Annotated in this window: 50 protein-coding genes and 1 riboswitch (2 of these 51 cut by a window edge); of the genes, 33 read left to right on the forward strand and 17 right to left on the reverse strand. The window is 74.4% G+C overall.

From position 1 onward, the window contains the following. From ACF9IK_RS25945 to ACF9IK_RS25955, 3 genes are all read left to right on the forward strand, one after another. On the forward strand, positions 1 to 762 hold the 3' portion of the coding sequence (locus ACF9IK_RS25945) for a C40 family peptidase (protein WP_395296501.1). It extends 390 nt beyond the left edge of the window; 762 of the gene's 1152 nt are visible here — the last part of the coding sequence; its start codon lies off the left edge, out of view; it ends in the stop codon at positions 760 to 762. Positions 763 to 987: 225 nt separating this feature from the next. Further along, positions 988 to 2049, forward strand: a complete 1062-nt coding sequence (locus ACF9IK_RS25950) for a C40 family peptidase (protein WP_395296502.1) — start codon at positions 988 to 990, stop codon at positions 2047 to 2049. Positions 2050 to 2201: 152 nt separating this feature from the next. Continuing rightward, positions 2202 to 3260, forward strand: coding sequence for a hypothetical protein (locus tag ACF9IK_RS25955; RefSeq protein WP_395296503.1), 1059 nt, complete (start codon positions 2202 to 2204; stop codon positions 3258 to 3260). 41 nt (positions 3261 to 3301) lie between these two features. Here the strand turns inward: ACF9IK_RS25955 and ACF9IK_RS25960 are convergent, their stop codons facing one another. Then, on the reverse strand, positions 3302 to 4735 hold the full coding sequence (locus tag ACF9IK_RS25960; protein WP_395296504.1) for a glycosyltransferase 87 family protein: 1434 nt from the start codon (positions 4733 to 4735) through the stop codon (positions 3302 to 3304). Between the two features lie 245 nt (positions 4736 to 4980). Between ACF9IK_RS25960 and ACF9IK_RS25965 the strand changes: the two genes are divergently transcribed. After that, a complete protein-coding gene (locus ACF9IK_RS25965) occupies positions 4981 to 6129 on the forward strand; it encodes a glycosyltransferase family 4 protein (protein ID WP_395296505.1) in 1149 nt (382 codons plus the stop codon). A 67-nt stretch (positions 6130 to 6196) separates the two neighbouring features. Here ACF9IK_RS25965 and ACF9IK_RS25970 read toward each other — a convergent pair whose 3' ends face one another. Then, complete coding sequence (locus ACF9IK_RS25970; RefSeq protein ID WP_395296506.1) at positions 6197 to 7990, reverse strand: AMP-dependent synthetase/ligase; 1794 nt, start codon at positions 7988 to 7990, stop codon at positions 6197 to 6199. A gap of 333 nt (positions 7991 to 8323) precedes the next feature. On the opposite strand from ACF9IK_RS25970, the gene ACF9IK_RS25975 reads away from it, so the two are divergent. The 5 genes from ACF9IK_RS25975 (at position 8324) to ACF9IK_RS25995 (ending at position 12509) form a co-directional block, all read left to right on the forward strand. Beyond that, entirely contained in the window at positions 8324 to 8785 is a 462-nt protein-coding gene (locus ACF9IK_RS25975) for an SRPBCC family protein (RefSeq protein WP_395296507.1), read from the forward strand. Positions 8786 to 8807: 22 nt separating this feature from the next. Next, positions 8808 to 9980, forward strand: a complete 1173-nt coding sequence (locus ACF9IK_RS25980; protein ID WP_395296508.1) for an ArsA family ATPase — start codon at positions 8808 to 8810, stop codon at positions 9978 to 9980. A 156-nt stretch (positions 9981 to 10136) separates the two neighbouring features. Next, the gene (locus ACF9IK_RS25985; RefSeq protein ID WP_395296509.1) at positions 10137 to 10496 is read left to right on the forward strand and encodes a DUF5304 family protein; all 360 of its coding nucleotides are present in this window, start codon (positions 10137 to 10139) and stop codon (positions 10494 to 10496) included. Between the two features lie 191 nt (positions 10497 to 10687). Next, positions 10688 to 11632: an ROK family glucokinase gene (locus ACF9IK_RS25990; RefSeq protein ID WP_395296510.1), complete on the forward strand. Its 945-nt coding sequence runs from the start codon at positions 10688 to 10690 to the stop codon at positions 11630 to 11632. A gap of 133 nt (positions 11633 to 11765) precedes the next feature. Further along, positions 11766 to 12509: an endonuclease/exonuclease/phosphatase family protein gene (locus ACF9IK_RS25995; protein ID WP_395296511.1), complete on the forward strand. Its 744-nt coding sequence runs from the start codon at positions 11766 to 11768 to the stop codon at positions 12507 to 12509. A gap of 27 nt (positions 12510 to 12536) precedes the next feature. Here ACF9IK_RS25995 and ACF9IK_RS26000 read toward each other — a convergent pair whose 3' ends face one another. Further along, positions 12537 to 13316, reverse strand: coding sequence for a hypothetical protein (locus ACF9IK_RS26000; protein ID WP_395296512.1), 780 nt, complete (start codon positions 13314 to 13316; stop codon positions 12537 to 12539). 10 nt (positions 13317 to 13326) lie between these two features. Beyond that, entirely contained in the window at positions 13327 to 14121 is a 795-nt protein-coding gene (locus ACF9IK_RS26005; protein ID WP_395296513.1) for an alpha/beta hydrolase, read from the reverse strand. A 283-nt stretch (positions 14122 to 14404) separates the two neighbouring features. Between ACF9IK_RS26005 and ACF9IK_RS26010 the strand changes: the two genes are divergently transcribed. The 3 genes from ACF9IK_RS26010 to ACF9IK_RS26020 all read left to right on the forward strand — a co-directional run bounded on the left by ACF9IK_RS26010 (position 14405) and on the right by ACF9IK_RS26020 (position 17193). After that, positions 14405 to 15226 (forward strand): lysophospholipid acyltransferase family protein, encoded by an 822-nt coding sequence (locus ACF9IK_RS26010; protein ID WP_395298682.1) that lies wholly within the window; start codon positions 14405 to 14407, stop codon positions 15224 to 15226. Positions 15227 to 15251: 25 nt separating this feature from the next. Next, on the forward strand, positions 15252 to 16445 hold the full coding sequence (gene macS / locus ACF9IK_RS26015) for a MacS family sensor histidine kinase (protein WP_395296514.1): 1194 nt from the start codon (positions 15252 to 15254) through the stop codon (positions 16443 to 16445). Between the two features lie 106 nt (positions 16446 to 16551). Then, a complete protein-coding gene (locus ACF9IK_RS26020; RefSeq protein ID WP_395298683.1) occupies positions 16552 to 17193 on the forward strand; it encodes a response regulator in 642 nt (213 codons plus the stop codon). A gap of 33 nt (positions 17194 to 17226) precedes the next feature. Here the strand turns inward: ACF9IK_RS26020 and ACF9IK_RS26025 are convergent, their stop codons facing one another. Beyond that, entirely contained in the window at positions 17227 to 19185 is a 1959-nt protein-coding gene (locus ACF9IK_RS26025; protein WP_395296515.1) for an anthranilate synthase family protein, read from the reverse strand. Between the two features lie 299 nt (positions 19186 to 19484). Here ACF9IK_RS26025 and ACF9IK_RS26030 point away from each other — a divergent pair, with 299 nt between their 5' ends. Next, on the forward strand, positions 19485 to 20822 hold the full coding sequence (locus ACF9IK_RS26030; RefSeq protein WP_238740397.1) for a class II 3-deoxy-7-phosphoheptulonate synthase: 1338 nt from the start codon (positions 19485 to 19487) through the stop codon (positions 20820 to 20822). Between the two features lie 182 nt (positions 20823 to 21004). Then, positions 21005 to 21277 carry a (2Fe-2S)-binding protein gene (locus ACF9IK_RS26035; protein ID WP_395296516.1) on the forward strand — a complete coding sequence of 91 codons (273 nt, stop codon included), beginning with the start codon at positions 21005 to 21007 and terminating at the stop codon, positions 21275 to 21277. A gap of 10 nt (positions 21278 to 21287) precedes the next feature. Here the strand turns inward: ACF9IK_RS26035 and bfr are convergent, their stop codons facing one another. After that, entirely contained in the window at positions 21288 to 21767 is a 480-nt protein-coding gene (bfr, locus tag ACF9IK_RS26040; RefSeq protein WP_380318654.1) for a bacterioferritin, read from the reverse strand. A 218-nt stretch (positions 21768 to 21985) separates the two neighbouring features. Between bfr and ACF9IK_RS26045 the strand changes: the two genes are divergently transcribed. Further along, complete coding sequence (locus ACF9IK_RS26045) at positions 21986 to 22615, forward strand: sulfite oxidase-like oxidoreductase (RefSeq protein WP_395296517.1); 630 nt, start codon at positions 21986 to 21988, stop codon at positions 22613 to 22615. Positions 22616 to 22625: 10 nt separating this feature from the next. Here ACF9IK_RS26045 and pknB read toward each other — a convergent pair whose 3' ends face one another. The 4 genes from pknB to thiO form a co-directional block, all read right to left on the reverse strand. Next, positions 22626 to 24410 carry a Stk1 family PASTA domain-containing Ser/Thr kinase gene (gene pknB, locus ACF9IK_RS26050; protein ID WP_395296518.1) on the reverse strand — a complete coding sequence of 595 codons (1785 nt, stop codon included), beginning with the start codon at positions 24408 to 24410 and terminating at the stop codon, positions 22626 to 22628. 182 nt (positions 24411 to 24592) lie between these two features. Further along, positions 24593 to 25408 carry a thiazole synthase gene (locus ACF9IK_RS26055; RefSeq protein WP_395296519.1) on the reverse strand — a complete coding sequence of 272 codons (816 nt, stop codon included), beginning with the start codon at positions 25406 to 25408 and terminating at the stop codon, positions 24593 to 24595. Positions 25409 to 25411: 3 nt separating this feature from the next. Then, the gene (gene thiS, locus ACF9IK_RS26060) at positions 25412 to 25621 is read right to left on the reverse strand and encodes a sulfur carrier protein ThiS (RefSeq protein WP_395296520.1); all 210 of its coding nucleotides are present in this window, start codon (positions 25619 to 25621) and stop codon (positions 25412 to 25414) included. Continuing rightward, the gene (gene thiO, locus ACF9IK_RS26065; protein ID WP_395296521.1) at positions 25618 to 26787 is read right to left on the reverse strand and encodes a glycine oxidase ThiO; all 1170 of its coding nucleotides are present in this window, start codon (positions 26785 to 26787) and stop codon (positions 25618 to 25620) included. Before thiO ends, thiS begins: the two co-directional genes overlap by 4 nt. Further along, positions 26779 to 26891: riboswitch (TPP riboswitch) on the reverse strand. Its footprint overlaps the gene before it by 9 nt. An 84-nt stretch (positions 26892 to 26975) precedes the next feature. Between thiO and ACF9IK_RS26070 the strand changes: the two genes are divergently transcribed. From ACF9IK_RS26070 to thiE, 3 genes are all read left to right on the forward strand, one after another. Next, positions 26976 to 28181 carry an NAD(P)/FAD-dependent oxidoreductase gene (locus ACF9IK_RS26070; protein ID WP_395296522.1) on the forward strand — a complete coding sequence of 402 codons (1206 nt, stop codon included), beginning with the start codon at positions 26976 to 26978 and terminating at the stop codon, positions 28179 to 28181. Between the two features lie 63 nt (positions 28182 to 28244). Continuing rightward, the gene (locus ACF9IK_RS26075; protein WP_395296523.1) at positions 28245 to 28610 is read left to right on the forward strand and encodes an Rv2175c family DNA-binding protein; all 366 of its coding nucleotides are present in this window, start codon (positions 28245 to 28247) and stop codon (positions 28608 to 28610) included. Further along, positions 28607 to 29266 (forward strand): thiamine phosphate synthase, encoded by a 660-nt coding sequence (gene thiE, locus ACF9IK_RS26080; RefSeq protein WP_395296524.1) that lies wholly within the window; start codon positions 28607 to 28609, stop codon positions 29264 to 29266. The genes ACF9IK_RS26075 and thiE overlap by 4 nt, the downstream gene beginning before the upstream one ends. A gap of 36 nt (positions 29267 to 29302) precedes the next feature. Here the strand turns inward: thiE and ACF9IK_RS26085 are convergent, their stop codons facing one another. Then, positions 29303 to 30409, reverse strand: a complete 1107-nt coding sequence (locus ACF9IK_RS26085) for a polyprenyl synthetase family protein (RefSeq protein ID WP_395296525.1) — start codon at positions 30407 to 30409, stop codon at positions 29303 to 29305. 241 nt (positions 30410 to 30650) lie between these two features. Between ACF9IK_RS26085 and metF the strand changes: the two genes are divergently transcribed. Both metF and ACF9IK_RS26095 read left to right on the forward strand, forming a co-directional pair. After that, positions 30651 to 31565 (forward strand): methylenetetrahydrofolate reductase [NAD(P)H], encoded by a 915-nt coding sequence (metF, locus tag ACF9IK_RS26090; RefSeq protein ID WP_395296526.1) that lies wholly within the window; start codon positions 30651 to 30653, stop codon positions 31563 to 31565. Positions 31566 to 31651: 86 nt separating this feature from the next. Then, positions 31652 to 32557: a hypothetical protein gene (locus ACF9IK_RS26095; protein ID WP_395296527.1), complete on the forward strand. Its 906-nt coding sequence runs from the start codon at positions 31652 to 31654 to the stop codon at positions 32555 to 32557. Positions 32558 to 32593: 36 nt separating this feature from the next. On the opposite strand, the gene ACF9IK_RS26100 is transcribed toward ACF9IK_RS26095, so the two are convergent. Then, complete coding sequence (locus ACF9IK_RS26100; protein ID WP_395296528.1) at positions 32594 to 34093, reverse strand: phytoene desaturase family protein; 1500 nt, start codon at positions 34091 to 34093, stop codon at positions 32594 to 32596. A gap of 10 nt (positions 34094 to 34103) precedes the next feature. After that, positions 34104 to 34736: a DUF4126 domain-containing protein gene (locus ACF9IK_RS26105; RefSeq protein ID WP_395296529.1), complete on the reverse strand. Its 633-nt coding sequence runs from the start codon at positions 34734 to 34736 to the stop codon at positions 34104 to 34106. A 570-nt stretch (positions 34737 to 35306) separates the two neighbouring features. Between ACF9IK_RS26105 and ACF9IK_RS26110 the strand changes: the two genes are divergently transcribed. From ACF9IK_RS26110 to ACF9IK_RS26120, 3 genes are all read left to right on the forward strand, one after another. Further along, positions 35307 to 35879: an SAV_6107 family HEPN domain-containing protein gene (locus ACF9IK_RS26110; protein WP_395296530.1), complete on the forward strand. Its 573-nt coding sequence runs from the start codon at positions 35307 to 35309 to the stop codon at positions 35877 to 35879. Positions 35880 to 35952: 73 nt separating this feature from the next. Continuing rightward, positions 35953 to 36705 carry a methyltransferase domain-containing protein gene (locus tag ACF9IK_RS26115; RefSeq protein WP_395296531.1) on the forward strand — a complete coding sequence of 251 codons (753 nt, stop codon included), beginning with the start codon at positions 35953 to 35955 and terminating at the stop codon, positions 36703 to 36705. A gap of 407 nt (positions 36706 to 37112) precedes the next feature. After that, positions 37113 to 37502 carry a DUF3040 domain-containing protein gene (locus tag ACF9IK_RS26120; protein WP_395296532.1) on the forward strand — a complete coding sequence of 130 codons (390 nt, stop codon included), beginning with the start codon at positions 37113 to 37115 and terminating at the stop codon, positions 37500 to 37502. A 175-nt stretch (positions 37503 to 37677) separates the two neighbouring features. Here ACF9IK_RS26120 and ACF9IK_RS26125 read toward each other — a convergent pair whose 3' ends face one another. From ACF9IK_RS26125 to ACF9IK_RS26140, 4 genes are all read right to left on the reverse strand, one after another. Continuing rightward, the gene (locus ACF9IK_RS26125) at positions 37678 to 40134 is read right to left on the reverse strand and encodes a transglutaminaseTgpA domain-containing protein (protein WP_395296533.1); all 2457 of its coding nucleotides are present in this window, start codon (positions 40132 to 40134) and stop codon (positions 37678 to 37680) included. Next, on the reverse strand, positions 40131 to 41453 hold the full coding sequence (locus ACF9IK_RS26130; protein ID WP_395296534.1) for a DUF58 domain-containing protein: 1323 nt from the start codon (positions 41451 to 41453) through the stop codon (positions 40131 to 40133). The genes ACF9IK_RS26125 and ACF9IK_RS26130 overlap by 4 nt, the downstream gene beginning before the upstream one ends. A gap of 1 nt (position 41454) precedes the next feature. Continuing rightward, positions 41455 to 42501 (reverse strand): AAA family ATPase, encoded by a 1047-nt coding sequence (locus ACF9IK_RS26135; RefSeq protein WP_395296535.1) that lies wholly within the window; start codon positions 42499 to 42501, stop codon positions 41455 to 41457. 351 nt (positions 42502 to 42852) lie between these two features. Next, a complete protein-coding gene (locus ACF9IK_RS26140; RefSeq protein ID WP_395296536.1) occupies positions 42853 to 43392 on the reverse strand; it encodes a beta-class carbonic anhydrase in 540 nt (179 codons plus the stop codon). Between the two features lie 570 nt (positions 43393 to 43962). On the opposite strand from ACF9IK_RS26140, the gene rsmH reads away from it, so the two are divergent. The 10 genes from rsmH to ACF9IK_RS26190 form a co-directional block, all read left to right on the forward strand. Next, on the forward strand, positions 43963 to 44937 hold the full coding sequence (gene rsmH / locus ACF9IK_RS26145) for a 16S rRNA (cytosine(1402)-N(4))-methyltransferase RsmH (protein ID WP_395296537.1): 975 nt from the start codon (positions 43963 to 43965) through the stop codon (positions 44935 to 44937). Positions 44938 to 44972: 35 nt separating this feature from the next. Then, positions 44973 to 45551, forward strand: a complete 579-nt coding sequence (locus tag ACF9IK_RS26150) for a cell division protein FtsL (RefSeq protein WP_395296538.1) — start codon at positions 44973 to 44975, stop codon at positions 45549 to 45551. Then, the gene (locus tag ACF9IK_RS26155) at positions 45548 to 47869 is read left to right on the forward strand and encodes a penicillin-binding transpeptidase domain-containing protein (protein ID WP_395296539.1); all 2322 of its coding nucleotides are present in this window, start codon (positions 45548 to 45550) and stop codon (positions 47867 to 47869) included. Before ACF9IK_RS26150 ends, ACF9IK_RS26155 begins: the two co-directional genes overlap by 4 nt. Before the next feature lie 93 nt (positions 47870 to 47962). Next, positions 47963 to 49528, forward strand: a complete 1566-nt coding sequence (locus ACF9IK_RS26160) for a UDP-N-acetylmuramoyl-L-alanyl-D-glutamate--2,6-diaminopimelate ligase (protein WP_395296540.1) — start codon at positions 47963 to 47965, stop codon at positions 49526 to 49528. Next, a complete protein-coding gene (locus ACF9IK_RS26165; RefSeq protein ID WP_395296541.1) occupies positions 49525 to 50925 on the forward strand; it encodes a UDP-N-acetylmuramoyl-tripeptide--D-alanyl-D-alanine ligase in 1401 nt (466 codons plus the stop codon). Before ACF9IK_RS26160 ends, ACF9IK_RS26165 begins: the two co-directional genes overlap by 4 nt. Then, positions 50926 to 51987, forward strand: a complete 1062-nt coding sequence (gene mraY, locus ACF9IK_RS26170; protein ID WP_395296542.1) for a phospho-N-acetylmuramoyl-pentapeptide-transferase — start codon at positions 50926 to 50928, stop codon at positions 51985 to 51987. Next, on the forward strand, positions 51984 to 53435 hold the full coding sequence (gene murD / locus ACF9IK_RS26175) for a UDP-N-acetylmuramoyl-L-alanine--D-glutamate ligase (protein WP_395296543.1): 1452 nt from the start codon (positions 51984 to 51986) through the stop codon (positions 53433 to 53435). The genes mraY and murD overlap by 4 nt, the downstream gene beginning before the upstream one ends. A gap of 110 nt (positions 53436 to 53545) precedes the next feature. Further along, positions 53546 to 54853 (forward strand): putative lipid II flippase FtsW, encoded by a 1308-nt coding sequence (gene ftsW / locus ACF9IK_RS26180; protein WP_395298684.1) that lies wholly within the window; start codon positions 53546 to 53548, stop codon positions 54851 to 54853. Positions 54854 to 54859: 6 nt separating this feature from the next. Beyond that, positions 54860 to 55966 carry an undecaprenyldiphospho-muramoylpentapeptide beta-N-acetylglucosaminyltransferase gene (murG, locus tag ACF9IK_RS26185; RefSeq protein ID WP_313763339.1) on the forward strand — a complete coding sequence of 369 codons (1107 nt, stop codon included), beginning with the start codon at positions 54860 to 54862 and terminating at the stop codon, positions 55964 to 55966. After that, positions 55959 to 56564, forward strand: partial view of a cell division protein FtsQ/DivIB gene (locus ACF9IK_RS26190; protein WP_395296544.1) — the 5' portion only. Its footprint extends 201 nt past the window's final position; the window shows 606 of its 807 coding nt (coding positions 1-606); its start codon is at positions 55959 to 55961; its stop codon lies off the right edge, out of view. Before murG ends, ACF9IK_RS26190 begins: the two co-directional genes overlap by 8 nt.

The raw sequence follows: 56564 nt of genomic DNA on the forward strand, positions 1-56564 counted from the left end.
GGGGCGCTGACCCAGGCGAGCAGCACCCAGTCCGGCGTGCTGAAGGACCTCCAGGAGCAGCAGCGCAGGCTCGACCAGGACCGCAACGAGGCCCAGGCGAAGCTCGGCGAGCTGGAGACCACCACCCAGCAGCTGAAGGCCTCCAAGGAGGAGGTGCAGGCCAAGCTGGCCAAGGCCCAGGACCTGCTCAACACGCTGACCGAGCAGGAGCGCCGCGCGATCCGCGAGGCCGAGGAGAAGGCCGCCGCCGAGGCGAAGGCCCAGGCGGACGCCGCCGCGAAGGCCGCGAAGGCGAAGGCGGACTCCGAGCGCGCCTCCCGTGACACCAGCCGCACCGACCTGTCCGGTTCCGGCTCGGGTGCCGCGACCGCGACCCCCGCCCCGGCCCCCAAGCCGGTCGCCGCGGGCAGCTCGCGCGGTGCCGCGGCGCTCTCCATCGCCGCCGGAAAGGTCGGCAGCCCGTACGTCTACGGCGCCGCGGGCCCGAACTCCTTCGACTGCTCGGGCCTGATGGTCTGGGCGTTCAACCAGGCCGGCGTGTCGCTGCCGCGCACCTCGCAGGAGCAGGCCCACGCCGGCACCCGGGTCGGCTCGGACCTCTCCCAGGCCCAGCCCGGTGACCTGCTGATCTTCTACAGCGACGCCCACCACGTGGGGATCTACGCCGGCAACGGCCAGGTGCTCCACGCGCCCAAGCCGGGCGCCTCGGTGCGCTACGAGGCGGTCTCAAACATGCCGCTGGCCTCCGTCGTGCGCGTCTGATCCGCAGTCGGTTCCGACAGGCCCGGTCTCCCCAGGTGGGGAGGCCGGGCCTGCGGCTTTCCCGGCGGCTCGTCCTGATGTCCGATGAGGGGGCGAATATTCGGGTTGGGAGGGGTTTGGACTCGCTTGCCCGGACTCGCTAACGTCTGCCACCGGACTCCCGTAGAGAGCCGCCCACCCCGGCGCGGCCGCGGGGCCGGGCCGCAGGATCGGAGCCGCCGCCGCATGTCCGTGCACCGTCGTTCCCAGCTGTCGGGGGCACACGCCCTCGCCCGTGCGCTGGTGCTGACCGCCGCGGCCACCACCGTGCTCGGCATGGCGACGGGCGGCCCCGCCCAGGCCGCCCCGGGACCGGACGGGTCGGCCGACCGCAAGGAAGTCAAGGCCCGGGTGGAGCAGCTGTACGACGAGGCCGAGCAGGCCTCCGAGCGGTTCAACGCGGCGCAGGAGGCGCAGCAGCAGCTGCAGCACGAGGCCGGCACTCTCCAGCAACAGGTCGCCGTCGCCCAGGACGAGCTCAACCAGCTGCGCGGCGACCTCGCCACCGTGGCCGGCGCCGAGTACCGCGGCGGCGGACTGGCGCAGACCGTCCAGCTGATGCTCGCCACCGACCCCGAGGGGTACCTGGCCAAGGCCCGCACCCTCGACCAGGCCTCCGAGCGGCAGAGCGAGACGTTGCGCGAGGTGGTGGCCCGTCAGCGGCGGCTCGACCAGCGCCGCACCGAGGCCTCCGGCAAGCTCGCCGAGCTGGAGCAGACCCGCCGCGCCCTGGCCGAGAGCAAGCAGCAGATCCAGCAGCGGCTGGCCAAGGCGCAGCGGCTGCTCAACAGCCTGGGCGGGGCGGAGCGGGCCCGGATGGCCGCCCAGGACGCCCGCGAGGCCGAGCAGCGCGCCACCCGCGGCACCGACCGGCTCGACCTGGGGAGCGCCCCGCCCGCGTCCGAGCGCGGTGCGGCCGCACTGGCCGCCGCCGTGAAGATGATCGGCTCGCCCTACGTGTACGGATCCACCGGGCCCCGCGCGTTCGACTGCTCCGGTCTGATGTACTGGAGCTGGCGGCAGGCCGGAGTGACCCTGCCGCGCACTTCGCAGGCCCAGGCGTCGGCCGGCCAGCGGGTCAGCCTCTCCGACGCGCGACCGGGAGACCTGGTGATCTTCTACCGGGACATGCACCACGTCGGCATGTACGCCGGCGGCGGGGTGATCGTGCACGCCCCCTATCCGGGTGCGAAGGTGCGGTACGAGAGCGTCAACGCCATGCCCGTCGCGGGGGTGGTCCGGCTCTGAGCCGGACCGGCCGCCCGCCGGCCCCCGCCGCACCCGCCGACCCTGCGGCCCGCCGCTGCACGCTGTCCCGGCGCGGCGCCCTGCTGCTCGCGGCCGGTGGGCTGGCCCAACTGTCGCTGCCCCGGGCCGCTCCCGCCGCACCGGCGGGCGCGGTGTCGGCGGACCGGCGCTCCGAGGTCGCGGCGGTGCTGGCCGGGCGCGCCCGCGCACTCGCCGCCGGGGTGGCCGGGGTGCCGCTGGTCGAGGCGGCCTACCGCAACCTCGTGCTGGGCCCGGCCGGTGCGCCGGACCGGGCGGTGGCCACCGCCGAGCTGGTGGTCCGGGTGGCCGGCTACGACGCGTACCCGGTGGTGCACCAGCGCCGGCTGGCGCTGCTGCGCACCGGGGCCGGGTGGCAGGTGGAGCGCGAGGAGGGCGCGGGCGGCCCGCCCCCGCTCTGGGACCTCGGCCCGGTCGCGGCCGCGGACGGCGGGCACTGCCTGGTGCTCGGCCTGGCCGGCGGGCCGGACCCGGCCGAGCTCGTCGAGGTGGCCGACCGGGCCGTCCCGGCGGTGAGCGAGGTCTGGGGGAAGGACTGGCCCGGCCGGCTGCTGCTGCACCTGCCCGCCACCGAGGAGCAGTTCGCCCGGCTGCTGGAGGCCGATCCGGACGGCTGGACCGGCATGGCGGCCGTCACCACCGCGGCTTCCGGCGCGCCCTGGCACACCCCGGCCGACCGGGTGCTCGTCAACCCGGAGGCGTACGGCGGGCTGAGCGGCTTCGGCCGCCAGGTGGTCGTCACCCACGAGGCGGTGCACGTGGCGACCAGGGCGGACACCCGGGCCTGGACGCCGCTCTGGCTCTCCGAGGGCGTCGCCGACTGGACCGGCTACCGGGGCTCGGGCCGTACGCCGAAGCAGATCGCCCCCGAGCTCGCCCGGGACGTCGCGGTCGGGCGGCTGCCCGCGGAGCTGCCCGCCGACGAGGACTTCACGGCCGGGGCCGTGGGCATCGCCCAGGCGTACGAGCAGTCCTGGCTGGCCTGTGAGGTGATCGCGCGCCGGTTCGGCCCGGAGGGGCTGGTCGCGCTCTACCGGGCGGCCGGGGCGTCCGACCCGGGGGGCGAGGACCGGGAGCCGTGGCTGGACCGCCTGCTCCGGTCGGAACTGGGGCTCGGGCTGGCCGAGTTCACCGCCCTCTGGCTGGCCGAGGTCCGGCGGCTCACCTCCTGAGCGCCCGGCTGCGTGCGGGCCCGGCGGCCGAGGGCCGGCGGCTAGCGCCGTTCGCCGGTGGCGGCCGGGTGGTCGATGCCGTCCAGCAGGTCCTGCTCGTAGGCGATGCCGGGTCGCACCGGGTAGGCACCCGCCGGATCCGGCCGCTCCAGCACCACGGTGGCCGGGAGCTGGACGGGCCCGCGGGTGGAGCTCCAGAGCCGGACGCAGGAGAGCACGGCGGCGGCCACCAGCAGCAGGTTGCGCAGGGCCAGCACGGTGATCGCGCCCGGCTCGCTGCCGACCACCTTGCTGAACATCAGGGGGAACTCCACCAGGGTCAGCGGTGTCGCGGCCAGGATCAGCACCGCCACCGGCCGCTGGCTGGTGCCGCGCACGGTCAGGCAGACCGCCGCCGCGCCGACCAGCCAGACCAGGTACTGCGGGCTGATCACCCGGCTGGTCACGGTGAAGACCAGCAGCGCGGCCAGCGCCGCGTCGTACATGGTCGCCGCGTTGCGGCGGCGGGCGGTGAAGCGCCAGAGCAGCAACCAGCCGAAGCCCAGCAGGGTGCCGGCCATCATCACCTTGCCGACCACGTCCACCCACGGCCCGAGCATCTCCACCGAGCCGTAGTTCATCATCACCTTGCCGTCCCAGGCCCCGGCGATCCGGGCGAAGTGCAGCGGCAGCGCGCCCACCGACTCCACCTCGACGCCGCGGTCCTTCTGGAACGTCAGGAACTCGAACGCGCCGTTCATCCCCGCCGCGAGCAGGAAGCCCACCGAGACGGCGGCGGCCACCGCGGACGTCCAGGCGCGGCGGGTGCGCCGGCCGGACGGGGTGCCGATCAGGCCGAGCAGCGGCCAGATCTTGACGATCCCGCCCAGGCCCAGCAGCAGGCCGCCGAGCGCCGGGCGGCGGATCAGCGCCAGCAGGCCGGCCACCGCCACCGCGGTGACGATCACGTCGTACCGGTTGTAGATCATCGGGCCGAGCAGCGGCACGCCGGCCACCCAGACCCAGGCGCCGGTCAGCGCCCGGCCCTTGCGGACGCCGACCCGGACCAGCAGGGCCATCGCCACCGCGTCCGCGACACCGCAGATCACCCAGAACGAGACCAGGTAGGACCAGGGGAGCAGTCCGGGCAGCATGATCACCAGGGCGGCGCCGGGCGGGTACTGCCAGGTGACGTCGTCCAGCGGGAAGGTGCCGGTCTGCAGCACGCCGTACCAGCCGTGGTAGATCAGCCAGACGTCGGCGGTGATGTCCCCGCCGGGCATCCGCAGCACACCGGTCACCAGCAGCACGAGCAGTGCCCGGGTCGCCAGCCAGGTGACTCCCAGGGCGAGCAGCGCCCCGGTGCGCCCGGCGGGGCCGCCGGGCGCACCGGGCACCCCGGAGGCGGGTGCGGGCTCCCGGCGGACGGCCAGGGCCGTGCCGGGGCCGTCGGCGCCGCTGGATGTACCGGACTCGGTGGCCGGGGCCAACTCCACTGCGCTCCCTCGTTCGTCTCGGACGTCCCACCGGAGGCGCCGCGCGACGGACGCCCGGGCGGTCGGTGGAGGGCGCTGCGCCGTCGTCCGGGCGGGCCCCACCGGCTGCCTAGGTACTAGGACAGACCCGGAGGTGGAACGGTTGCCGTGCACGGTTGCGTTCCCGGCGGGTCGTGGTGTTGACCTATCGTACGGATCACCCAGCGGTACACCGAGCACCCCCCGACCGAGCGAGCCGTGGCCCGATGCACAAGACCTTGATCGTCACCAACGACTTCCCGCCCAGGCCCGGCGGTATCCAGGCCTTCGTCCACAACATGGCTGTCCGTCAGCCTGCCGGGAGCATCGTGGTGTACGCCTCGACCTGGCGCGACGGCAGCGAGGTGGCGCGCTTCGACGCCGAACAGCCCTTCCCGGTGATCCGGGACCGTACGAAGGTGATGGTTCCCACACCGCGGGTCACCCGCCGGGCCGCCGAGATCCTCCGCGCCGAGGGCTGCGACGGCGTCTGGTTCGGGGCGGCCGCCCCGCTCGGGCTGATGGCGCCCGCGCTGCGCCGTGCCGGGGCCGGCCGGCTGCTCGGCATGACGCACGGGCACGAGGCGGCCTGGGCCCAGCTCCCGGCCGCCCGGCAGCTGCTGCGCCGGATCGGCGCGGGCACCGACATCCTGACCTACCTCGGCGAGTACACCCGTTCCCGGATCGCCGGCGCGGTCGGCCCGGAGGCGGCCGGGCGGATGGTGCAGTTGCCGCCCGGCGTGGACGAGACGACCTTCCACCCGGAGTCCGGCGGGGCCGAGGTGCGCCGTCGGCTCGGCCTGGCGGACCGTCCGGTGGTGGTCTGCGTGTCCCGGCTGGTGCCGCGCAAGGGCCAGGACACCCTGATCGAGGCGATGCCGCAGATCCTCGCCGACGTGCCGGACGCCGTGCTGCTGATCGTCGGAGGCGGCCCGTACCGGGCGGACCTGGAGAAGCTCGTCGACGCCCGGGGCGTGCGTGCCTCGGTGATGTTCACCGGTTCGGTGCCGTGGGAGGAGCTGCCGGCCCACTACGGCGCCGGGGACGTCTTCGCGATGCCGTGCCGCACCCGGCGGGGCGGGCTGGACGTCGAGGGCCTGGGCATCGTCTACCTGGAGGCCTCGGCGACCGGCCTGCCGGTCGTGGCCGGGGACTCCGGCGGTGCGCCGGACGCGGTGCTGGAGGGCGAGACCGGCTACGTCGTCCCGGGCGGCTCGCCGGCCGCCTCGGCCGAGCGGATCGTCCGGCTGCTGAAGGACGAGGAGCTGCGGCGCCGGATGGGCGAGGCCGGGCGCCGCTGGGTGGAACGCTCCTGGCGCTGGGACCTGCTGGCCGGGCGGCTCACCTCGCTGCTGGCCGGCTCCGACCGGCCGTAGGGCCCGTGCACGGCCGGTGCGGCCCGCCCCACCGTTCAGGGGGCGGGCCGCACCGGGGTTCGGGGGGTCAGCGCTGGTAGATGGCCTCGACGTCGGCGGCGAAGTCCCTCAGCACGACGTTGCGCTTGAGCTTGAGCGAGGGCGTGAGGTGCCCGCTCTCCTCCGAGAAGACGGTGTCCAGCAGACGGAACTTCTTGACCGCCTCGGCGTGCGAGACGGCCGCGTTGCCGTCGTCGACCGCGGACTGGATGGCGGCCAGCAGGTCCGGGTCCTCGCGCAGCTCGGCGAGCGTGGCCGTGGCCGGCTTGCCGTTCAGCTCCTTCCACTTCGGGAAGAAGTCCTCGTCCACTGTGACCAGGCAGCCGATGAACGGCCTGCGGTCGCCGACCACCATGACCTCACCGATCAGGGCGTGCGCCCGGATCCGGTCCTCGATCACCGCCGGGGCGACGTTCTTGCCGCCCGCGGTGACGATGATCTCCTTCTTCCGGCCGGTGATGGTGAGGTAGCCCTCGGAGTCCAGCGAGCCGATGTCGCCGGTGGCGATCCAGCCGTCCTTGAGCGTGGCGGCGGTGGCCTCCGGGTTGTTCCAGTAGCCGGTGAACACCTGCGGGCCCTTGAACAGGACTTCGCCGTCCTCGGCGACCCGGACGGCCGAGCCGGGCAGCGGCTGGCCGACCGTACCGATCTTCGGCTTGTCCCACGGGTTGAAGGCGGTGGCCGCACAGGTCTCGGTGAGGCCGTAGCCCTCCAGGACGGTGAAGCCGATGCCCCGGTAGAAGTGGCCGAGCCGCTCGCCGAGCGGGGCGCCGCCGGAGATCGCGTGGGTGGCCCGGCCGCCGAGCGCGGCGCGCAGCTTGCTGTAGACCAGCTTGTCGAAGAGCGCGTGCTTGATCCGCAGGACCAGGCCGGCGCCGCCGGCGTCCAGCGCGCGGCTGTACGCGATCGCGGTGTCGGCGGCCTTGTCGAAGATCTTGCCCTTGCCGTCGGCCTGGGCCTTGGCACGGGCGGTGTTGAAGACCTTCTCGAAGACTCTGGGCACGCCGAGGATCAGGGTCGGGCGGAAGGCCGCGAGCTCGGCGGTGACGTCCTTGATGTCCGAGACGTGGCCGAGCTTGATCGGCGCCATCGCCGGGGCGATCTCGGCGATCCGGGCGAGCACGTGGGCCAGCGGCAGGAAGAGCAGCACCGAGCTCTCGCCGGTGCGGAACAGCGGCGCCAGGCGCTCGACCACGTTGCCGCACTCGGCCATGAAGTTGGCGTGGGTGAGCTGACAGCCCTTCGGCCGGCCCGTGGTGCCCGAGGTGTAGACGATGGTGGCGATCGCGTCGGCGTTCGCCACCGAGCGGCGCTCGTCGACGGTGGCCTCGGCGACGTCCTGCCCGGCCGCGGCCAGCGCGCCCAGCGCGCCGTTCTCGATCTGCCAGGTGTGCTTCAGCTCCGGAAGGCGCTCGCGGACCTCCGCGACCACCGCGGCGTGCTGGTCGGTCTCGGTGAGGACGGCGACCGCCCCGGAGTCGCCGAGGATCCACTCGACCTGCTCGGCCGAGGAGGTCTCGTACACCGGCACGGTGATCGCGCCGGCGGTCCAGATCGCGAAGTCCAGCAGCGTCCACTCGTAGCGGGTACGGGACATCAGCCCCACCCGGTCGCCGGGCTCGATGCCCGCGGCGATCAGTCCCTTCGCGGCGGCGCGCACCTCGACCAGGAACTGGGCGGCCGTCAACTCCTGCCACTGGTCGTCCACCTTGCGGCTGAGCACCGCGACGTCGGGGTGCCGCTCGGCGTTCTGGTGCACGAGGTCGGAGAGGTTACCGCCGCTCGGTACCTGGTAGAGGGCCGGAAGGCTGAAGTCGAGCAAGACTGCTCCTCGTTCGCGACGCTGCGGGACGGCAGGACGTTACTGCCCGGTAGGCAGCTTCGACCAGGGGGGTCGGCTCCGGTGTTCGAAGTGTCACACCTTTACCCGTCCGACCAGGCCGTGACCGGGTCGTTCGACTGGCACCCTACGGCAGCGCCCCGGTGACCGGCCGGTAGCCCGCCGTCCCCGCCGCGACCGGCCCGCCGGAGCGCCCCGGGCGGGGCCGAGCCCCGGGCCGGACGGCGGTGCCGGGCGCGATAGCCTGCTCCGGGCGCACCCGACCGAGCAGGCTCGGCCGGGCCGGCAGCAAGGGACGACGCGGAGGGCCATTCCATGGCGGAGCACACCAGGTCGAGCATCACCATCGACGCGACCCCGGCGGCAGTGATGGCCGTGATCGCCGACTTCGCCGCCTACCCGGCGTGGACCGGTGAGGTCACCGAGGTCGAGGTGCTGGAGCGTGACGAGAGCGGCCGTGCCGCGCAGGTGCGCCTGGTGCTCGACGCCGGCGCGATCCGCGACGAGCACGTCCTCGCCTACACGTGGGACGACGACCGCGAGGTCGGCTGGACCCTCGTGCGCAGCCAGATGCTCCGCTCGCTGGACGGCTCCTACACGCTCGCCCCGCTCGGCGGCGGGCGCACCGAGGTGACCTACCAGCTCGCCGTCGACGTCAAGATCCCGATGCTCGGCATGATCAAGCGCAAGGCGGAGAAGGTCATCATCGACCGGGCCCTGGCCGGTCTGAAGAAGCGCGTCGAGGACACCGGCTCCGGGAAGCGCGCCGAGGGCTGACAGTGAGGAACGGGGGCAGGGCATGACGGCGACACGCACCATCCTGGTCAGCGGCGACGCGGCGGCGCCCACGGTGGCGGCCGCCACGGCGCTGCACGCCGCCCGGCAGGGGCGCCGCACCCTGCTGCTGGCCGCCGACGACCCGCACCGCACCCTGGACACCGTCCTCGGTACCCGGCTGGAGCCGGAGCCCACCGCCTGGGCCCCCGGCCTGCACGTCCTCCGGATCGACGAGCAGGCCGCCTTCCGGCACACCCTCGGCGAGATCGGCGGCCGGCTCAAGCCCGCCCTCGACCTGCTCGGCGCCGACCCGCTCGACCCCGAGGAGCTCACCGCCCTCCCCGGCACGTCCCGGCTCGCCCTGCTGCGCGCCCTTCCGGCCGCCGAGGCCGACGTCCTGGTGGTACTCGCCCCGCCCCCCGCCGAGCTGATCGCCACCCTCGCCCTGCCCGAGCAGGTGGAGCGCTACCTCGCCCGGCTCGTCCCCGAGCAGCGCCAGGCGGCCCGGGCGCTGCGCCCGCTGCTGGCCGGCCTCGCCGGGGTGCCGATGCCCGCCGACTGGCTGTACGAGATCCGGACCAAGGCCGCCGACGCGCTCGCCGCCGCCCGGGCCGCGATCACCGCCCCCGGTACCAGCGTGCGGCTGGTCGCCGGCGCCGACGGCCACCCCTTCGAGGAGCTGCGCCGGATCCGCTCCGGGCTGGCCCTGCACGGCCACCGGCCGGACGCCGTCGTCCTCCACGGTGTGCTCCCGGACGCCGCCGCCGACTCGCCGGACCCGTGGCTGGCCGGGCTGGCCCGCCGCCGCCGCGAGGAGCTGGCCCAGCTGACCGCGGCGAGCGACGTCCCGGTACTGGCCACCGGCCCCGCCGAGGCCACCCTGGAGGCCGTCGCCGACCGCCTCTACGGCACCGGGCCGGGCCCGGTGCCGCTGGCCCCCGGGCCGTGGACCGTCGAGGACAGGCTGGCCGAGGACGGCCTGCTGGTCTGGCACCTCGCGCTGCCCGGCGCCGAGCGCGCCGACCTCGACCTGGTCCGCCGCGGTGACGAACTGGTGGTCGGCCTCGGCGCCCACCGCCGGATCCTCCCGCTGCCCTCGGCGCTGCGCCGCTGCACCGTGGCCGGCGCGGGGCTCCAGGACGGGGCGCTCGCGGTCCGCTTCGCGCCGGACCCGGCGCTCTGGCCCCGCGGCTGAGCCCGTCCGGGCCCGACCCTTCCCGGCCTGCTGTCCGGCCCTGCCCGGCCGGCGTTGCCGGGCCTGCGGCGAGATCGACCGGACGGGATCCGTCGGGCCGTCCGGTAGCGTCGGAGCCAGTGGCCGCGGGCGCGGCCGGAGCCGAGGAGACGCGCGATGACCACCGCCGACGACCGCACCGAGCAGGCCGCCGAGCACCCCTTCGGCCCGGAGCTGGGCCCGCTGGTGGACGAGGTGCGCCGGCTGGCCGCCGCCGTCGGCCAGAAGGCGCAGGAGGCGAGCGCCGACACCCTGGTCTCGCTGGCCGGCTTCGCCGACCGCCTGCGCGAGCAGCAGCCCGACGTGTACGGGCACCTGGCCGCCGCGGGGAGCGGCCTGGCCGCGGTCGGCGCCGAGCTGGCGGCCGCCTACCGGGCCGCCGTGGTCGGCCACGAGCATCGCTGGACCGCCGGCGACCGCGCCCGCAGCGAGCACATCGACCTCGACACCCCTGACGGGCCGTCCGACAAGCAGTGAAGCCCTGACGTCCGGCCGGTGACCGGTCGGATCCCGAACGTGACAAACAGGGTGGGAACGTACGACTTTTGAAGGAGTCCGGCGCGGTTGCCGCCAAATTGTCTTCGGTTAATGTATGCGACGGGTGTACGGGGGCTGGGTTGGGCGGTAGCGTTCCGTCCAGCGGGAACGAGTGAATAGCTGAGGGACACATGGCTCTGACCATCGGCGTCGACGTCGGCGGGACCAAGATCGCGGCAGGCGTGGTCGACGAGGCGGGCGAGATCCTGGCCAGGACCAGGGTGCCCACCCCGGCCGACCCCCAGTGGGCCGTCGACGCCATCGCGCAGGCCGTACGCGAGCTCAAGGAGCAGTACCCCGACGTGGTCGCGGCCGGCATCGGCGCCCCCGGCTTCGTCGACCGCAGCCGCTCCACGGTGATCTTCGCCCCCAACATCGACTGGGAGGACGAGCCGCTGCGCACCCGGATCGAGGAGCTCACCGGCCTCGACACCGTGGTCGAGAACGACGCCAACTGCGCCGCCTGGGCGGAGTTCCGCTTCGGTGCCGCCGCCGAGCACGAGGACATGGTGCTGATCACCGTCGGCACCGGCATCGGCGGCGGGATCGTGCTGGACGGCCGGATGCACCGCGGCCGGTTCGGCGTGGCCGGCGAGATCGGTCACCTCAACATGGTCCCGGACGGCCTGCCCTGCGGCTGCGGTGGCCGGGGCTGCTGGGAGCAGTACGGCTCCGGCCGGGCGCTGCGCCGCTACGGCCGCGAGAGCGCCGCCGCCGACCCGCTCCGCGGCGCGCGGATGCTCGAGCTCAACGACGGCGTGGCCGAGACCATCCGCGGCATCCACATCACCCAGGCCGCCGAGGAGGGCGACCCACTCGCCCTGGAGTGCTACGCCGAGCTGGCCGACTGGCTGGGCCGCGGCATGGCCGACCTGGCCGCGCTCTTCGACCCGGGAGTGTTCGTGCTCGGTGGCGGCGTCTCAGACTCCGGCCGCCTGCTGCTCGACCCGGTCGCCAAGGCCTTCGAGCACTACCTCACCGGGGGGGTGCACCGTCCGCGCGCCGAGGTGGTGCTCGCCTCGATGGGCTCGGCCGCCGGCATCGCCGGTGCAGCCGACCTGGCCCGCACCGTCTGACCGCGGGCCGCACCCCCGACGGCGGCGCGACCGGAGCTCCGGTCGCGCCGCCGCCGTGTTCCGACCCGCCCGGTGGGCCCGCTGGCGTACGGTCGTCACCGGAGCGCCACCGGACGCACGGGGAGGACCGCGCATGACCACCGGACCGACCGAGCTGCCCCCGCCCGGACCGGGAAGGCTGCGGTTGCTCAGCTACAACATCCGCTCGCTGCGTGACGACCGGCACGCCCTGGCCCGGGTGATCCGGGCCTGCGAGCCGGACATCGTCTGCATCCAGGAGTCGCCGCGCTACTGGCGCCCGCAGGGCCAGGCGGCCTGGCTCGCCCGGGAGACCGGCACCGTGGTGCTGTCCGGCGGCGGCCGGATCGCGGCCGGCCCGCTGCTGCTCGGCCGGCTCGCGGTGGAGGTGCTCGGCGTGCACGACCGGCTGCTGCCCAAGACCCGAGGTCTGCACGCGCGCGGCTTCGCCGGCGCCGTGGTCCGGGTGGCCGGCTCGGTGCCGTTCTCCGTGACCAGCTGTCACCTGAGCCTGGACCCGGACGAGCGGTACGGCCAGTTCGGGATGCTGCTCGACCAGCTGCGGAGCGCCGGCCCCGGGGTGGTGGCGGGCGACCTCAACGAGCACCCGGACGGGCCCGGTTGGCGCCTGCTGGCCGAGCGGCTGCAGGACGGCCACCTCGCCGCGCCCTGGGGCGGTGAGTTCACGTCCGTCCCGGACAACCCCCACCAGCGGATCGACGCCGTCTTCGCCACCCCCGACGTCCGGGTCCTCGCCTGCGGGGTCCCGCACGGGCTGCCCGGGGTCACCGATGCCGACCTGCGGGCCGCCACCGACCACCTGCCGGTGCTCGCAGTCCTGGAGCTGCCGACCGGCTGAGCCGCCGCGGCGGCCGGGGAGCGGCCGTCAGACGACGGCGCCGCCGTGCGGGTCCTCGGGCTCGTCCCCGTCGCGTTCCTTCATCCGCACCACCAGGGTGACGAAGCCGCCGAGGAAGGCGGTCACGCCGACCCAGGCCGGCCAGCCGGAGACCTCGCGCCAGACCACCGCGTCGAAGAGCAGCAGCGCCGGGCCGCCGAGCACAGCCAGCCAGGCGAACTTGGCGGTGGTGTCGGCCGGGGGCAGCGGCGGCGGCTCCGGCGGGACGAAGTGCTCCTCGTCGGTCTCCGCGGCCAGCTCGAAGTCACGCGGACCCGAGCCGGCGGCGGGCATCACCGGCCGGCTCGACCGGGGCCGGGGCTGCGGTGCGAGGTCGGAGAGGTCGTCCGGATCGGTGCGGGGCCCGGCACCGTCCTTGGAGCCGCCCTTCAGCTCGCCACGGGCGCGCAGGTCCTCGATCTCCGGCCAGTCCGGATTGTTGAGGTCGACGGGGTCGTCGAACTGGGCGATCAGCGCGGCGAAGATCTCGTCCTGTTCGGCCTGGCTGCGCTCGGGCGCGCGGCGCACCCGCGGCGCCTCGGCGGCCTCCTGGGCGGTGCCCTCGGCACCGGGACCGCCCGGCTCCGTCTCGTCCCGGTCGGCGCTGCTCCGGTCCGCTCCGTCCCGGCCGGCCCGGCCCGCGCCGGCTCCGGCCGGCCCGGCTCCCGGGCCCCCGGCGGCGGCCGCCCTGGTGCCCTCCGCCTTCGTGTCCTGCGCGTCCTCGCGGGGCGCCTCGTCCTCGCCGCCCGCCGTGCTGCTCTCGTGCACTTCCGGCCCTTCAGCCCTGGTGATCGTCGGATTCGACCCGGGTGGCGCCCGCCGCGTGCGCGGAAGCCAGCCGTCGGATGAAGTCCCCACTGGCCGCGAATATTTCCGGTGCGTCGTGGTCCAGCGTCGCGACGTGGTAGCTGCGCTGGCACAGCCGCTCCGTCACGTCGGTCGAGGATATCCGGGCCAGCACCAGTTCGGAGTTGGCCGCGGAGACGACGTGGTCCTGCGGGCTGTGGAAGAGCAGCACCGGCTGGGTCACCTGCGGCAGCCGGCCCTGGACCTCCTTCCAGAGCCGGGCCAGCGACCAGGCGGCGTGCAGGGGCGTCCGGTCGTAGCCGACCTCGACCGCGTCCGGCCGGGCGATGTCGTTGGCCACCCCGGCCAGGCTCGGCACCAGGTGCCGCAGCACCGGCAGGAGCACACTCGCCGGATTGTCCGAGCGCACCGACGGGTTGACCAGCACCAGCCCGGAGACGGCCGGACCGTGCAGCGCGGCCAGCCGCAGCGCCAGTGCGGAGCCCATCGACAGAGCGCAGACGAAGACCTGCTCGCACTCGGCCGACATCGCCAGCAGCTCGCGCTCGACCTCGGCGTACCAGTCCTCCCACCGGGTGACCTGCATGTCCTGCCAGCGGGTGCCGTGCCCGGGCAGCAGCGGTACCGAGACGGTGAAGCCGGCCGCCGCCAGCTCCTCGGCCCACGGGCGCAGCGACTGCGGCGAGCCGGTGAACCCGTGGCAGAACAGGACGCCCACCGGTCCGCCCCGGTGGCGGTACGGTTCGGCACCGGGCAGCAGCGGCATGGCGGACTCCTTCGCGGGCGGGGACGCTGGAGGACGGTCGGGAACGCTGGAGAACGAGGACGCGGGGCGGCGCCGGGAGGGGCGCGCGGGAGCGGGAGCTGCGGGAAACCGCATCGTCCCACGGGTGCGCCCGTGCCGTACACCCCGCGGGACGGGGGCCGGACGCCCGGTGGCGGAGCCCGCCGAGCGGCCCGCCGGGGCGGGGCGGGGCGCGGGCGGCGGTCGCGGGGCATTAGGATCGACCGGTCCGCATAACAGGAGGCCCGGGTTGTTCTACCGACTGATGAAGATGATCGTCGCGCCACTGCTTCGGATCTTCTTCCGGCCGTGGATCGAGGGCGAGGAGAACATCCCCGCCGAGGGTGCAGCGATCATCGCGAGCAACCACCTCTCCTTCTCGGACTCCTTCTTCTTCCCCGCGCTGATCAAGCGCCGGGTGACCTTCATCGCGAAGGCCGAGTACTTCAACACCCCCGGGCTGAAGGGCAAGCTGACGGCCGCCTTCTTCAAGGGCGTCGGCCAGCTCCCCGTCGACCGTTCGGGTGTGCGCGGCGCCGGCGAGGCGGCGATCCGCAGCGCGATCGCGGTGCTGGAGCGCGGCGAGCTGTTCGGCGTCTACCCGGAGGGCACCCGGTCGCCCGACGGCAAGCTCTACCGCGGCAAGGTCGGCGGGCTGGCCCGCGTCGCGCTGGCCACCGGCGCGCCGGTGATCCCGGTCGCGATGATCGACACCGAGAAGGTGCAGCCGCCCGGCCAGGTGGTCCCCAACTTCGGCATCCGTCCGGGCATCCGGATCGGGCGCCCGCTGGACTTCTCGCGCTACCACGGCATGGAGAACGACCGCTTCATCCTCCGTTCGGTGACGGACGAGGTGATGTACGAGATCATGCGGCTCTCCGGCCAGGAGTACGTCGACATCTACGCGACCGCCGCCAAGCGGCAGATCGCCGACGACAAGAAGCGCGCGGACGCCGAGCGCAAGGCCGTCCAGAAGGCCGAGCAGGCCGCCGCCAAGGCGGAGAAGGCCGAGGCGGAGAAGGCCCAGAAGGCGGCCGAGCAGGAGCAGAAGGCCGAGCAGGAGCAGAAGGAGAACGGGTCGGCCTAGGCCCGGCCCGGGCGGGGGAGGGGCGATGACGGACGGCGGCAGGACCGGGGCGGTCGGCGGGGCGGTCGCGGCGGGCGGCATGTCCGTCGAGCTGCCGCTGTGGCAGGCCATCTCGTTCTTCCGGGTCCTGGCGCTCGCCTATGCGGTGCTGCGCTACCTCGACTCCTACATGGCCTTCCGTCACCCCGTCGCCGGCTGGATCTACCTCGGCGCGCTGACGCTCTGGACGCTGGCCAGCACCCGCGCCTTCGCGGGGCCGCAGCGCTGCACCTGGTACGTGCTGGGCACCGACCTCACCCTCGCCGTCACCGGGATCGTGATGAGCGGTCTGACCGACGATCCCGACCGGATCAGCCACGGCGCGCCCACCCTGCCCACCATCTGGGCGGCCGGCACCGTGCTCGGCTTCGCGGGCAAGGGGGGCTGGCGCTGGGCGGCCGCGGCCGGTTCGGTGATCGGGGTGGCGAACATCCTCGGCCACGGCGGCCCGACCGGCGACAACATCCACAACATCGTGCTGCTGATGGTGGCCGGCTGCGCGATCGGCTACGTGATCGAACTGGCCCGGGCCAGCGAGGCGACGCTCACCCGGGCGCTCCAGGTGGAGGCCGCCACCCGCGAGCGCGAGCGGCTCTCCCGGGACATCCACGACGGCGTGCTCCAGGTGCTCGCGCTGGTCCAGCGGCGCGGCGGCGAGCCCGACGCGGACTTCGCCGCGCTCGGCCGGCTGGCCGGCGAGCAGGAGCGCGCGCTGCGGGCGCTGATGAGCGGCGGCCCGCTGCCGGCCCAGCGCACCCCGCTGGAGCCGCAGGACCTGCGCACCGTGCTCGGCGCCTACGCGGACGAGCGGATCACGCTCTCCGCGCCGGGTACCCCGGTGCTGCTGCCGGCCGCTGCGGCGGGGGAGCTGGCCGCCGCGGTCGGTGCCGCGGTGGACAACGTCCGCCGGCACGCCGGGGCCGGGGCGCGCGCCTGGATCCTGGTCGAGGACGAGCCGGACGCCGTCACGGTCAGCATCCGCGACGACGGCCCGGGCTTCGCCCCCGGCCGGCTGGGCGAGGCGGAGCGGGCCGGCCGGCTGGGCGTCTCCCAGTCGATCCGCGGCCGCCTGCTGGACCTCGGCGGCACGGCCGAGCTGTACTCGGCGCCCGGGGAGGGCGTCGAGGTCGAACTCCGCGTCCCCAGGAAGGGCTCCGATGACCGACCAGCCGACCACTGACGGGCCGCGCACCGGCGGGCCGACCACGGACGGTCCGACCGCCGACGGGGCGGCGACCGGCCGGCCGACGGCCGAGCAGCCGGGGGCCGACCGGCCGGTGCGGGTGATGGTCGTGGACGACCACCCGATGTGGCGCGACGCCGTCTCGCGCGACCTCGCCGAGGCCGGGCTGGACGTGGTGGCCACCGCCGGCGACGGCGAGGAGGCGGTCCGCCGGGCGCGGGCCTGCTCGCCGCAGGTGGTGGTGCTGGACCTCAACCTCCCCGGGCTGTCCGGTGCCGAGGCCTGCCGCCAGGTGGTCGCCCAGGACCCGTCGGTGCGCGTCCTGGTGCTCTCGGCGAGCGGCGAGCACGCCGACGTGCTGGAGGCGGTGAAGTCCGGCGCGACCGGCTACCTGGTGAAGTCCGCCGGCCGGGAGGAACTGCTGGACGCGGTGCGCCGGACCGCCGTAGGCGACGCGGTGTTCACCCCCGGCCTGGCCGGGCTGGTGCTCGGCGAGTTCCGCCGGCTGGCCGCCGAGCCCGCCGCGCCCACCGCGCCCGCGGTGCCGAAGCTGACCGCCCGGGAGACCGAGGTGCTGCGGCTGGTCGCCAAGGGCCTGTCCTACCGTCAGATCGCCGACCGGCTGGTGCTGTCGCACCGTACGGTGCAGAACCACGTCCAGAACACCCTGGGCAAGCTCCAGCTGCACAACCGGGTCGAGCTGGTCCGGTACGCGATCGAGCAGGGCCTGGACGACGGGATCTAGCGGGGCGCGCACGGCGCGCCCCGCCCGACCCCCTCAGCCGCGGACGGCGGCGGCCTCCCGCAGGAGGCCGGCGACGATGTCCACACCGTTGCGGGTGAGCACGGACTCCGGGTGGAACTGCAGCCCGGCGAAGCCGGGGCCGCGCAGTGCGTGGACGTCGCCGGTCAGCGGGTCGCGGGAGAGCTCGACCCCCTCGGCGGCGAGCCGGGCGGCGTCCTCGTCCGAGGCGCGGGCGGTGAAGGTGTTGTAGAAGCCGACCGTGCGCCGGGTGCCGAAGAGGTCGATCACCTCCTGTGCGCCCTGGAACGGGACGGCCTTGCGGGCCAGCGGCAGCCCGAGCGCGTCCGCGAGCAGCTGGTGGCTCAGGCAGACGGCGAGCAGCGGCGCGGTCCGGGTGCCGCCCCGGGCGGCCGCCAGCGCGTCGGCGACGACCGGGCGGAGCACGGCCATCTTGCCGTCGTCGGCGGCCGCCGGGTCGCCCGGACCGGGGCCGAGCACCAGCGGGCCGCGGTGGGCGGAGACCTTCGCACGCAGGCCGGGCTCGTCGTAGCGGACCACGCCGACCCGGTGGCCGAGCGAGGTCAGCAGGTGGGAGAGCATCGCGGTGAAGGTGTCCTCGCCGTCCACCACCAGGGTCGGCTCGGCCAGGGTGGCCACGGCCGGCTCCTGCATCCGCAGCCAGAACGGGGCCAGGCCGGCGCGCCGCGCGTCCAGGGCGGCCTGGACGCGGTGGTCGTCGGCGAGCCGCGGGCCGACCGGGCCCGGTACCCGGGCGGGCGCCGGGCGGGCGCCGATCGCGGTGAGCACACCGGCGGCCTTGGCGTGGGTCTCGGCCACCTCGGAGGCGGGGTCCGAGTGCCGCACCAGGGTCGCGCCGACCCGGACCACCAGCCGGCCGGTGGCCGGGTCGATGTCGGCGGCCCGGATGCAGATCGGCGAGTCGAGCAGCTGACCGCCGCTGGCGGAGCGGCCGATCAGGGCCAGCGCACCGGCGTAGTAGCCGCGCCCGCCGCGCTCGTACCGGCTGATCACCCTGGCCGCGTTCTGCACCGGGCTGCCGGTGACGGTGGCGGCGAACATGGTCTCCTTCAGCACCGCGCGGACGTCCAGCGAGGTGCGTCCGCGCAGCTCGTACTCGGTGTGCGCGAGGTGGGACATCTCCTTCAGCCGCGGGCCGAGCACCTGGCCGCCGAGGTCGCCGACGGTGCACATCATCTTGAGCTCCTCGTCGACCACCATGGTGAGCTCCTCCAGCTCCTTGGGGTCGTGCAGGAAGGCGAGCAGCGAGTCGAGGTCGGCGCCGCCGGCCGGATAGCGGTAGGTGCCGGAGATCGGGTTCATCACGACGGTCCCGCCGCTCTGGCGCACGTGCACCTCGGGGGAGGCGCCGACCAGGACGCGGTCGCCGGTGTGCACCAGGAAGGTCCAGTAGGCGCCACGCTCCTGCTCCAGCAGCCGGCGGAAGAGCGAGAGCGCGAGCTCCGGCGAGCAGTGTCCGCCGGCGGCTCCGCCGCCGGCCCCCAGGGTGGCGGTGAAGTCGCGCCGGATCACGAAGTTGGCGCCCTCGCCACGGCCGATCTCGTCCTCGATCACCCGCCGGACGATCGCGGCGTACTCCTGGTCGTCGATGTCGAACGAACCGCCGGCGAGCGGGACCGGCACCCGCGGGAGCAGCGGGGCGAGCTCGGCCAGCGGGACGGCGTACTGCTCGGCCACCGAGAGGGCCCGCAGCGGGGTGGCGTCGTCGTGCACCTCGAAGCCGCGCTCGCGGAGCTGGCGGAACGGGACGAGGGCGAGCAGGTCGTGCACCGGGCCGTCGGCGGGGACGCCCTCGCGGACCGGCAGGTCGGCCAGGTGCTCGTAGTCGCCGACGGTGCCCAGCAGCACCTCGACGGTGTCCGGCGCGAGCCGGGGCGTGCGGCGGTGCAGCAGGGCGAAGGCGGGTGCGTCCGGGCCGGTGAGGCGGGCGAGCAGGTCGGCGGCGGTGGTCACGTGCGGCTTCCTTCCGGGTGGAGGGCGGGGGGCGGTGCTGGGTTCCGCTCCCGGGAGGGCCGTCCGGTGAAACGTCGACGGCCGCCCCGGGGGGCGGCCGTCGTGTTCGTCTAGGAACGCGCGAGGAGGGGGCCGCCCAAGGGGTCGGCCCACCAGCAGAAGCAGGTGTGCGGCGCGTTCATGCGTCGAGACTAGCCGATGCGGCGGACGGGTGAGGCCGGTCACGCGAATGTCCGCGACGTGTCTCACCCCTCGGGCAACGGTCACAAATCGGTTGTCGCACCCCGTAGCCTTGCCGTGTGACCGTGACGAATCCCCACCCCTGGCAGTCCCTGCCCGCGGCGCAGCAGCCTGAATGGCCGGACCAAGAGGCTCTGCGCAAGACCCTTGCCGAGCTCGCCTCGTATCCGCCGCTCGTCTTCGCCGGCGAGTGTGACCAGCTGCGCGCCCGGCTCGGCGCCGTGGCGCGTGGTGAGGCGTTCCTGCTTCAGGGCGGCGACTGCGCCGAGGCCTTCGACGGCGTCTCGGCCGAGCACATCCGGAACAAGCTGAAGACCCTGCTGCAGATGGCGGCCGTGCTGACGTACGCCGCCTCCGTGCCCGTGGTGAAGGTCGGCCGGATCGCCGGGCAGTACTCCAAGCCCCGCTCCAAGTCGACCGAGACCCGCGACGGCGTGACCCTGCCGGTCTACCGGGGCGACTCGGTGAACGGCTTCGAGTTCACCCCGGAGTCGCGCATCCCGGACCCGGAGCGCCTGAAGCGGATGTACAACGCGTCCGCCGCGACGCTCAACCTGGTGCGCGCCTTCACCACCGGCGGTTACGCGGACCTGCGCCAGGTGCACGCCTGGAACCAGGACTTCGTGCGCAACTCGCCGGCCGGCCAGCGCTACGAGCAGCTGGCCCGCGAGATCGACAACGCGCTCGCCTTCATGAACGCCTGCGGTGTCGCGCCGGAGGAGTTCAAGACCGTCGAGTTCTACTCTTCGCACGAGGCGCTGGTCCTGGACTACGAGACCGCGCTGACCCGTGTGGACTCGCGCACCGGCGAGCTGTACGACGTCTCCGGCCACATGGTCTGGATCGGTGAGCGCACCCGGCAGCTGGACCACGCGCACATCGAGTTCGCCTCCCGGATCCGCAACCCGATCGGTGTGAAGCTCGGCCCGACCACCACGGTCGACGAGGCGCTCACCCTGATCGAGAAGCTGGACCCGGAGCGCGAGCCCGGTCGGCTCACCTTCATCACCCGGATGGGTGCCGGCAAGATCCGCGACCACCTGCCCACCCTGGTGGAGAAGGTCACCGCCTCGGGCGCGCAGCCGGTCTGGATCTGCGACCCGATGCACGGCAACACCTTCGAGGCCTCCAGCGGCCACAAGACCCGCCGCTTCGACGACGTGCTCGACGAGGTCAAGGGCTTCTTCGAGGTGCACCGCGCCCTCGGCACCCACCCGGGCGGCATCCACGTGGAGCTGACCGGTGACGACGTCACCGAGTGCGTGGGCGGTGGCGACGAGGTGCTGGTCGACGACCTGCACCAGCGCTACGAGACGGCCTGCGACCCGCGGCTCAACCGCAGCCAGTCGCTGGACCTGGCGTTCCTGGTGGCCGAGATGTACCGCGGCGGCCACTGAGCGACGGCGCCCGCTCGGACGAGCGGATGTGAGCGAAGCCTCTCCGGTCTCGGGACATCCGAGGCCGGAGGGGCTTTTTCAGGCCCGGCCCATTGGGTAAGGTGAGGCTTAGTGAGCTAAGGCAAGCCTTAGTCAAGATCGTTCCAGGCCGAAGAGGCCCGCACCACCCGGGAGAGACCGCGATGTACGTGTGCATGTGTCATGCGGTCACCGAGGACCAGGTGAAGAAGGCGATCGACGCGGGGGCCGACACCCCGCGCCAGATCGCCAAGGGCTGCCGGGCCGGCACCGACTGCGGCTCCTGCGTCCGCCGGATACAGGCCCTGCTGGGCGAGCACGGCGCGCGGCCGTGTCCGACCGCCCGGCTCGCCGCGAGGCTGGGGCTCGCCGACCCGGAGGCCGCGCCGTCGGAAGCAGTCCCGTCGGCCCCGCCCGCCCCGCTGCGCGCGGCCTGAGCGGAGCGGCTCAGGACTCCGGCTGCTCGATCAGCTGGGCCAGGTAGAGCGCCTCCCCGAGCTTCTCCAGCAGCTCCAGCTGGGTGTCGAGGTAGTCGATGTGGTGCTCCTCGTCCGCCAGGATGTCCTCGAAGATGTTGGCCGAGGTGACGTCGTTCTTGGCCCGCATCACCACGATCCCGCGCTTGAGCCGGTCGATCGCCTCGACCTCGATCTGGCGGTCCGCCTCGAACATCTCCTTGACGGTCTGGCCGATCCGGACGTGGAAGAGCCGCTGGTAGTTGGGCAGCCCGTCCAGGAAGAGGATCCGGTCGGTGAGTGTCTCGGCGTGCTTCATCTCGTCGAACGACTCGTGCCGGGTGTACTTGGCGAGCTTCGTCCAGCCGAAGTTCTCCTGCATCTTCGCGTGCAGGAAGTACTGGTTGATGGCGGTCAGCTCGGCGGTGAGCTGCTCGTTGAGGAATTCGATGACCTCTGCGTCGCCCTTCATGGCGGCTGCCTTCCTGCTGTGCGTCCAGATCCTCGGCCGTACCTCCCGGCTGCACGCATCCTGGCACCGCAATGGGAGGAAGTTCCAGTAAGTTCACACTCACTAGGACATGTGTCGGAATATCCGATTTGGCTCGTTCCTTGGCCCGTACGGGCGGGCGCACGGCTTTGGAAAGGGGCGCGCGCCGAGCGTTGCCCGCCGTCTGTCACCATGGAGCCATGGGTCAGTCCGAACGAGAACCGCTGCCGTCGTCTGACCCCAGGCTCCCACCGGGCCAGCGCCGACAGCGCGGATGGCCGACCCTGCACTACGGCCCGGTGCCCCGCTTCAAGCCGCTGACCTGGGACTTCCAGGTGTTCGGCGCGACCGCCTCGGCGGAGAAGCACAGCTGGGACTTCGCCGGTTTCACCGCCCTGCCGCGCACCACCGTCCGCGGCGACCTGCACTGCGTCACCCGGTTCTCGCTGCTCGGCAACGACTGGACGGGTGTGCCGGCGTCCGAGGTGCTGGAGCGGGTGCCGCCGGCGCCGGGCGTCACCCATGTGATGGTCTGGGCCGAGTACGGCTACAGCGCCAACCTGCGGCTGGCCGACTTCGCCGACCCGTCGGCCGTCTTCGCCACCCACCGCAACGGCGAGCCGCTGAGCGCCGAGCACGGCTTCCCGGTCCGCCTGGTCGTGCCGCACCTCTACGCGTGGAAGGGCCCCAAGTGGGTGCGGGCGGTCGAGTACATGCGGGCCGACCGGCGCGGCTTCTGGGAGGAGCGCGGCTACCACAACCTCGCCGACCCGTGGCGTGAGCAGCGCTACTCCTACCAGGAGGAGCCCGGGGACGGCCCGCTGCGCTAGCCCCGGGCCACTACAGGAACGGGAAGGTGACCGTCACCACGGTGCGCTGCGCGCGGCGCTCGCCGGCGGCGGGGGACTGGCTGGACACCTTGCCGGTGCCGAAGAGGTTGACCCCGCTGCTCTGCATCACGAACCCGGCGGCCTGCAGCGTCCGCGCGGCGTCGTCCTTGGACATCCCGGTCACGTCCGGGACCGGCACCATGCCCTTGCTGACCACCAGCGAGACCGGCGTGTTCTCCGGCACCTGCTGCCCCGCCGCCGGAGAACTGCTGATCACCGCGCCCTCGGCGACCGCGTCGTCGTACGTCTCGGTCACCCCGCCGCGCGCCAGCTGGGCGCCGGCCAGCGCGGCGGCGGCCTGGTCGGCCGGCTTTCCGGCCAGCTCGGGCACGGCGATCCGCTTCGGGCCCCGGGAGACGGTGACGCCGACCGCGTCGCTCTTGCGGGCCCGGGCGCCGACCCCCGGGTCGGTGGAGATGACCTGCCCGGCCGGGACGGTCTCGCTGTAGACCTCGGTGAACCGCCCGTGCATGCCCGCGCCGTCCAGGATCCGCTGCGCCTCCGCCCGGTCCTTGCCGAGTACGCTCGGCACCGTCGTGTACAGCGCCGAGGAGAGCGCGTACGTGGCGCCGCCGACCAGCAGCACCAGGGCGGTCAGCACGGAGGTCCAGATCAGCGGCCTGCGGGGGAGGCGGCGCAGCCGGCCCGGCCGCGGGGTGCGGGCCGGCGGGGGCGGCTCGTCGTAGGGGCGCGGCTCGGCGAGCAGCTGCTCCATCACCTCCGGCGGGACGTCCAGCACGCTGGTCCGCTCGACCGGCGGCGCGGGTGCGGCGGGCTGGATCACCGAAGTCGGCTCGCTGGTCGGGTACTGCGGGCTGGGCCGGGTGGAGGCCGGCGGCTCGGCGTCCAGCTGGGCAGGGGTGAGCGTGCGGCGCACCCGCTGGAGGGCGGCCAGCAGCTCGACCGCGTCGTACGGGCGGGCCTGCGGGTCGCGAGAGCACGCGGCGGCCACTATCGCGTCCAGCCCGGGGACGATGTTCGGCACGGTGAGCGACGGTGCGGGGACGTCCTCGTGCAGGTGGCGGTACATGACCTGGACCGGGTTCTCGCCGGTGTGCGGGCGGTGGCCGGTGAGCATCTCGTAGAGCAGGATGCCGGCCGCGTAGACGTCGACCCGCTGGTCGGTCCCGGCGCCGGGGCGGATCTGCTCGGGGGCCAGGTAGGAGACGGTGCCGAGCAGGGTGCCGGTGGTGGCGGTGCCCGACGCCGCCGTGCCGTCGCCCGCGTCGAGCACCCGGACCAGGCCGAAGTCGGCGACCTTGACCAGGCCGCCGTCGGTGATCAGCACGTTCTCCGGCTTGACGTCGCGGTGGACCAGTCCGGCCCGGTGGGCGGCCCCGAGCGCGGCCAGCACCGGCTCCAGGACGTCCAGCGCTGCCCGGATGGACAGCGCGCCGCGGTCGCGCAGCAGGTCGCGCAGGGTGCGGCCGGGCACGTACTCCATGGCGAGGAAGACGGCGCCGCCGTCGGCGCCCTGGTCGAAGACGTTGACCACGTTGGGGTGCGCGAGGCGGGCGACCGCCTTGGCCTCGCGGATGAACCGGCCGGTGAAGCCCGCGTCGCCGGCCAGTGACGGGTGCATCACCTTGAGCGCGACCACCCGGTCGAGCCGGGTGTCGGTGCCCTTGTAGACGGTGGACATCCCGCCGGACGCGATGCGCTGCTCGACCCGGTAGCGGCCGTCGAGGAGGGATCCGATCAGGGGGTCGTGCAGTGCCATGTCCGCCTTGTCCACCCGGCGAGTCTAGTGGCGGGGCCCGGGCGCGGCACCGCCCCCGGGGTGCGCGCCGGGCTTCGTGGCCGGGCTGTGACAGTGCGCCGGTGCCGCGCGCGCCCGCCCTGGGCGGCCGGCCTCCGCCGGACCGGCGGCCGGGTGTCCGCGGTGGGAGCGCGCCCCCGCCGCGGGCCCCGGCTCGGTCAGAACGCCGGGCGCTCGCGGGTGTCCAGGTCGGCCCGGCCGGCCATCGCCGAGGAGGCCTCGGCGTGGAAGCGGCGCGGGATGCGGCCGGCCCGGCGGGCGAGCCGGCCGGCCTCGGTGGCGTGTCGCATCGCCTCGGCCATCAGCGCCGGGTCCTGGGCGCGGGTCACCGCCGAGGCGAGCATGACGGCGGAGCAGCCGAGCTCCATCGCCAGCGCGACGTCCGAGGCGGTGCCGGCACCCGCGTCCAGGATGACCGGGACGCCGGCGCTCTCCACGATCAGCTGGAAGTTGTGCGGGTTGCGGATGCCCAGACCGGAGCCGATCGGCGAGCCCAGCGGCATGACCGCCGCGCAGCCGACGTCCTCCAGCTTCCGGGCCAGCACCGGGTCGTCGTTGGTGTAGGGCAGCACGGTGAAGCCGTCGTCGACCAGCGTCTCGGCGGCGTCGAGCAGCTCGATGGGGTCCGGCAGCAGGGTCCGCTCGTCGGCGATGACCTCCAGCTTCACCCAGTCGGTGCCGAGCGCCTCGCGGGCCAGCCGGGCCGTCAGCACGGCCTCGCCGGCGGTGAAGCAGCCGGCCGTGTTGGGCAGCACCCGGATGCCGTTGCGGGTCAGTACGTCCAGGACGGAGCCCTGGGTGCCGGGATCGACCCGCCGCATCGCCACGGTGGTCAGCTCGGTGCCGGAGATCCGCAGTGCCTGCTCCAGCACCTCCAGACTGGGGGCACCGCCGGTGCCCATGATCAGGCGGGAGCCGAAGGCCGTCCCGGCGATGGTGAGGACGTCCTTGTCGTCGAGTGTGGTGTCGGCCATCGGTCAGCCCCCCTGGACGGCGGTGAGGATCTCGATCCGGTCGCCCGCCGAGAGCAGGGTGTCCGGCCACGAACTGCGTGGCACCACGGCCTCGTTGAGCGCAGCGGCGACGCCGGAGTGGGCCTTGCTCAGGGTGGCCACCACTTCGGCGAGCGTGGTCGCGGCGGGCACCTCGCGCGGCCGGCCGTTGACGGTGAGGGGGATGTCGCTCATGCGGGGACCTTCGTGGTGAAGCGAGTGGGGGAGAAGGGCTCGCCGATGGCCGGGACGGTGCCGGTGGCCAGGTACTCGGCGAGCAGGTCGGCGGTCACCGGGGTGAGCAGCACGCCGTTGCGGTAGTGACCGGTCGCGGCGACCAGGCCCGGCAGGGCGGTCGGCCCGAGCAGCGGCGCGTTGTCCGGCGAGCCCGGGCGGAGTCCGGCGGAGGTCTCCACCAGCGGCAGCTCGGTGATCCCGGGGACCAGGTCGTGGGCGTCGCGCAGCAGTTCGTAGACGCCGCCGGCGGTGACGGTGGTGTCGTAGCCCTGCTCCTCGCTGGTCGCGCCGATCACCAGCTCGCCGTTCTCGCGCGGGACCAGGTAGAGGTGCTGCCCGCGCACCACCGCGCGGACGTTGCGGGACAGGAACGGCCGGTACGGCCCGGGGATGCGCAGCCGCAGGATCTGGCCCTTCACCGGGCGGATCGCGGGCAGCACGCCAGGGGGCAGGCCGGGCAGCCGGTGGCTGTGCGGGCCGGCGGCGAGCACGGTCCGCCCGGCCGCCACCACCTCCCCGGCGGCCAGCCGGGCGCCGACCGCCCGGTCGTGCTCGACCAGCAGCTCGACCGCCTCGGCGCGGTGCACGACGACGCCCGCGGCCTCGCAGGCCCGCAGCAGCGCGCTCAGCAGCCGGCGGCCGTCCACCTGGTGGTCGTCGGCGACGTGCAGGCCGCCGCGGACGCCGGGCGCCAGCATCGGCTCCAGCTTGCGGGCCTCCCGCCCGGTCAGCCACTGCGAGTCCAGGCCGAGCCGCTGGTGGAAGGCGTGCAGCTCGCGCAGCTCCGCGCGGTCGTCGGAGTCGAGCGCGACGGCCAGCGTGCCGCAGCGCCGGTAGCCGGTGTCCGCGCCGCCGCCCGCCTCGGCGAGCTCGGCCGCGAAGTCGGCGTACCGCTCGTTCGAGGCCATCCCGAGACGCAACAACGGCTCCTCGCCGTACTGGAGTTCGGTGACCGGGGCGAGCATGCCGGCCGCGACCCGGGCGGCGCCGCCCCCGGGGTCCGGGTCGACCACGTGCACGCGCCCGACCCCGCGCTGTGCCGCCCGCCATGCGACGGCGAGGCCGATGACGCCGCCGCCGATCACCAGGACGTCGGCATGGGTACCCGCTGCCGAGCGTGTCAAAGTCGCTCTCCCTTCGCCGGTATGACCCGGATCAGGTTCGGACGGTCGCGGGCCGTGCCAGCCCGCCTCTCAGCCCGGTACGCCGGGCTCCCGCGATGGTGCCCCCACCTTAACTCCGGGCCTGGTCACGGCTGAAGGCGCGTACGAGGGGTGGGACGGGCCCGGTACCCGCACCGAACGCCAGTACAGTGACGGGCGTGGCAGATCTGAGCGGAACGGATCAGGTGGTCGTGGTCGGGGCCGGGCTGGCCGGGGCGCATTGCGCTTCCGGGCTGCGGCGCGGCGGCTGGCGTGGGCGGATCGTACTGGTGGGCGAGGAGCCGCACGCACCGTACGACCGGCCGCCGCTCTCGAAGGAGGTCCTGCTGGGCAAGGCCGACGCCACCCCGCTGGACATCGACTTCCCGCACCTCGGCATCGAGGTGCTCGCCGGCTGCCGAGCCACCGGGCTGACCCCGGGCGTGCTGCACACCGACGGCGGCGACCTGCCGTACGGCGCGCTGGTGATCGCCACCGGCGCCGCTCCTCGGGTGCTGCCGGGCGCCGAGCGCGCGCACCTGCTGCACACCCTGGACGACGCGCTGGCGCTGCGGGCCCTGTTCCGCCCGGGCCTGCGGCTGGTGCTGGTCGGTGCCGGCTGGATCGGCGCCGAGGTGGCCACCGCGGCCCGCGCGGCCGACTGCCGGGTCACCGTGGTGGAGGCGGGCCCGGCGCCGGTCCCCGGCGCGCTGCCGACCGAGGTCGGCCGGGAGATGGCCGCCTGGTACGCCGAGGCCGGGGTGGAGCTGCGCTGCGACGCCGCCGTCGCGGCGGTCGAGCCCGGCGCGGTGCTGCTGGCGGACGGCTCGCACCTGCCGGCCGACGAGGTGGTGGTCGGCATCGGCGTCCGCCCGGCGACCGACTGGCTGGCCGGCTCGGGCGTCGAGCTGGACGCCGCCGGTGCCGTCGTCGTGGACGACCGGCTGCGCACCAGCCTGCCTGGCGTCTTCGCGGCCGGCGACTGCGCGAACTACCCGTCCGCCCGCACCGGCGCCCGGCTGACCGTCCAGCACTGGGACCACGCGCTGCAGTCCGGCCAGGCCGCGGCCGCCTCGGTGCTCGGTGCGGACGCGCCCTACGACCCGGTGCCGTACTTCTGGTCGGAGCAGTTCGGCCGGATGGTGCAGTACGTCGGCCGGCACGGCGCGGGGGACGAGCAGGTCCGGCGCGGCTCGCCGCAGGACCCGACCTGGGCGGTGCTCTGGCTGCGCGACGGCGCGCTGCGGGCCGTGCTCACGGTGGACCGCCCGCGCGACCTCACGCAGGCCCGCCGGCTGGTCGAGCGCGGCGCGGTGCTGGATCCGGTCCGGGCGGCGGACCCTTCGGTGCCGCTGAAGGCGGCCGTCGCGGGGTAGGGCCCGGCCCGCGCGAGCGGCCGGTTGGTGCGCCGGGGGCCGCGGAGGTGGCAGTCTGGTGCCGTGAGTGAGATCGAAGCCAAGATTGAGTCCCTGGTCCCCGAGTGGCTGTACCTGCCCGACATCTCCGAGCGGTGGGGCGTCGTGGTCACCGAGGTCCGCAACATGGTCAAGAAGGGTGACCTCATCGCGGTGCGCCGCGGCCCCAACAGGTCGCTGCAGGTCCCGGCCGCCTTCATCGACGACGCCGGCCCGGTCAAGCACCTGGTCGGCACGGTGACCGTGCTGCGCGACAGCGGGTTCAGCGACGAGGAGATCCTGGAGTGGATGTTCACCGAGGACCCGTCGCTGCCCGGCACCCCGGTCCAGGCGCTCTGGGAGAACCGCGCGACCGAGGTGAAGCGCCGCGCCCAGGCGATGGCGCTGTGACCACCGCGACGCCCGGCGCGGCGGCCCGCGAGCGGCTCGCCGACGCCCGGCTCTACCTCTGCACCGACGCCCGCCGCGAGCAGGGCGACCTCGCGGAGTTCCTGGACGCCGCGCTGGCCGGCGGGGTGGACATCGTCCAGCTCCGCGACAAGGGCCTGGAGGCCAGGCAGGAGCTGGCCGCGCTGGAGGTGTTCGCCGACGCCTGCCGTCGCCACGGCAAGCTGCTCGCCGTCAACGACCGGGCCGACGTCGCGCACGCCGCCCGCCCGGACGTGCTGCACCTGGGCCAGGACGACCTGCCGGTGCCGGCCGCCCGCGCCGTCCTCGGCGAGGACGTGATCATCGGCCGCTCGTGCCACGCCGAGTCCGAGGTGGACGCGGCGATCGCCGAGCAGGGCGTGGACTACTTCTGCACCGGCCCGGTCTGGCCCACGCCGACCAAGCCGGGCCGCCACGCGCCGGGCCTCGGCCTGGTCGGGTACGCCGCGAAGCAGCCCACCGACCGGCCGTGGTTCGCCATCGGCGGCATCGACCTGGGCAACCTGGACGAGGTGCTGGCCGCCGGCGCCCGCAGGATCGTGGTGGTCCGCGCGATCACCGCCGCGGACGACCCGCAGGCCGCCGCCGCCGAGCTCGTCCGGCGCCTGCGCGCCTGACCGGCCGGGGGCCGCCGCCGTCCCGGCCGGTACGTCTCAGTACTTGCGGACGGTGGCGGCCTCCGCCAGCGCCAGCAGCACCTCGCGGGCCCGCTCGTCGGCGAGCGGCGCCGCCTCCAGCGCGGCGAGCGACTGGCGCATCAGCTCGGTGATCCGCTGCTCCACCCGCTCGGGCGCGCCGCTGCGCTCGATCAGGCCGCGCAGCCGGGCCACCTCGTCGGGTGCGAGGTCCGGCGCGCCGAGCCGGTCGTCCAGGTGACGGGCGTCGGCGGCCGGAAGGTCGCGCATCGCGTGGGCGACCAGCAGGGTCCGCTTGCCCTCGCGCAGGTCGTCACCGGCCGGCTTGCCGGTGACCGCCGGGTCGCCGAAGACGCCCAGCAGGTCGTCCCGGAGCTGGAACGCCTCGCCCAGCGGCAGGCCGAACGCCCCGTACGCCTCGACCAGTCCGGTCGGGGCGCCCGCGAGCAGCGCGCCGACCTGCAACGGCCGCTCGATGGTGTACTTGGCCGACTTGAAGTGCAGCACCGTCTGCGCCCGCTCCAGCGCGCCCCCGTCGGTGGAGTCGCCGGCGACCGGCTCCAGCACGTCCAGGTACTGGCCGACCATGACCTCGGTGCGCATCAGGTCGAACATCGGCTTGGCGGCCAGCACCGCGGCCGGGTCCAGACCGGAGCGCAGGAACAGTTCGTCGCACCAGATCAGCAGCAGGTCGCCGAGCAGCACCGCGGCCGAGGCGCCGTACTGCTCGCGGTCGCCGCGCCAGCCGTGCGCGCGGTGCAGCGCCTCGAAGCGGCGGTGCACCGAGGGCAGACCGCGCCGGGTGTCGCTGCGGTCCATCAGGTCGTCGTGGACGAGCGCGCTGGCCTGCAGCAGCTCCAGGGCCGCCGCCGCGTTGGCGATGCCCTCGCCGGCCGCCGGGCCGCCCGCCCCGCGCCAGCCCCAGTAGCAGAACGCCGGGCGCAGCCGCTTGCCGCCGTCGAGCAGGAAGTCGCGCAGTGCCTCGGTCGCGGGGGCCAGCTGGGGCGAGATCTTGCCGAGCAGGGCCGACTGGCCGTCCATGAAGCCGGCCAGGGCGGCGTTGACGCGCTCGCGCACGTCCTCCACGTCAATGGGGTTGGCCGGCCGGTTGCTGGACGAGGTCACGATGAGGCTCCGGAGTTTCGCTGAGGTGCAGCAAGCCTAGCCGGGCGACCGGGAACACCCGTACGGACCAGCGCCCGCCGGGTGGATCCGCCCGGGCCCGGTCCGGCCCGACGGGCGGGTCCGCCCCGTTCCCGAGCCGGCCCGGACGGCCTCCGGGCGTATGCGGAACGGCGTCCACCGCTTGTCTCAATTACTGGGATCGAGTTGTCCGGGCCCTGCGACCGGTGGTTAACCTGCCAGCATGGCACTCGGCATCGCTTCCACCAGAACTGACCGCGCGTTGACGGTCCGCGAGCTTCTGGCGGCCGGCAAGCGGTCCTTCTCCTTCGAGTTCATGCCCCCGCGTACCGAGGTCGGCGAACAGCGCCTCTGGGACGCCATCCGCAGGCTCGAACCGCTCGACCCCAACTTCGTCTGCATGACGTACGGGGCCGGCGGCTCCTCGCGCGAGCGCACCGTCAACATGGTCGGCCGGATCGCCACCGAGACCACGCTGACGCCCGTCGCGCACCTGACCGCGGTCGACCACTCGGTCGCCGAGCTGCGCAACATCATCGGCCAGTACGCCGACCAGGGTGTGCGCAACGTCCTCGCGGTACGGGGCGACCCGCCCGGCGACCCGATGGGCGAGTGGGTCAAGCACCCGGAGGGCGTCACCTACGCGTACGAGCTGGTGGAGCTGATCAAGGGGATCGGCGACTTCTGCGTGGGTGTCGCGGCCTCGCCGAACATGCACCCGCGTTCGACCGACTGGGACGACGACATCCGGCACTTCGTGGCCAAGATCCGGTCCGGCGCCGACTACGCGATCACCCAGATGTTCTTCGAGGTCGACGACTACCTGCGGCTGCGCGACAGGGTCACCGCGGCGGGCTGCCACGTGCCGATCATCCCGGAGATCATGCCGGTCACCAACGCCAAGCAGCTGGAGCGCTTCCCGCAGCTGAGCGGCTCGGCCTTCCCGGCCGAGCTGGAGGCCCGGCTGCGGGCCGCGATCGACGACCCGGCGGCGCTGCGCGAAATCGGCATGGAGCACGCCACCGCGATGTCCGAGCGGTTGCTCGCGGAGGGTGCCCCGGGCCTGCACTTCATCACGCTGAACCACTCGACCGCGACGCTGGAGATCTACCAGAACCTGGGCCTGCACCGGCGTTGACCTGCCCCGCGTTCCCGGCCGTTGAACGGGTACAGTCGCCGCACACGCGCGGCGCGCGCGGGCACGCGACTGGAGGTAGCGGGCGGATGGGCATCGGGTACCTGCTGCTGTACGCCGCGTTGGCGGTGGTGGCGCTCTGGCTGGTGGCCGAGCTGCTGCTGCAGAACCGGGCTCCGCTGCACTGGCGCGGACTGGCCCTGGTCGGCTTCCTCGGCGTGGTCGGCGGCATGGCGCTGGGCTCCGTGGTGGTGATCGGCGCGGGTGCCGCGCTGTTCGCGGTCGGTCAGACCTTCGTCACCCTCTCCGTGAAGCGCGGCCACGCGACCGGCTGGTCGCTGCGGGCGGCGGACGGCAGCCTGCCCGGCCCGCTCGCCAAGGTGCCGCTGCTCGGCGCACTGACCGGCGGCGCGGCGGTCGCGGCCACCGCGGTGGCGGTGGAGCGGATCGGCACCGTCAGCGAGGTGGAGTCGACCCCGGAGCCCGAGCCGTTCGAGGAGGAACTCCCGGCCGTCGAGCAGACCGCCGCCTTCGAGATGCAGGAGCTCGCGGCGGACGGCGTCTACTCCTCCGCCTACTACGAGCAGCAGGCGCAGGCCGAGACCCTGCTCCAGGCCCAGGTCCAGCACCAGCCGGACCCGTACGCGGACGCCTACCAGTCCGGCTACGACCCCGCGGCCCAGCAGGTCCAGCAGCAGGTCTGGGACCAGCAGGGCCAGCAGGAGTGGCACGCCCAGCAGCAGCCGGCCTTCGCCTACGACCAGGGCTACGGCGGTTACCAGCAGCCCGTCCAGCCGGACCCGTACGGCGGCTACCAGCAGCAGGTGGACCCGTACGGCGGCTACCAGCAGCAGCCCGCCCAGCAGTACGGCTACGACCAGCAGCAGTGGCAGCCCCAGCAGCCCGACCCGCAGCACCCGCAGCAGGGCGTCCCGCACCAGCCGCAGTACGACTACGGCTACCAGCAGCCGAACACCTGGCAGCAGCAGGGCTGACCCGCGCGCGGGGTCCGGCCCGCGCTCCGCTCGGGCTCAGGCCGGGCCGACGACGCCGGCCGCGATGCAGGCCGACATACCGACCCGGGCCAGCCCGCCGCCGGGGTGGGCGGCGCCGCCGATCAGGAGGAGGCCGGGCACCGGCGACTCGGTCGCGAGCTGGAGCCAGTCCCCGCCGCGCCCGGCGAGGGCCGGCCGGGACACGGCGCCGCCGAACGCCCCGGTCTCCCGGCGGGTGTCCTCGGGCGTCCGGACGACCCGCCACAGCATCCGCTCGCGCAGGCCGAGGCCGGCCGCGTCGACGTGCTCCAGCAGCCGGTCCGCGTAGCGCTCGGCGACGCCCGGCGCCGTCCAGTCGACGTCGCCCTGCGTCGGGACGGTGGCGGTGAGCACGGCGGTCTCGTGGTCGTCGTCGGGGCGCAGCGCCGGGTCGTCCGGGCGCAGCACCTGCACCGTCGGACGTTCGCAGAGGCCGGCCGAGAGGGTCAGCGCGTCGATCTCCCGCGCCGGGACGGCGGCGTGCACCACCGTGCGGTGCGCCGTGCCCGCGGGCCGGGCCCCGCGCAGGGCGAGCAGGACGACGAACCGCCCGGTGGGCACCTCGGGGTGTCCCCACTCCTGCGGATCGCCGTCGGGCCACTCCGCGATCCGGTCGTGGAAGAGCGTCCGGGCGTCCATCGAGGAGATCACCAGGTCGGCCTCGACGGGGCCCCCGGCGGTCTCCACGCCGCGCGCGCGGCCGTCCTTCTCCAGCACCTTCGTGACCCGGGTGCCGAAGCGGAACACCACCCCGCGCTGCTCGCACCGCCGGTGGACGGCGTCCGCCAGCGCGCGGATGCCGCCCTTGACGTACCAGACGCCGAAGGACAGCTCCATGTACGGCAGCACGGTCGCGCCGGCGGGAGCGGTGTCCGGGACGAGGCCGGACCGCAGGGCGTGTTCGTGCAGCAGCGCGGTCAGGCCCGGGTGGCCGTCGAGCCGGCGCTGCGCCACGTCGCCGAGGGTCCACTCGCGCGGGCCGCGCAGCCGGGCGAGCAGTCCGCGCTGCGGCGGGACGGGGTAGGGGTCGGTGTGCAGCGCCGCGCGGTCGGCCGGGAGCGGCTCCTCCAGCAACGGGCGGCGGGTGGCCTCCCAGACCGTGCGGCCGTGGTTCATCACCTCGGCCCAGCGGTCGCCCGCGCCGGGGCCGAACGCGTCGTCCAGGGCCTGGACGACGCCGCCCCGGGAGGCGTTGGGCAGCAGCAGGTCGGTCCCGTCGGGCAGCAGGTGGCGGCTCTCCGGGTCGACCGGGGCCAGCTCGACCAGTTGCTCCAACGGCTCCTTGCCGGTCTTCAGCGCGAGGTCGCGGTAGACCGCCGGCAGGGTGAGCAGGCCGGGGCCGGTGTCGAAGGCGAAGCCGTCCCGCTCGTAGCGGCCGACCATGCCGCCGTACGTGGCACCCGCTTCGCAGACCGTCACCCGGTGTCCGAGGGTCGCCAGCCGGGAGGCCGCCGCGAGCCCGCTCATTCCTGCGCCGATGATGACGATCCGTGCCATGGCCCGAATCCTATGGCCGGGCCGCGGGCACCCCCGCCGCCGGTGCCGCCCGGCCGTCCGCCCGGGCGGCCTTCCGCTCGCGCCGGCGGGCCCGGAAGGTGCGGATCCGGTTGACCGCGAACCAGACCAGCAGCAGGCCCGCGGCCAGCAGGGCGGCGGCGAGCGAGGCGGCCAGCCACGGGTGGAAGATCGCCAGGGTGACCAGGCCGGCCACCGAGAGGTCCTCGGCCAGGCTGACCGCGATGTTGCTCGCGGGTTCGGGCGAGGTGTTCACCGCCATCCGCAGCGAGGCCTTCACCAGGTGGCTGACCAGTGCGGTGGTGCCGCCCATCGCGCCCGCCGCGACCTCGCCCAGCGAGCCCGGGTCGGCGCTCGCGATCAGCGCCCCGACCGTCGCACCGGCGATCGGGCGGACCACGGTGTGGACGGCGTCCCAGAGGCTGTCCACGTACGGGACCTTGTCGGCCACCGCCTCCAGCAGGAACAGGACGGCCGCGGCGGCCAGCACGTCGGTGCGCTCCAGTGCGGGCGGCACCGCGTCGGCCCCGCCGAACCGGCCCAGCAGGCCGAGCAGCAGGACCACCGCGTAGGCGTTGATCCCGCTGGCCAGTCCGCTGGTGAAGATCAGCGGCACGATCGTCATCCGGTCCTCCTCGACGGGGCGGGTGCCGGATCCGCCCGGCCCGCCGTACCGTACCGGGACGCCGGAGCCGTGCCCGTCGGTTCCCGGGTCCACCCGGGTGAGTACGGATACTCAGAACCGCACTTGAGTATCCGAGCGGATGGTGCCCGACCTGCGGGGACGGGAGAGTGGTGGGCACCGGGAGGGCGGCGCGTCGGGCGCCGCGCCCCCGGGGCTGCGGACACGTGGCGGCGCCGGTTCATGGGACGGCGCCGCGCCCGTCACCGGCGGGTCCGCACCGGAGCCGGCCGCAGGCCCGCACCGCCGGCACGGGGCGGCGGAGCGGGTCAGGGGGGACCGGCGACCCGGGGAATCCGAAGCGCCGCCCGTGGGGGGACGGCGGTTCGGCGGGTGCGGGGCGGCGGGACGCGGACCGGCGGAGGGAGACGGTCGGCGGCTGCCGCCCGCACGCATGCCCGGGGACGGCCGGAGGGCGCCCCGGGCCGTACCGGACGCATTGTCAGTGGTGCCGTTCACGATGGAGGGGCACGGGCCGTCCGGCCCGCGCGCTGCCTCGGAACGGGGGAGACCATGACCATCAGCCACCCTGAGAACGTCACCGCCCGCCTCCACTCCGCCGCCCACCGGCCGGGCGCCCCCGGCCCGTCCGCCCACGCCCCGGCCGGTGCCGACGTCCACCCGGTGCTGCGCCGGGTCGCCGCCCCGCCGGCCGCACTCGACCTGCTCGCCGACGCGCACCGCACCCTCGTCCGGGCCCGCGCCCTGGAGGACCCGCTGGAGCGCTACGCCGCCGCCCACCTGGCCGCGCTGCGTACGGTCGCGGCGGTGCTCGCCGTCCGCGGCCGGCCGGAGAAGAGCGCGCGGCGGCGCCAGGCCATCCGCAGCGCCTGGGAGGTACTGCCCGAGGTCGCGCCCGAGCTCGCCGAGTGGGCGCCCTACTTCGCCGCCGGGGCCCGCCGCCGGGCCGCCGCGGAGGCCGGGATCAGGGGGGCGGCCTCGGCCCGCGACGCCGACGACCTGATCCGCAACTCCGCGCTCTTCCTCCGCCTCGTGGAGCGGCTGCTCGGGCTGCACCCGGCGCCGCCCGCACCGCGGCTGCCGCTGGACGGCGAGGCCGTCGCCGACCCGGGCCCCCGGGGGTGACCGGCGGGACCGGGGCGGACCCCGGCCGGTCTAAGGTGGAGGCCATCCGATCGATCTGCCGAGGAGCCCCGCCTTGTACCCGACGCGTCCCCGCAGCGCCCTGCGTACCGCCGTGGTCTGGGAGGTGGTGCGCGCAGCCCTGGAGAAGCGGACGGCCGAGCTGGACCAGCCGGTGCTCGACGTGGTCGACACCGGCGGCGGTACCGGCAACTTCGCCGTCCCGGTCGCCCGGCTGGGCCATCGCGTCACCGTCGTCGACCCGAGCCCCGACGCGCTGTTCGCGCTGGAGCGCCGGGCCGCCGAGGCCGGCGTGACCGACCTGGTGCGCGCCGTTCAGGGCGACACCCAGACGCTGCCCGAACTGGTCGTCCCCGGCAGCGTGGACGCGGTGCTCTGCCACGGGGTGCTGGAGGTCGTGGACGACCCGGCCGAGGCGCTCGGCAGCCTGGTCGGCACCCTGCGCCGCGGCGGCTTCGTCAGCCTGCTGGCCGCCAACCGCAACGGTGCGGTGCTCGCCCGCGCGCTCGGGGGCCACTTCAACGACGCCCGGACGGTGCTGGACGCTCCCGACGGCCGCTGGGGCGGGAACGACCCGATGCCGCGCCGCTTCACCGGCGACGAGCTCGACCGGCTGGCCGTCGGCGCCGGTCTGCGGGTGGACTCGGTGCACGGCGTCCGGGTCTTCGCCGACCTGGTGCCCGGCGTCCTGGTGGACACCGAGCCGGGTGCGCTGGAGGCGCTGCTCAAGCTGGAGGAGGCCGCCGCCGCACAGCCCGCGTTCCACGCGGTGGCGACCCAGCTCCACCTGCTGGCCACCCTGGCGTGACCCGGCGATGAGCAAAAGGGCTCGCGCCGCCCCCGTCCGACCGGCTGCGGGGAGCACCCCGGGTCCACCTCCGCTCCACGCCGCCCCCCACCTGAGCTGCCCAGCTCCGGACCCATTCCAGGGGATCGGGCACTTGTCCGGGCCGGGCGGCGTTGAGTCCAGTGCGGCGCGGACCGTCCGATGCGGCCCGTCCCGCGCGTGGTCGACCACCCCGGAACGGGCCCGTGGACCGTATGATCTGGGTAAAGCCGGAAAGCATGACAGCCGGACGCTCGGGGCATATGGACGACACGGGCCCGGGCCCCCGCACAGGCGTCCGACCGCGCGTTTTCATGGCTGATTGGACTTGCCTCCCCGACCGGGGCGGCGGACCGGTCGCACCCGCGACCGACGAGTAGGAGGACTCCGTGCCGCTCTCGGAGCACGAGCAGCGACTGCTCGACCAGATGGAGCGAGCGCTGTATGCCGAAGATCCCAAATTCGCGTCGGCGCTTGAGGGAACCGGGCTGCGCACCTACACCCGTCGGCGGGTCTACCTGGCCGTCGGAGGCTTCGTGGTGGGTGTAGGCCTGCTGATGGGCGGCATGGTCGTCCCCGACCAGATCTGGGTCAGCGTCGTCGGGTTCCTGGTGATGCTGGGGTGCGCGGTCTTCGCTGTGACGGGTTGGCGCCGCGGTTCCGCAGGTCAGGCCTCCGGCCCCCGGCCGGCCGCCGCTCCGCGCCGCAAGGCGGGGATGATGGACCGGGTGGAGCAGCGCTGGCAGCGACGCAGGGACGAGCAGACCGGCGGGTTCTGAGCGGCCCCGCACGCCCCGGCCGGAAGGACCCGGCCTCACGAACGCCGAGAGGGCGGGCAGTCGACCGACTGCCCGCCCTCGGCGTTTTCGTCCGGCGGCCGTATGCCCCGTGAGCCGGGTCCCGCCTCCGGTCCGGGACCGGAGCCGCGACGGCTCCGGTCCCGGCGGCCCGGTCTCAGGGCCTGCCGTCGTCCTCTCCGCCCCGGTGCCGCAGCCGGCCCCGGGCCCGGCGCACCGGCCCGGTCACCGCCCCGGTCACCCGGGCGGCCCGGCGGCGCACGGCGAGCCGGGCGCCCAGCACCGCGTCGGAGATCCGCCACCAGAGCTGGGCCGAGGACGGGGGCAGCAGCACGGCCCTGGCCCGGACGGCCCGGCCGGCGCCGGCCTTCAGGCCCTCCCTGGCGGTCCGGACGTCCGCCACGACCTGGTCCGACAGCCGGGCGGAGCGGGCGTAGAGCACTCGCTCGGTGGCCAGCGCCAGCCGCCCGGCGGCGGCCGCCGCCTCGGTGCCGAGCTCGGCGGTCTCCGCGATCCGGCGGGCAGCGGCGCGCGGGGTGCGCGACTCGTCCGGCGCGATGCCGGCGTCCCAGGCGGAGTCGATCAGCTCCTCCCAGGCGGCCAGCACCTGGGCGTCGGTGAGCTCCGCCGGGCCGTCCCCGCCCGGCCGGCGCCGCCCGCCCGCGCCGAGCCGGCGGCGGCGCAGCCGCGTCCGCCAGATCATCGGCGTGAGCAGCAGCGCGACGACCAGCAGCGCCACCGCGGCGGCGACCAGCACCTGCCAGGACGGCACCCAGGAGTCCTGCCGCGCCGAGCCGGCGGTCCTCTGCTCGTCCCCGCACTCGCCCATCCGGCGCAGCTTGGGGTCACAGCTGCTGCTCGCCGAGGGCAGCGTGACCGGCCCGGTGGCCTGCCCGGTGAGGGTCGGCTGAGGGGCCGGGGCGGTGGTGGGCTCGACGACCGGCGAGGTGTAGCGGGGCTGCACGCCGAGGCCCTTGGTCGGCTCGAAGCGCATCCAGCCGTAGCCCTCGAAGTACAGCTCAGGCCAGGCGTGGTACATCCGGCCGGTCACGGAGTACGAGTTGCCGGCCTTCGCGTTCCCGGGCATGAAGCCGACCGCGACCCGGGCGGGGATCTGCAGGGTGCGGGCCATCGCCGCCATGGAGGAGGCGAAGTGCACGCAGAACCCGCGCTTGTCGCGCAGGAACGCCTCGATCGCGGTGCTGCCGGTGCCGCTGTCCTTGATGGCGGTGGTGTACTCGAATTCCGGGCCGGTGAACCAGTTCTGCAGGGCGATCGCCTTGTCGTACGGCGTCTTCGCGCTCTTGGTCAGGTCCGCCGCCTGCAGCTTGACGCTCGTCGGCAGGTTCGCGGGCACCGAGGTGTACTGCTCCATGATCTTGGACGGTGCGGGCGGGGCCTGGCGCAGCTCGTCCGCCGTGGGCTTCACGTCCAGCGCGACGACCTTGTAGTTCAGGCCCTTGAGCGCCCTGTCCCGGTTCGGCACGACGGTGCCGGTGAGGATGTCCATCCGCCAGTCGGAGCGGTTCGGGACGCTGACCGAGGACGCCGGGTAGGGCATCGGCAGCCAGCCCTCCTCCAGCCGGTTGCTGATCCTGAACTCGCCGGTGACCGTGGGGGCCTTGAGGTCCCGCAGGCCCTCCGGCTGGGGGAGGGTGTTCGGGAGCTCGGAGACCGCCGGCCTGCTGAGCGTCCACGCGGTGCCGTCGAACTTGTCGAGCGAGCCGGTGCGCAGGTAGGCGGTGTCGGCGAAGACGCTGTCCATCGCGTACGTGAACAGCTCTTCGTTGCTGGGGTTGGTCAGGTGTGAGGCCATGCTGACCAGCGGGTCCAGGCTGCTGACGCCGCCGGTGCCCGAGCCCGGGCCGCCGGATCCGCCGGAGCCGCCGGAGTGGATCAGGCCGCCGTCCCAGTGCGGGAGGAAGGGCGGCACCAGCAGGGCCAGCGCGAGGGCGAGCACGCCGACCCGCTGGCCGCTCAGGCTGAGCGACCCGGAGCCCTCGGTGCCGCGCGGCGTCCCGCGGAAGACCCGGCCCCAGCGTGAGACCCGGTCCTGGCCCTCGGCGAAGAGCAGCACCAGGTAGCCGGCGGCCGCGAGGCCGAACCAGACCCAGCTGCCGCGGTCGCCGGCCAGCCCGTTGCCGACCGAGTAGAGCGCCAGCAGCGGCAGCCCGGCCAGGGCCGAGCGCCGGTAGGTCACCGCGACGGTGTCCACCACGACGGCGATCAGCCCGATGGAGCCGACCAGGATGAGCCGCAGGCCCGCGCTGGGCGGGGCCGGGATGGCGTACTGCTCGATGTCGTCCAGGCCGTGGGCGAAGACCCGGCCGAGCGCGGACACGGAGTCGCCGCCGGGCAGCAGGCCGCCCCACTTGGCGGCGGAGCCCGCGAAGCCGATCAGCAGCATCAGGAACAGGACGACCAGCTGCCCGAGCGGCACCGTCCAGCGGTAGAGCGGCGTCCGGCGCAGGCCCGCGCCGGCCGCCGAGACCACGGCGATCACCAGGTAGGCGTGGGTGATCCAGCCCTTCGTGGTGAGCAGCGGGGTCAGACAGAGCGCGGCCAGGGCGGTGGCCAGCGCCGAGTACACGGTCAGTTTGGCCCGGGTGGTCACGCGCCGGCCTCTTCTCGGTAGGGGGAGGGCGAATCGGCCCGGTCGACGGCCTGCCACAGCTCGGGGACGGAGTCCCCGGCGCGGACCGGCAGGACGGTCCAGCCGGCCTCGCGCAGCTGCCGGACCCTGGCCTGGAACTCCTCCCCGCCGGTGTCGGGCGCGATCATCCGCAGGCCGGCCCAGGTGCCGGTGTCGAGCAGGAAGGCCACCGCGCCGCCGGTGCGGGTGCGCAGCCGGGCCAGGCGGGCGGTCTGCTCCTCGTCCAGGTCGCCGAGGACGGCGACCAGCAGGCCCTCGCCGGAGGCCCGCAGCGGGTCCTCGGCCCGGGAGAGCCCGGCGCCGTCGGAGAGGTCGACCACGGCGAGCGCGTCCAGGATCAGGCCGGAGGCATCGGCGGCGGTGTTGCCGCCGCCGGCCTCGGGGCCGGGGACGCAGTGGCCGAGGTCGGTGAGCAGCCGGGTCTGGTAGCCGCGCTGCAGCAGGTGGCCGGCGACCGAGGCGGCGCAGCCGACCGCCCACTCGAAGGAGGAGGCGGGGCCGCTGCCCCGGTGACCGATCTCGCGGGTGTCCAGCAGGACGGCGGCCCGCGCCTTCTGCGGCTGCTCCTCGCGGCGGACCATCAGCTCGCCGTAGCGCGCGGTGGACTTCCAGTGCACCCGGCGCAGGTCGTCGCCGGGCCGGTACTCGCGCAGGATGACGTCGTCGTCGCCGGCCAGAGCCAGGGTGCGGGCCCGGCTCTCGCCCTGGCCGATCCACTCGCCGCTGAGCCGGACGTGCGGCAGCTGCTGCACCTGCGGCACCACGGTGAGCACGTCGTAGGCGGAGAAGGAGCGGCCGAGCTCGCACATCCCGAACGGGTCGGCGAGGCGCAGCTGCAGCGGGCCGAGCGGGTAGCGGCCGCGCAGGTCGGAGCGGACCCGGTAGGAGACCTCGTGGTGCCCGCGCGGCTCGACCCGGTCCAGCACGAAGCGCGGGCGCGGCCCGAGCACGTACGGGACCTTGTCCTCCAGCAGCAGCAGGCCGGTGGGCACCCGGGAGACGTTGTCGATCCGCAGGTGGACCCGGGCCTCCTGGCCGGCGACGGCCCGGTGCGGGCTGAGCCGGCGGCCGCTGGCCACCCGGTACCGGGTGCCGGCCAGCAGCAGGGCGGCGGCCAGCGGGAGGGCGGCGAGCAGGATGCCGACGTGCAGCAGCGCGCTCTGGTCGAGCAGGTAGGAGCAGGCCACCGCGGTGAGCCCGGCGGCGAGGAAGGAGCGGCCCCGGGTGGTGAGGCCGCGCAGCCCGGCTCGCAGGCCCGACGATTCGTCGGACGGTGACACCTCAGCCCCTCCGGACGGCCGGGCCGCCCTGCGGGCGCGGGAGCGGGAGCCGGGCGACCAGCTCGGCCACGATCTGCTCGGCGGTGCGGCGGCCGAGGTGGCTCTCCGCGGTGGGCATCAGGCGGTGGGCGAGCACCGGGACGGCCAGGCGCTGGACGTCGTCCGGGGTGACGTAGTCGCGGCCGTCCAGGGCGGCGGCGGCGCGGGCGGCGCGCACCAGGTGCAGCGTGGCGCGCGGCGAGGCGCCCAGACGCAGCTCGTGGCTGGTGCGGGTGGCGCCGACCAGATCGACGGCGTAACGGCGGACCGGGTCGGCGATGTGCACGGTGCGCACCAGGTCGATCAGTTTGAGGATGTCCGCGGCGTGCGCGACCGGCTGCAGGTCGTCCAGCGGGCTGGCGCCGCCGTGCACGTCGAGCATGGCCAGCTCGGCCTCGGGGCTCGGGTAGCCCATCGAGATCCGGGCCATGAAGCGGTCCCGCTGGGCCTCGGGGAGGGCGTAGGTGCCCTCCATCTCGACCGGGTTCTGGGTGGCCACGACCATGAACGGCGAGGGCAGCTCGTAGCTGGTGCCGTCGATGGTGACCTGGCGCTCCTCCATCGACTCCAGCAGCGCGGACTGGGTCTTCGGCGAGGCGCGGTTGATCTCGTCGCCGACCACGATCTGGGCGAAGATCGCGCCCGGGCGGAACTCGAAGTCGCGCTGGTGCTGGTCGAAGATGTTGGTGCCGGTGACGTCCGAGGGCAGCAGGTCCGGGGTGAACTGGATGCGCCGCACGGTGCAGTCGACGGACCGGGCGAGCGCCTTGGCCAGCATGGTCTTGCCGACGCCGGGCACGTCCTCCAGCAGCAGGTGGCCCTCGGCGAGCAGGACGGTGAGCGCGATCCGGACGGCCTCCGGCTTGCCCTCGATCACGCTCTCGATGTTCTGCCGTACCCGGTCCACGACGGCGGCGAGCTCGGGCAGACCGACCGGGTGGTACCCGGGTGCCCTCCGGTCGGCCCCCGCACGACCTTCGAGACCGGCCTGATCGTTGTAGCTCGTCACCCGTACGCTCCCTGGCACCTTCGCCCGCCTCACCCCGAGGCCGGGCCCCCACCCCATGCTTGACGCGGCCCTTCGAGGAGCGGTTCCGCGGGGGACACCGGCGCCCGGGGAGGGCCTGCGGCCTGGCCGCCCCAGGTGGTTCGGGGTCAGACCGGCAGGCGCATTCTCCCCCGTGCGGTGGCCAGAAGTCACCCTCTTGCCCGGAAGCACCGGCGTTGCGGTCCGGGCCGGCGGGAGGCGGTGCGCGGTGTCGCCGCCGCGGTGGGGGAACGGCGGTCGGCCGCGTACGGGAGGGAGCCCCGGCGGGGCCCGGGCGGGGTCGGCCGGGCCGGGAGGGCGGAGCCGGGGGGATCAGGAGATCTCGCGCAGCAGTCCGGTGTGGACGTCGAAGACGAAGCCGCGCACGTCGTCGGTGTGCAGCAGGAAGGGCGAGGTGCGCACCCGCTGCATGGACTGCCGGACGTCGCCGTCGAGGTCGACGAAGGACTCGACCGCCCACTGCGGGCGCTGGCCGACCTCCAGCTCCAGCTCGCGCCGGAAGTCCTCGGTGAGGCCGAGCAGGCCGCAGCCGGTGTGGTGGATCAGCGCGATCGAGCGGGTGCCGAGGGCGCGCTGGCTGATGGTGAGGGACCGGATGGTGTCGTCGGTGACGACTCCGCCGGCGTTGCGGATGACGTGCGCGTCGCCCAGCTCCAGCCCGAGGGCGGCGAACAGGTCGAGTCGGGCGTCCATGCAGGCGACGACGGCGATCCGCTGGACGGGGCGGGCGTCCATGCCTCCGTCGCGGAAGGTCACGGCGTAGTCGCGGTTGGCCGCCACGAAGCGGTCGATGATGGCGGGTGCGGTGTCGGCAGCGGCGGACGGCGTGGGCCGGTCGGGAGTCACTGTCATGGTGGAGACGTTAGTGGGGTTCACCGCCGCGTGGTGGGGTCCGGGGCTACAGACCGGGCGGCTGTGACCGAGTGCATATCCACAAAACGACACCGTCGCGGGCGTTCCGTCCCGATCCGCCCAGCGGGGTCCGGGAGGTCGGGGCGGCCGGGGGCGCGAAGCCCCGCGCCCGGTCGTCGGGCCGGCCGGTGGCCGCCCGGCGGTGCCCCTGCGACCTGCGGTGATCCGTACCGCCGCCCGGGTGGTGCGCCGGAGCGGGCCATTGACTGGCGGGGGCCGCGCGATAGAGTTGCGGCGCAGTGGAGCACACCCGTCGGGGCCCGTCAACCGGGTCTTTCCGGCCGGTGCGGCGGCCGACGCGGCCCGTGGCCTCCACCCGCTCCGTGCCACCTGGCGCACCTTCCCCGGTGCCGGGCGGTCACGACCTTCCCCCTGAGCGGGCGGGGACCACGGGCCGCGTCCCGGGCCCGCGGGCTCCCCCCGTGCGCCGGCCGCGGCCCGCGGTGGGCCAAAATGGTCGGAGCTCCCGGACGTCGGGCTGCTCCGCACCGAGGAAGGGCGCCACCGCGCATGACCACCAACGATCCGGCTCCCAAGCACGTCCCGGTGATGCTGCAGCGGTGCATGGACGCGCTGGCCCCGGCGATCTCCCGGCCCGGCGCCGTGGTGGTGGACGCCACCCTCGGTCTCGGCGGGCACAGCGAGGCCCTGCTGACCCAGTTCCCGGACGTCCGGCTGATCGCGGTGGACCGCGACCCGGCGGCGCTGAAGCTCTCCGGCGAGCGGCTGGCCCGTTTCGGTGACCGGGCCACCCTGGTGCACGCCGTCTACGACGAGATCCCCGAGGTTCTGGAGCGCCTGGGCGTCGACCGGATCGACGGCGTCCTGTTCGACCTGGGCGTCTCCTCGATGCAGCTGGACGAGGCCGAGCGCGGCTTCGCGTACGCCCAGGACGCGCCGTTGGACATGCGGATGGACCAGACCCGAGGCATCAGCGCGGCCGAGGTGCTGAACACCTACAGCCACGGCGAGCTGGCCCGGATCCTCAAGTTCTACGGCGAGGAGCGGTTCGCCGGGAAGATCGCCTCGGTGATCGTGCGTGAGCGGGAGAAGGAACCGTTCACCAACAGCGCGCGTCTGGTCGAGTTGGTCCGCAACGCCATCCCGGCCGCCACCCGCCGCACCGGCGGCAACCCGGCCAAGCGCACCTTCCAGGCGCTGCGGATCGAGGTCAACGGTGAGCTGGAGGTGCTGGACCGGGCGATCCCGGGCGCACTGGACGTGCTGGCGCTGGGCGGGCGGATCGTCGTGATGTCCTACCAGTCGCTGGAGGACCGCCTGGTCAAGCAGTACTTCGCGGCCGGCGCGACCAGCACCGCCCCGCCCGGGCTGCCGTTCGTCCCGGAGGAGCACCAGCCCTGGCTGAAGCTGATCACCCGCGGTGCCGAGCAGGCCACCGAGGCGGAGATCGAGGAGAACCGGCGTGCCGCGCCCGTGCGGCTGCGGGTGGCGGAGAGGATCAGGGACCGGAGCACCCGGGGCTGATCGGGCCGGGCGGTCGGAAGGGCGGAGGAGACAGCGTGGTGGCCGGAGGCGGGGCGGGGAGTGCGGTACTCCCCGGGCAGGGCGGCAGGGCGCGGATCACGGTCCGCCCCGGGCGGCGGCCGGTGCGGGGGCGGACGCCGTTCGCGGTGCTGGTGGTGGTCCTGCTGGCGGCCGGGCTGCTCGGCCTGCTCGCGATGAACACCGCGCTCAACGAGGGATCCTTCGAGCTCTCCCGGCTGCAGCGGCAGACCACCGTGCTCACCGACGAGCAGCAGGGCCTGCAGCACCAGATCGACCAGAACTCCGCGCCGGACGCGCTCGCCCGCCGGGCCGCCGAGCTGGGCATGGTCCCGGCCGGGGGGATGGCCTTCCTCGACGTCCCGAACGGCGGCAAGGTGCTGGGCTCGCCCGGTCCGGCACAGGACAACCAGCCGGTGAAGCGCTCCACCGCCGAGCCGTGGCCGGGCAAGCCGCAGCCCTCGCCGAGCGCACAGCCGAGCGCCCAGCCGAGCGGCGCCGCGCCGAGCGCGCCGGTGTCCGGCGGCGACACCACCGTGCGGGTCAACCCTGCGCCCCCGGCCGCCCCCGCCGTGGGCGGGGGTGCGGGCCGATGAGCGACTGGAAGCCCTCCGGCGGAGCGGGCGGTACGGGGCGGCCCCGGCCGACGGCCAAGGGCGCCGCGCCCCGCCAGAGCCCGCGGGGCCAGGTGCCGCGTGCCCAGGGCGGCCGCCCCCAGCCCGCCAAGGCGCAGCCGGCCAAGCCACAGCCCGCCGCCCGGTCGAAGCAGCCGCCGAAGGCCCAGCCGGCGAAGGCCCAGCCCGCGAAGGTCCAGCCGGCGAAGCCCAAGCCGCAGCCGGCGAGGTCGCAGCAGCCGCCGCCCGCGCGGTCACAGGCGCCCAAACCCGCGGCCGCCAAGACCGGGACGCCCCGCAGGGAGCCGAAGGCCGCCGCCCCCCGGACCCCGCTGCAGCGCCGCTCCGACGCCCGCCCGGCCGCCCGCGGCCAGGGGCCGGGGCGGCCGCGCCCGAAGGCCCGTCCGCCGCAGTCCCGGTCGATCAGGCTGGCCGACCCGCGCCGCCGGCTCCGGGTGGTCACGGTGGTGCTCTCCCTGGTGTTCTCGGTCTTCGCCGGCCGCCTGGTCCAGCTCCAGCTGGTGGACTCCGACGCGCTGGCCGCCGACGCCAACACCAACCGCTACCTGGACATCCCGATCACCGCCGAGCGCGGCTCGATAACGTCCGCCGACGGCGTGGCCCTCGCCACCACCGTCGACGCGTACGACATCACCGCGGACCCGGCCATGTTCACCCCGGAGGCCGCCGGCATCCCGGACGCCCCCGAGCAGGCGGCCGCGCTGCTGGCGCCGATCCTCGGCCTGTCCAAGGAGAAGATCGCCGCCGATCTGCACACCCCCAAGACCCGCTACAAGCGCCTGGCCGCCCAGCAGACCCCGGACGTCAAGAACCAGATCAGCGACCTCAAGTCGACCCTGGAGAAGCAGGCGGGCTCACGGTCCTGCGCGGCCCAGAAGCGGCTGCTGAACAAGCCCGCAGAGGGCGGCGGGCGGACCAGGCTGGACAACGAGTGCGTCAACCCGCTGGCCGGGGTCTTCAACCGCGACACCCAGAAGCGCGTCTACCCCTCGGACGGTCTGGCCGCCAACCTGGTCGGCTTCGTCAACGCCGAGGGCGAGGGCGCAGGCGGCCTGGAGCAGCAGTACCAGAAGCAGCTGGCCGGCAAGGAGGGCCACAGCAGCTACGCCCAGGCCGGCGGCCGGCTGGTGCCCACCGCCGGGGGCTCGCTCGACCCCGCCGTGCCCGGCACCGACCTGCGGCTGACCATCAACCGGGACATCCAGTGGGCCGCCCAGCGCGCCATCACCGACCAGGTCGCCAACGCCGGGGCGGAGAAGGGCTACGTCATCGTCCAGGACGTGAAGACCGGTCAGGTGCTCGCGATGGCCACCTCGCCGGGCTTCAACCCCAACAGCCTGAGCAGCGCCAAGGCCAACCAGCTGGGCAACGCGGCGCTCCAGGACGTCTACGAGCCCGGCAGCACCGCCAAGCTGATGACCATGGCCGCGGTGCTGGACACCGGCAAGGCGAGCTGGGACACCAAGGTCACCGTCCCCTACCCGCTGGTCCGCGGTGACACGGCGTTCAAGGACGACGAGGTGCACGACACCTGGTACCTGACCCTGGCCGGGGTGCTCGCCAAGTCGTCCAACATCGGTACCATCGAGGCCGCCCAGACCCTGGGCGCCACCCAGCCCGAGGCCAACAAGGTGCTCTACGACTACCTGCGGAAGTTCGGCATCGGCCGGCAGACCGGCCTGGGCTTCCCCGGGGAGACGGCCGGCATCCTGGACAAGCCGGAGGACTGGAAGGCGTCGAAGCAGTACACCATCCCGTTCGGCCAGGGCCTGTCGGTCAACGCGCTCCAGGCGACCTCGGTGTACTCCACCATCGCCAACGGCGGGGTGCGGGTCGCCCCCAGCGTCGTCCAGGGGACCACCGCGCCGGACGGCCGGTACTCGCCCGCCCCGCCGGGGGCGGAGTCCCGGGTGGTCTCCGAGCAGACCGCCAGGACGCTCACCGAGATGCTGGAGTCCGTCGTCACCGACGAGCAGGGCACCGGCGGCCGGGCGGCCATCCCCGGCTACCGGGTGGCGGGCAAGACCGGTACTGCCAACCGGGTGGACCCCAAGACCGGCGGTTACCGCGGGTACACCGCCTCGTTCATCGGCTTCGCCCCGGCCGACCAGCCCCGGGTCACGGTCTCCTGCGTGATCCAGGACCCGGTCAACGGCCACTTCGGCGGCCAGCTCTGCGGGCCGGTGTTCAAGCAGGTGATGGAGTTCACCCTGAAGACCCTGCAGGTGCCGCCGAGCGGGAGCGAGGCGCCCAACCTGCCCGTCGAGTGGAAGCCGTGATCGACCATGGACAACGAGCGGGCCGGGCGGGCCGACGCCACGGCGGCGGCCCGGTTTGGCAAGGGACGCCCTCCGGCGGATAGCCTTCCCGCCGTGCCGAAACCCGATCAAATCACCGTGAGCCCGCCCCGCCCCACCGGGGCCGCGGCCCAGCCGCTCGCCGAGCTGGCCCGACTGCTCGGCCTCGCGCCCGTCGAGGGGGGCCCGGTCACCGGCGTCACCCACGACTCCCGTGCCGTCCGCCCGGGCGACGTGTACGTGGCCTTCCCGGGCGCCAACCACCACGGCGCGGCCTTCGCGGCCCAGGCCGCGGCGGCCGGTGCGGTCGCGCTGCTCACCGACCGGGCCGGCGCCGAGCTGGCGGCCGGCACCGGCCTGCCGATGCTGGTCGTCGACCGGCCCCGGGCCCGGATGGGCGAGCTGGCCGCCGCCGTCTACGGCCGGCCCTCCGAGCGGCTGCTGATGATCGGGCTGACCGGCACCAACGGCAAGACCACCACCTCCTACCTGGTCGAGGGCGGTCTGCGCGGCGCCGGTCGCAGCCCCGGGGTGATCGGTACCGTCGAGATGCGGGTCGGCGAGGAGCGGATCAAGAGCGAGCGGACCACTCCCGAGGCCACCGACCTGCACGCGATCCTCGCCGTGATGGGCGAGCGCGGCGCGGACGCGGTGACCATGGAGGTCTCCAGCCACGCTTTGGTCTTCGGCCGCACCGACGGCGTGGTCTACGACGTCGCGCTGTTCAACAACCTCACCCCCGAGCACCTCGACTTCCACCCGGACATGGAGGACTACTTCCAGGCGAAGGCCCGGCTCTTCCAGCCCGGCAAGTCCCGCCTCGGGGTGGCCAACCTGGACGACGCCTACGGGCGCCGGCTGGCCGCCGAGGCGAAGATCCCGATCACCTCGTTCTCCGCCACCGGTGCGCCCGAGGCCGACTGGCGCGCGGTGGACGTCCAGCTCGGTCCGGTCGGCTCGACCTTCCGGGTGCTCGGCCCGGACGGGGCCGAGGCTGACGCCGCGGTTCCGCTGCCCGGCCCGTTCAACGTCGCCAACGCGCTGGCCGCGATCACCGTCCTGGTCACCGCCGGGCTGCCGCTGGAGCAGGCCGTGGCCGGGGTCGCCGCGGTGCCCGGGGTGCCCGGCCGCCTGGAGCGGGTGGACGCCGGACAGCCCTACGTCGCGGTGGTCGACTACGCCCACAAGCCGGACGCCCTGCAGGCCGTCCTCGGCTCGCTGCGCGAGGTCACCAAGGGTCGGCTGCACGTGGTGGTCGGGTGCGGAGGCGACCGCGACCCGCACAAGCGCGCCCCGATGGGCGCCATCGCCGCCCGGCTCGCCGACACGGCGCTGCTGACCAGCGACAACCCGCGCAGCGAGGACCCCCTGGCGATCCTCGCCACCATGCTGACCGGCGCCGCCTCGGTGCCCGAGGCCGAGCGCGGCGCCGTCCTGGTCGTCCCCGACCGCGCCGAGGCGATCCACCTCGCGGTGGCCCGCGCCCAGGCCGGGGACACCGTGCTGGTGGCCGGAAAGGGCCATGAACTTGGCCAGTACGTCCGAGACGAGATCCGCCCCTTCGACGACCGGGAGGTGTTGCGCGAGGCCGTCGCGCGGACCACGGCCGCCCGGGGCACCGGAGTAGTGGAGCAGCCGTGATCGCACTGACCCTGGCCGAGGTGGCCGCAGCAGTCGGGGGCACCCTGGACGGCGCCGACCCCGCCACCCCGGTCACCGGCCCGGTCGAGGTCGACTCCCGCAAGGTGCGCCCCGGGGGCCTCTTCGCGGCCTTCATCGGCGAGCACGTGGACGGCCACGACTACGCCGAGCGGGCCGTCGCGGCCGGTGCCGTCGCGGTCCTGGCCTCCCGCCCCGTCGGCGTGCCCGCCGTCCTGGTGGACAGCGTCGTGGACGCGCTCGGCAAGCTGGCCCGCGCCGTGGTCGCCCGTGCCGAGGGCACCGCAGTGGTCGCGCTGACCGGCTCGGCCGGCAAGACCAGCACCAAGGACCTGATCGCCCAGCTGCTCCAGCGCCACGGCGAGACCGTCTACCCGCCGGGCTCGCTCAACAACGAGATCGGCCACCCGATGACCGCGCTGCGGGTCGAGGAGGGCACCCGGCACCTGGTGATGGAGATGGGCGCCCGGCACAAGGGCGACATCGAGTACCTCACCTCGATCACCCCGCCCCGGATCGGCCTGGTGCTGAACGTCGGCACCGCGCACGTCGGCGAGTTCGGCTCCCAGGAGGCGATCGCCGAGGCCAAGGGCGAGCTGGTGGAGGCGCTGCCCGCGGAGGGCACGGCGATCCTCAACGCGGACGACCCGCTGGTGCGGGCGATGGCGGCCCGGACCAGGGCCAAGGTGGTGTACTTCGGCGAGTCCCGGGAGGCCGACGTCAGGGCACAGGATGTTCGCCTCGACTCCACCGGACGGCCATCGTTCACGCTGACCACCCCCACCGGTTCCGCAGCCGTGCAGCTGCGCCTGTACGGTGAGCACCACGTCTCGAACGCCCTCGCCGCCGCCGCGGTGGCGGTGGAGCTCGGGATGTCCGTCGACGACACCGCCGAAGCACTGAGCGAGGCGGGTGCGCTGTCCCGCTGGCGCATGGAGGTCGTCGACCGGGCCGATGGTGTCACCGTCGTCAACGACGCCTACAACGCGAACCCCGACTCGATGCGGGCCGCGCTGCGGGCGCTGGTCTCGATGGGGGGACGAGGCCCGGAGCGCCGCCGCACCTGGGCGGTGCTCGGCGAGATGCGGGAGCTCGGCGAGGAGAGCCTGGCCGAGCACGACGCCATCGGGCGGCTCGCGGTACGGCTGGACGTCACCAAGCTGGTGGCGGTCGGCGGTCGCGAGGCGGCCTGCATGGAACTGGGCGCGAGGAACGAAGGTTCGTGGGGTGAGGAGTCGGTGCTGGTGTCCGACGCGGACGCGGCGGTCGAGCTGCTGCGCAGTCAGCTGCGGCCGGGGGATGTGGTCCTGGTGAAGGCGTCCCGTTCGGTGGGGCTGGAGAAGGTGGCCGAGGCGCTGCTCGCGGACGGTGCTGCCTAAATGAAGCAGATCCTGTTCTCCGGCATGATCGGCCTCGTCCTTTCACTGCTGGGCACCCCCGCCCTGATCAAGCTGCTCGCCCGGCACGGCTACGGCCAGTACATCCGCGACGACGGCCCGAAGGCGCACCACAGCAAGAAGGGCACGCCCACCATGGGCGGCATCGCCTTCATCCTGGCGACGCTGATCGCCTACTTCGCCACCAAGGCGATAACGGGCGAGTCCCCGACCGTCTCGGGGCTGCTGGTGCTCTTCCTGACGGCCGGTCTGGGCCTGGTCGGCTTCCTGGACGACTACATCAAGGTGGTCAAGCGCCGCTCGCTGGGCCTGCGGGCCAAGGCGAAGCTGCTCGGCCAGTCCTTCGTCGGCCTCGCCTTCGCCGTCCTGGCGCTGCAGTTCAGCGACGACCGGGGGCTCGCCCCGGCCTCCCAGCACCTTTCCTTCGTCCGGGACTTCGGCTGGTCGATCGGCCCGGTGCTGTTCGTCATCTTCGCGTACTTCATGATCGCCGCGATGTCGAACGGCGTGAACCTGACGGACGGTCTGGACGGCCTGGCCACCGGTGCCTCGGTGATGGTCTTCGGTGCGTACACCTTCATCGGCCTCTGGGAGTACACCCAGAGCTGTGCGTACGCCATCACCGCCACCGCCAACTGCTACGACGTCCGCGACCCGCTGGACCTCGCGGTCGTCGCCTCGGCCCTGATGGGCTCCTGCTTCGGCTTCCTGTGGTGGAACACCTCGCCCGCCAAGATCTTCATGGGGGACACCGGCTCGCTCGCCCTCGGCGGCGCCCTGGCCGGTCTGGCGATCTGCTCCCGCACCGAGCTGCTGGTCGCCGTGCTCGGCGGCCTCTTCGTGATCATCACCCTCTCGGTGATCATCCAGGTCGGCTCGTTCCGGATGACCGGGAAGCGCGTCTTCAAGATGGCGCCGCTGCAGCACCACTTCGAACTCAAGGGCTGGACCGAGGTCCTGATCGTGGTCCGGTTCTGGATCATCCAGGGCCTCTGCGTCGCCGTCGGCCTCGGCCTCTTCTACGCGGGATGGGTGACCGGATGACCGACCTCCAGCCGGCCGGGCCGGAGTGGACCGGACTGCCGGTCACCGTCGCCGGCCTCGGCGTCTCGGGCATCAGCGCGGCCCGCGTGCTGCGCGCCCTCGGCGCCCGGGTCACCGTCGTGGACGGCGGCTCCGGCGAGGGCCTGAAGGCTCGCGCGGCCGAGCTGGAGGCCCAGGGCGTCACCGTCCGCCTGGGCGACGGCGCGACCCTGCCCGAGGGCACCCGACTGGTCGTCACCTCGCCCGGGTGGCCGCCGAACAGCACGCTGTTCGCCGCGGCCGACCGGGCCGGCGTCGAGGTCTGGGGCGACGTCGAGCTCGCCTGGCGGCTGCGCAGGCCGCTGCCGGCCACCGGCGAGCCGGCCCCCTGGCTGGCCGTCACCGGCACCAACGGCAAGACCACCACCGTCCAGATGCTCGCCTCGATCCTCACCGCCGCCGGCAAGCGCACCGCCGCCGTCGGCAACGTCGGGGTCTCGGTGCTGGACGCCGTGCTCGCCGAGGAGCCGTACGACGTGCTCGCGGTCGAGCTCTCCAGCTACCAGCTGCACTGGGCGTCCTCGCTGCGCCCGTACTCGGCGGCCGTGCTCAACCTGGCTCCCGACCACCTGGACTGGCACGGCTCGATGGAGGCGTACGCCGCCGACAAGGGCCGGATCTACGAGGGCAACGTCGTCGCCTGCGTGTACAACCTTGCCGACCCGGCCACCGAGGCGCTGGTCCGCGAGGCCGACGTCGAGGAGGGCTGCCGGGCGATCGGTTTCGGCCTCGGCGCGCCCGCCCCGTCGAACTTCGGCGTGGTGGACGGCCTGCTGGTGGACCGGGCCTTCGTGCCGGACCGGACCAAGAGCGCCGCCGAGCTGGGCTCGGTGTCGGACGTCAACCCGCCGGCGCCGCACAACATCGCCAACGCGCTCGCCGCCGCAGCGCTGGCCCGCTCCTACGGCGTCGACGTCAAGGCCGTCCGCGAGGGCCTTCGGGCCTTCCGCCCGGACGCGCACCGGATCGCCGAGGTCGGCGTGGTCGGCGGCGTGGCCTACGTCGACGACTCCAAGGCCACCAACACCCACGCGGCGGCCGCCTCGCTGGCCGCCTACCGGCCGATCGTCTGGATCGCCGGCGGCCTGGCCAAGGGCGCCGCCTTCGACGACCTGGTCCAGGGCGCGGCGCAGCGGCTGCGCGCCGCCGTGCTGATCGGTGAGGACCGCGCGCTGATCCGCGAGGCCCTGGCGCGACACGCGCCGGATGTCCCGGTCATCGAGGCGGCCGAGGGCCAGACTGGCGCGGTGGCGATGGCCGAGGTGGTCCGGACGGCCGCATCGCTCGCCCGGTCGGGTGACACCGTGCTGCTGGCCCCGGCCTGCGCCTCGATGGACATGTTCACCAACTACGGCGAGCGCGGCGACCTCTTCGCGGCGGCGGTCCGGGAGCTGGCGGACACGCCATAGCGGGAACGGCGAGCGGGCCGCGGAGACGAGGGAGCGCAGGAGTGGTGGCGGGGCAGGGCGGGGTGGGCGGTTCCGGTGCGCCGGAAAAGGGCGCTGCCGATCCCTGGCGGGTGATCTCGGCCACCACGACCGCCTACAAGTCGGCCGGCCCGCTGGCCCGCCTGCAGGCCTTCCGGGCCCGTCTGCGGTACACCCTGGACCGGCCGCTCACGCCCTACCTGCTGATCATCGGCTCGACCCTGCTGCTCGTGGTCCTGGGCCTGATGATGGTCTTCTCGGCCTCGCAGATCCTGGCCCTGGGCCAGCACCGCTCGGCGCAGTACTACTTCCTGAAACAGCTGGTCGCGGTGGTGCTCGGCCTGGTGCTGCTGATCGGCTTCGCCTCCGTGCCGGTGGCGGTGCTGCGGGTGATCGTCTACCCGGCGATGTTCGGGGTGATCGGCGCACTCGCGCTGGTCGCGATCCCCGGCATCGGGGTCGAGGTCAACGGGAACCGGAACTGGCTTGATCTCGGCCTGATGCAGTTCCAGCCGTCCGAGTTCGCCAAGCTCGCCCTGGTGCTCTGGGGCGCCGACCTGCTCGCCCGCAAACAGCGCAACGGCACCCTCGACCAGTGGAAGCACCTGCTGGTCCCGCTGGTGCCGGGCGCGCTGCTGCTGCTGGCGATGATCATGCTCGGCGGTGACATGGGCACCTCGATGATCCTGGTGGCCATGCTCTTCGGCCTGCTCTGGATGGTCGGCGCGCCGCTGCGGCTGTTCGTCGCCACCCTCGGCGTGGCCGTCGTGGTCTGCACCGCCCTGGTGGTCACCGTCCCACACCGGGCGGAGCGGCTCTCCTGCATCGGCGTCACCAAGCTCGACCCGGCCGGCGCCTGCTTCCAGGCCCTGCACGGCGTCTACTCGTTCGGCCTCGGCGGCCTGTTCGGCTCCGGCCTCGGCGCCGGGGTCGAGAAGTGGGGCCAGCTCCCGGAGGCGCACACCGACTTCATCTTCGCCGCGACCGGCGAGGAACTCGGCCTGGTGGGGACGCTGTCGGTGATCGGTCTCTTCGCGGCACTAGGCTACGCGGGTATCCGTGTGGCCATCGGCACGAAGGACCCCTTCGTCAGGTACGCCGCGGGAGCCGCCACCACCTGGATCATGGCGCAGGCCGTGATCAACCTGGGGTCGGCGCTGGGACTGCTGCCCATCGCGGGCGTCCCGCTCCCGCTGTTCTCCTACGGCGGTTCCGCCATGCTGTCGGCCATGTCCGCGATCGGGGTGCTGCTCTGCCTGGCACGCAGCAGCTCGGGCGCGAAGGCGGCCCTGGCCGCCCGGAGCAAGAACTCCCGGATCAGGAGACGACTGGCCCGGGTGCTGCCACGACGACGAACCACAGCGCGCCCGGCCCCCGGGCCGGCACGCAGGGAGCGGTGAATTTCGGTGCATGTCGTACTCGCCGGCGGGGGGACCGCCGGTCACATCGAGCCGGCCATGGCCCTCGCGGACGCACTCCGCAGGCACGACCCGTCCGTCGGGATCACCGCCCTCGGTACCGAGCGCGGCCTGGAGACCCGTCTGGTGCCCGAGCGCGGCTACCAGCTGGAGCTCATCCCGGCCGTCCCGCTGCCCCGCAAGCCCACCCCCGAGCTGATCACCGTCCCGGGCCGGCTGCGCGGCACCGTCCGGGCCGCCCAGGAGATCATCGAGCGGGTCAACGCGGACGTCGTGGTCGGCTTCGGCGGCTACGTCGCGATGCCGGCCTACCTGGCCGCCAAGCGGGCCGGCGTGCCGATCGTGGTGCACGAGGCCAACGCCCGGCCCGGCCTGGCCAACAAGATCGGCGCCCGGTACAGCGACTTCGTCGCCGTCTCCACGCCGGACAGCAAGCTGCGCGACTCCCGGTACATCGGCATCCCGCTGCGCCGCACCATCGCCACGCTGGACCGCAACGCGGCCCGCCCGGAGGCCCGGCACTACTTCGGCCTCGACCAGCGGCTGCCCACCCTGCTGGTCTCCGGCGGCTCGCAGGGCGCCCGCCGGCTGAACGAGACGGTCACCGCGATCGCGCCGCGGCTGCAGCAGTACGGCGTGCAGATCCTGCACGCGGTCGGTCCGAAGAACGAGCTGCCGCAGGTGGACGACATCCCCGGGATGCCGCCGTACCGTCCGGTGCCGTACGTGGACCGGATGGACCTCGCCTACGCCGCGGCCGACCTGATGCTCTGCCGGGCCGGCGCCATGACGGTGGCCGAGCTGGCGGCGGTCGGCCTGCCCGCCGCGTTCGTCCCGCTGCCGATCGGCAACGGCGAGCAGCGGCTGAACGCCCAGCCGATGGTCAAGGCGGGCGGCGGCCTGCTGGTCGACGACGCCGAGCTCACCCCGGACTGGGTGCTGCAGAACGTGCTGCCGGTGCTGACCGACCCGCAGCGGCTCTGGGACATGAGCCGGGCGGCGGCCGAGTTCGGCCGCCGGGACGCCGACGAGCTGCTGGTCGGCATGGTCTACGAGGCGATCGACGCCGCCCGGGGCGGCCGCCGCCGTGGCTGACGGCCGGCTCGCCGACCCGTCCCCGGCCGCCGGCCGGGGGCACCCGCGGGACGAGGTGGAGTTCGGGGAGGAGGAGTACGCTCCCCGGCTCCGGCTCTCCCCGCGGGGCATCGCGGTGCTGGGCGTGCTCGGCGCCGCGGTGGTCGGCGTGCTGGCCTGGCTGGTGTTCTTCTCCCCGGCCCTGGACGTGCGCAGCGTCGCGGTCCAGGGTGCGGCGGACGACCGGCTGACGGCCGACCAGGTCCGCGCGGCCATCGGCGAGCTGGGCGGCGGCCCGTTGGCGCGGGTGGACCTCGACGACGTGAAGAAGCGGGTGGAGGCGATCCCGCGGGTGGCCGACGCCGAGGTCTGGCGGGGGTGGCCGCACACCCTGCGGGTGAAGCTCACCCAGCGGACCGCGGTCGCCGCCGTGAAGGGCGAGGACGGCCGCTTCACCCAGGTCGACGCCGCCGGGGTGAGCTTCGCCACCGAGGCCGCGGCCCCGGCGGGCGTCCCGGTGGTCGAGCTCCGCTTGAGCCAGCAGGCCGCCGACGCGGAGCCGGTGCTCGGCCGGCCCCAACTGGTCCAGGCCGCGGTGGCGGTCGCCGCCGGGCTTCCG

It is taken from the genome of Kitasatospora hibisci (genome assembly GCF_043950205.1).
Classification (GTDB): Bacteria; Actinomycetota; Actinomycetes; order Streptomycetales; family Streptomycetaceae; genus Kitasatospora; species Kitasatospora hibisci.

Bases quoted from the DNA above. Each gene is read 5' to 3' on its own strand.
- ACF9IK_RS26005 (WP_395296513.1), bottom strand. From the start codon at position 14,121: ATGCCGCTGCTGCCCGGTGCCGAACCGTACCGCCACCGGGGCGGACCG.
- ACF9IK_RS26010 (WP_395298682.1), top strand. From the start codon at position 14,405: ATGAAGATGATCGTCGCGCCACTGCTTCGGATCTTCTTCCGGCCGTGG.
- ACF9IK_RS26105 (WP_395296529.1), bottom strand. From the start codon at position 34,736: ATGACGATCGTGCCGCTGATCTTCACCAGCGGACTGGCCAGCGGGATC.
- ACF9IK_RS26155 (WP_395296539.1), top strand. From the start codon at position 45,548: ATGAGCGACTGGAAGCCCTCCGGCGGAGCGGGCGGTACGGGGCGGCCC.
- ACF9IK_RS25975 (WP_395296507.1), top strand. From the start codon at position 8,324: ATGGCGGAGCACACCAGGTCGAGCATCACCATCGACGCGACCCCGGCG.
- ACF9IK_RS26055 (WP_395296519.1), bottom strand. From the start codon at position 25,408: ATGGCCGACACCACACTCGACGACAAGGACGTCCTCACCATCGCCGGG.
- ACF9IK_RS26035 (WP_395296516.1), top strand. From the start codon at position 21,005: ATGTACGTGTGCATGTGTCATGCGGTCACCGAGGACCAGGTGAAGAAG.
- ACF9IK_RS26045 (WP_395296517.1), top strand. From the start codon at position 21,986: ATGGGTCAGTCCGAACGAGAACCGCTGCCGTCGTCTGACCCCAGGCTC.
- ACF9IK_RS25985 (WP_395296509.1), top strand. From the start codon at position 10,137: ATGACCACCGCCGACGACCGCACCGAGCAGGCCGCCGAGCACCCCTTC.
- ACF9IK_RS26110 (WP_395296530.1), top strand. From the start codon at position 35,307: ATGACCATCAGCCACCCTGAGAACGTCACCGCCCGCCTCCACTCCGCC.
- bfr (WP_380318654.1), bottom strand. From the start codon at position 21,767: ATGAAGGGCGACGCAGAGGTCATCGAATTCCTCAACGAGCAGCTCACC.
- rsmH (WP_395296537.1), top strand. From the start codon at position 43,963: ATGACCACCAACGATCCGGCTCCCAAGCACGTCCCGGTGATGCTGCAG.
- ACF9IK_RS26020 (WP_395298683.1), top strand. From the start codon at position 16,552: ATGGTCGTGGACGACCACCCGATGTGGCGCGACGCCGTCTCGCGCGAC.
- ACF9IK_RS26140 (WP_395296536.1), bottom strand. From the start codon at position 43,392: ATGACAGTGACTCCCGACCGGCCCACGCCGTCCGCCGCTGCCGACACC.
- mraY (WP_395296542.1), top strand. From the start codon at position 50,926: ATGAAGCAGATCCTGTTCTCCGGCATGATCGGCCTCGTCCTTTCACTG.
- ACF9IK_RS26095 (WP_395296527.1), top strand. From the start codon at position 31,652: ATGGGCATCGGGTACCTGCTGCTGTACGCCGCGTTGGCGGTGGTGGCG.
- ACF9IK_RS25990 (WP_395296510.1), top strand. From the start codon at position 10,688: ATGGCTCTGACCATCGGCGTCGACGTCGGCGGGACCAAGATCGCGGCA.
- thiS (WP_395296520.1), bottom strand. From the start codon at position 25,621: ATGAGCGACATCCCCCTCACCGTCAACGGCCGGCCGCGCGAGGTGCCC.
- macS (WP_395296514.1), top strand. From the start codon at position 15,252: ATGACGGACGGCGGCAGGACCGGGGCGGTCGGCGGGGCGGTCGCGGCG.
- ACF9IK_RS25965 (WP_395296505.1), top strand. From the start codon at position 4,981: ATGCACAAGACCTTGATCGTCACCAACGACTTCCCGCCCAGGCCCGGC.
- ACF9IK_RS25980 (WP_395296508.1), top strand. From the start codon at position 8,808: ATGACGGCGACACGCACCATCCTGGTCAGCGGCGACGCGGCGGCGCCC.
- murD (WP_395296543.1), top strand. From the start codon at position 51,984: ATGACCGACCTCCAGCCGGCCGGGCCGGAGTGGACCGGACTGCCGGTC.
- ACF9IK_RS25950 (WP_395296502.1), top strand. From the start codon at position 988: ATGTCCGTGCACCGTCGTTCCCAGCTGTCGGGGGCACACGCCCTCGCC.
- ACF9IK_RS26100 (WP_395296528.1), bottom strand. From the start codon at position 34,093: ATGGCACGGATCGTCATCATCGGCGCAGGAATGAGCGGGCTCGCGGCG.
- metF (WP_395296526.1), top strand. From the start codon at position 30,651: ATGGCACTCGGCATCGCTTCCACCAGAACTGACCGCGCGTTGACGGTC.
- ACF9IK_RS25995 (WP_395296511.1), top strand. From the start codon at position 11,766: ATGACCACCGGACCGACCGAGCTGCCCCCGCCCGGACCGGGAAGGCTG.